The sequence below is a fragment of the Xanthomonas sp. NCPPB 3218 genome, from assembly GCF_056725185.1.
In genome coordinates this window covers 1824489-1880526 of record NZ_CM161516.1, presented here as the reverse complement: position 1 = coordinate 1880526, position 56038 = coordinate 1824489, and the positions used below count along the sequence as shown (strand labels likewise).

General features: G+C 65.7%; 55 protein-coding genes, 1 tRNA gene and 1 other RNA gene (2 of these 57 only partly in view). 27 read left to right on the top strand and 30 right to left on the bottom strand.

What is annotated here, in order from left to right:
* The 4 genes from AC1PLS_RS08360 to AC1PLS_RS08345 form a co-directional block, all read right to left on the bottom strand.
* On the bottom strand, positions 1-510 hold the 5' portion of the coding sequence (locus tag AC1PLS_RS08360; protein ID WP_184434151.1) for an ABC-F family ATP-binding cassette domain-containing protein. Its footprint begins 1104 nt before the window's first position; the window shows 510 of its 1614 coding nt (coding positions 1-510); it begins with the start codon at positions 508-510; the stop codon falls past the left edge of the window.
* 392 nt (positions 511-902) lie between these two features.
* A complete protein-coding gene (locus AC1PLS_RS08355) occupies positions 903-1409 on the bottom strand; it encodes a GNAT family N-acetyltransferase (RefSeq protein WP_481104383.1) in 507 nt (168 codons plus the stop codon).
* Positions 1410-1449: 40 nt separating this feature from the next.
* On the bottom strand, positions 1450-1977 hold the full coding sequence (locus tag AC1PLS_RS08350; protein WP_024940678.1) for an alpha/beta hydrolase: 528 nt from the start codon (positions 1975-1977) through the stop codon (positions 1450-1452).
* Positions 1974-2465 (bottom strand): MOSC domain-containing protein, encoded by a 492-nt coding sequence (locus tag AC1PLS_RS08345; protein ID WP_102252204.1) that lies wholly within the window; start codon positions 2463-2465, stop codon positions 1974-1976. Before AC1PLS_RS08345 ends, AC1PLS_RS08350 begins: the two co-directional genes overlap by 4 nt.
* A gap of 23 nt (positions 2466-2488) precedes the next feature.
* Between AC1PLS_RS08345 and AC1PLS_RS08340 the strand changes: the two genes are divergently transcribed.
* Positions 2489-3064, top strand: a complete 576-nt coding sequence (locus AC1PLS_RS08340; protein WP_102580964.1) for an N-acetylmuramoyl-L-alanine amidase — start codon at positions 2489-2491, stop codon at positions 3062-3064.
* A gap of 48 nt (positions 3065-3112) precedes the next feature.
* On the opposite strand, the gene AC1PLS_RS08335 is transcribed toward AC1PLS_RS08340, so the two are convergent.
* The 4 genes from AC1PLS_RS08335 to AC1PLS_RS08320 all read right to left on the bottom strand — a co-directional run bounded on the left by AC1PLS_RS08335 (position 3113) and on the right by AC1PLS_RS08320 (position 6638).
* Positions 3113-4066, bottom strand: a complete 954-nt coding sequence (locus tag AC1PLS_RS08335) for a DUF1684 domain-containing protein (protein ID WP_184434147.1) — start codon at positions 4064-4066, stop codon at positions 3113-3115.
* An 88-nt stretch (positions 4067-4154) separates the two neighbouring features.
* Positions 4155-5027, bottom strand: a complete 873-nt coding sequence (locus AC1PLS_RS08330) for a sulfurtransferase (RefSeq protein WP_184434145.1) — start codon at positions 5025-5027, stop codon at positions 4155-4157.
* Complete coding sequence (locus AC1PLS_RS08325; RefSeq protein ID WP_184434143.1) at positions 5024-5821, bottom strand: CoA pyrophosphatase; 798 nt, start codon at positions 5819-5821, stop codon at positions 5024-5026. Before AC1PLS_RS08325 ends, AC1PLS_RS08330 begins: the two co-directional genes overlap by 4 nt.
* A gap of 118 nt (positions 5822-5939) precedes the next feature.
* Positions 5940-6638 carry an FKBP-type peptidyl-prolyl cis-trans isomerase N-terminal domain-containing protein gene (locus AC1PLS_RS08320; protein ID WP_016902469.1) on the bottom strand — a complete coding sequence of 233 codons (699 nt, stop codon included), beginning with the start codon at positions 6636-6638 and terminating at the stop codon, positions 5940-5942.
* Between the two features lie 163 nt (positions 6639-6801).
* Here AC1PLS_RS08320 and AC1PLS_RS08315 point away from each other — a divergent pair, with 163 nt between their 5' ends.
* The 3 genes from AC1PLS_RS08315 to nth are packed head-to-tail and all read left to right on the top strand — an operon-like array spanning position 6802 to position 8682.
* On the top strand, positions 6802-7584 hold the full coding sequence (locus tag AC1PLS_RS08315) for an enoyl-CoA hydratase-related protein (RefSeq protein WP_102256278.1): 783 nt from the start codon (positions 6802-6804) through the stop codon (positions 7582-7584).
* 10 nt (positions 7585-7594) lie between these two features.
* Positions 7595-7975: a hypothetical protein gene (locus AC1PLS_RS08310; protein WP_024940433.1), complete on the top strand. Its 381-nt coding sequence runs from the start codon at positions 7595-7597 to the stop codon at positions 7973-7975.
* Positions 7972-8682: an endonuclease III gene (gene nth / locus AC1PLS_RS08305; RefSeq protein ID WP_102252200.1), complete on the top strand. Its 711-nt coding sequence runs from the start codon at positions 7972-7974 to the stop codon at positions 8680-8682. The genes AC1PLS_RS08310 and nth overlap by 4 nt, the downstream gene beginning before the upstream one ends.
* 207 nt (positions 8683-8889) lie before the next feature.
* Here the strand turns inward: nth and AC1PLS_RS08300 are convergent, their stop codons facing one another.
* The 3 genes from AC1PLS_RS08300 to AC1PLS_RS08290 all read right to left on the bottom strand — a co-directional run bounded on the left by AC1PLS_RS08300 (position 8890) and on the right by AC1PLS_RS08290 (position 11509).
* Positions 8890-10458 (bottom strand): SulP family inorganic anion transporter, encoded by a 1569-nt coding sequence (locus AC1PLS_RS08300; protein WP_046342271.1) that lies wholly within the window; start codon positions 10456-10458, stop codon positions 8890-8892.
* Positions 10459-10469: 11 nt separating this feature from the next.
* Positions 10470-11150, bottom strand: a complete 681-nt coding sequence (locus tag AC1PLS_RS08295; protein ID WP_016902474.1) for a carbonic anhydrase — start codon at positions 11148-11150, stop codon at positions 10470-10472.
* Positions 11151-11263: 113 nt separating this feature from the next.
* The gene (locus AC1PLS_RS08290; RefSeq protein ID WP_226427117.1) at positions 11264-11509 is read right to left on the bottom strand and encodes a hypothetical protein; all 246 of its coding nucleotides are present in this window, start codon (positions 11507-11509) and stop codon (positions 11264-11266) included.
* Here AC1PLS_RS08290 and AC1PLS_RS08285 point away from each other — a divergent pair.
* The 10 genes from AC1PLS_RS08285 (at position 11408) to rnt (ending at position 20608) form a co-directional block, all read left to right on the top strand.
* Positions 11408-11827, top strand: coding sequence for a hypothetical protein (locus AC1PLS_RS08285; RefSeq protein WP_311736856.1), 420 nt, complete (start codon positions 11408-11410; stop codon positions 11825-11827). The genes AC1PLS_RS08290 and AC1PLS_RS08285 overlap by 102 nt on opposite strands.
* Positions 11828-11920: 93 nt before the next feature.
* Positions 11921-13171: an OprO/OprP family phosphate-selective porin gene (locus AC1PLS_RS08280; RefSeq protein ID WP_016902476.1), complete on the top strand. Its 1251-nt coding sequence runs from the start codon at positions 11921-11923 to the stop codon at positions 13169-13171.
* A 197-nt stretch (positions 13172-13368) separates the two neighbouring features.
* Positions 13369-14388: a phosphate ABC transporter substrate-binding protein PstS gene (gene pstS, locus AC1PLS_RS08275; RefSeq protein ID WP_184434141.1), complete on the top strand. Its 1020-nt coding sequence runs from the start codon at positions 13369-13371 to the stop codon at positions 14386-14388.
* Between the two features lie 186 nt (positions 14389-14574).
* Complete coding sequence (gene pstS / locus AC1PLS_RS08270) at positions 14575-15666, top strand: phosphate ABC transporter substrate-binding protein PstS (RefSeq protein WP_184434138.1); 1092 nt, start codon at positions 14575-14577, stop codon at positions 15664-15666.
* 112 nt (positions 15667-15778) lie between these two features.
* Positions 15779-16753, top strand: coding sequence for a phosphate ABC transporter permease subunit PstC (pstC, locus tag AC1PLS_RS08265; protein WP_006450306.1), 975 nt, complete (start codon positions 15779-15781; stop codon positions 16751-16753).
* Entirely contained in the window at positions 16753-17616 is an 864-nt protein-coding gene (gene pstA, locus AC1PLS_RS08260) for a phosphate ABC transporter permease PstA (protein WP_039511726.1), read from the top strand. Before pstC ends, pstA begins: the two co-directional genes overlap by 1 nt.
* A 22-nt stretch (positions 17617-17638) precedes the next feature.
* Entirely contained in the window at positions 17639-18469 is an 831-nt protein-coding gene (gene pstB, locus AC1PLS_RS08255) for a phosphate ABC transporter ATP-binding protein PstB (protein ID WP_481104382.1), read from the top strand.
* A gap of 128 nt (positions 18470-18597) precedes the next feature.
* On the top strand, positions 18598-19308 hold the full coding sequence (gene phoU / locus AC1PLS_RS08250; RefSeq protein WP_005994733.1) for a phosphate signaling complex protein PhoU: 711 nt from the start codon (positions 18598-18600) through the stop codon (positions 19306-19308).
* A 122-nt stretch (positions 19309-19430) separates the two neighbouring features.
* The gene (locus tag AC1PLS_RS08245; RefSeq protein WP_481104381.1) at positions 19431-19829 is read left to right on the top strand and encodes an RcnB family protein; all 399 of its coding nucleotides are present in this window, start codon (positions 19431-19433) and stop codon (positions 19827-19829) included.
* Positions 19830-19966: 137 nt separating this feature from the next.
* Positions 19967-20608, top strand: a complete 642-nt coding sequence (gene rnt, locus AC1PLS_RS08240) for a ribonuclease T (RefSeq protein ID WP_102584351.1) — start codon at positions 19967-19969, stop codon at positions 20606-20608.
* A gap of 171 nt (positions 20609-20779) precedes the next feature.
* On the opposite strand, the gene AC1PLS_RS08235 is transcribed toward rnt, so the two are convergent.
* The 5 genes from AC1PLS_RS08235 to rnr form a co-directional block, all read right to left on the bottom strand.
* Positions 20780-23812 (bottom strand): diguanylate cyclase domain-containing protein, encoded by a 3033-nt coding sequence (locus AC1PLS_RS08235; RefSeq protein ID WP_481104380.1) that lies wholly within the window; start codon positions 23810-23812, stop codon positions 20780-20782.
* 260 nt (positions 23813-24072) lie between these two features.
* Positions 24073-24148, bottom strand: a non-coding RNA gene (locus AC1PLS_RS08230) — sX9 sRNA.
* 67 nt (positions 24149-24215) lie between these two features.
* Positions 24216-24968, bottom strand: coding sequence for a 23S rRNA (guanosine(2251)-2'-O)-methyltransferase RlmB (gene rlmB / locus AC1PLS_RS08225; protein ID WP_024940443.1), 753 nt, complete (start codon positions 24966-24968; stop codon positions 24216-24218).
* A 248-nt stretch (positions 24969-25216) separates the two neighbouring features.
* Positions 25217-25690 (bottom strand): GFA family protein, encoded by a 474-nt coding sequence (locus AC1PLS_RS08220; RefSeq protein ID WP_481104379.1) that lies wholly within the window; start codon positions 25688-25690, stop codon positions 25217-25219.
* Between the two features lie 137 nt (positions 25691-25827).
* On the bottom strand, positions 25828-28371 hold the full coding sequence (gene rnr / locus AC1PLS_RS08215) for a ribonuclease R (RefSeq protein ID WP_481104378.1): 2544 nt from the start codon (positions 28369-28371) through the stop codon (positions 25828-25830).
* Between the two features lie 121 nt (positions 28372-28492).
* Between rnr and AC1PLS_RS08210 the strand changes: the two genes are divergently transcribed.
* Positions 28493-28579: transfer RNA gene (locus AC1PLS_RS08210), tRNA-Leu, on the top strand.
* A 230-nt stretch (positions 28580-28809) separates the two neighbouring features.
* Here the strand turns inward: AC1PLS_RS08210 and AC1PLS_RS08205 are convergent.
* Positions 28810-30333, bottom strand: coding sequence for a GDSL-type esterase/lipase family protein (locus tag AC1PLS_RS08205; RefSeq protein ID WP_184434123.1), 1524 nt, complete (start codon positions 30331-30333; stop codon positions 28810-28812).
* Between the two features lie 284 nt (positions 30334-30617).
* Positions 30618-31736 (bottom strand): acyl-CoA dehydrogenase family protein, encoded by a 1119-nt coding sequence (locus tag AC1PLS_RS08200; RefSeq protein ID WP_223571058.1) that lies wholly within the window; start codon positions 31734-31736, stop codon positions 30618-30620.
* Between the two features lie 152 nt (positions 31737-31888).
* Between AC1PLS_RS08200 and AC1PLS_RS08195 the strand changes: the two genes are divergently transcribed.
* The 3 genes from AC1PLS_RS08195 to metH all read left to right on the top strand — a co-directional run bounded on the left by AC1PLS_RS08195 (position 31889) and on the right by metH (position 36934).
* Entirely contained in the window at positions 31889-32884 is a 996-nt protein-coding gene (locus tag AC1PLS_RS08195; RefSeq protein WP_039520530.1) for an ArsR/SmtB family transcription factor, read from the top strand.
* Positions 32881-34026 (top strand): homocysteine S-methyltransferase family protein, encoded by a 1146-nt coding sequence (locus AC1PLS_RS08190; RefSeq protein WP_184434120.1) that lies wholly within the window; start codon positions 32881-32883, stop codon positions 34024-34026. The genes AC1PLS_RS08195 and AC1PLS_RS08190 overlap by 4 nt, the downstream gene beginning before the upstream one ends.
* Before the next feature lie 154 nt (positions 34027-34180).
* Positions 34181-36934 carry a methionine synthase gene (gene metH, locus AC1PLS_RS08185; RefSeq protein WP_481104377.1) on the top strand — a complete coding sequence of 918 codons (2754 nt, stop codon included), beginning with the start codon at positions 34181-34183 and terminating at the stop codon, positions 36932-36934.
* 138 nt (positions 36935-37072) lie between these two features.
* Here metH and AC1PLS_RS08180 read toward each other — a convergent pair whose 3' ends face one another.
* From AC1PLS_RS08180 to AC1PLS_RS08160, 5 genes are all read right to left on the bottom strand, one after another.
* Positions 37073-38278, bottom strand: a complete 1206-nt coding sequence (locus AC1PLS_RS08180; RefSeq protein WP_160955093.1) for an AGE family epimerase/isomerase — start codon at positions 38276-38278, stop codon at positions 37073-37075.
* Positions 38275-39261, bottom strand: a complete 987-nt coding sequence (locus AC1PLS_RS08175) for a carbohydrate kinase family protein (RefSeq protein WP_065048867.1) — start codon at positions 39259-39261, stop codon at positions 38275-38277. Before AC1PLS_RS08175 ends, AC1PLS_RS08180 begins: the two co-directional genes overlap by 4 nt.
* Positions 39258-40568: an L-fucose:H+ symporter permease gene (gene fucP, locus AC1PLS_RS08170; protein ID WP_039812780.1), complete on the bottom strand. Its 1311-nt coding sequence runs from the start codon at positions 40566-40568 to the stop codon at positions 39258-39260. Before fucP ends, AC1PLS_RS08175 begins: the two co-directional genes overlap by 4 nt.
* A gap of 13 nt (positions 40569-40581) precedes the next feature.
* A complete protein-coding gene (locus tag AC1PLS_RS08165) occupies positions 40582-41766 on the bottom strand; it encodes a LacI family DNA-binding transcriptional regulator (protein ID WP_184434414.1) in 1185 nt (394 codons plus the stop codon).
* A gap of 108 nt (positions 41767-41874) precedes the next feature.
* The gene (locus AC1PLS_RS08160) at positions 41875-42597 is read right to left on the bottom strand and encodes a transporter (RefSeq protein WP_228911719.1); all 723 of its coding nucleotides are present in this window, start codon (positions 42595-42597) and stop codon (positions 41875-41877) included.
* On the opposite strand from AC1PLS_RS08160, the gene AC1PLS_RS08155 reads away from it, so the two are divergent.
* Positions 42596-42802 carry a hypothetical protein gene (locus AC1PLS_RS08155; protein WP_228911720.1) on the top strand — a complete coding sequence of 69 codons (207 nt, stop codon included), beginning with the start codon at positions 42596-42598 and terminating at the stop codon, positions 42800-42802. The genes AC1PLS_RS08160 and AC1PLS_RS08155 overlap by 2 nt on opposite strands.
* Before the next feature lie 52 nt (positions 42803-42854).
* On the opposite strand, the gene AC1PLS_RS08150 is transcribed toward AC1PLS_RS08155, so the two are convergent.
* The 6 genes from AC1PLS_RS08150 to AC1PLS_RS08125 form a co-directional block, all read right to left on the bottom strand.
* Positions 42855-44951 carry an acyltransferase family protein gene (locus tag AC1PLS_RS08150; protein WP_184434113.1) on the bottom strand — a complete coding sequence of 699 codons (2097 nt, stop codon included), beginning with the start codon at positions 44949-44951 and terminating at the stop codon, positions 42855-42857.
* A gap of 226 nt (positions 44952-45177) precedes the next feature.
* Complete coding sequence (locus AC1PLS_RS08145; RefSeq protein WP_326520658.1) at positions 45178-45915, bottom strand: DUF2058 domain-containing protein; 738 nt, start codon at positions 45913-45915, stop codon at positions 45178-45180.
* An 18-nt stretch (positions 45916-45933) separates the two neighbouring features.
* Entirely contained in the window at positions 45934-46170 is a 237-nt protein-coding gene (locus AC1PLS_RS08140) for a SlyX family protein (RefSeq protein WP_024939344.1), read from the bottom strand.
* Positions 46163-47512: a UDP-glucose dehydrogenase family protein gene (locus tag AC1PLS_RS08135; RefSeq protein ID WP_024939343.1), complete on the bottom strand. Its 1350-nt coding sequence runs from the start codon at positions 47510-47512 to the stop codon at positions 46163-46165. Before AC1PLS_RS08135 ends, AC1PLS_RS08140 begins: the two co-directional genes overlap by 8 nt.
* A 24-nt stretch (positions 47513-47536) precedes the next feature.
* Positions 47537-48508, bottom strand: coding sequence for an FKBP-type peptidyl-prolyl cis-trans isomerase (locus AC1PLS_RS08130; RefSeq protein ID WP_016901531.1), 972 nt, complete (start codon positions 48506-48508; stop codon positions 47537-47539).
* A 90-nt stretch (positions 48509-48598) separates the two neighbouring features.
* Positions 48599-49156 carry a glutathione peroxidase gene (locus AC1PLS_RS08125; RefSeq protein ID WP_024939342.1) on the bottom strand — a complete coding sequence of 186 codons (558 nt, stop codon included), beginning with the start codon at positions 49154-49156 and terminating at the stop codon, positions 48599-48601.
* A 134-nt stretch (positions 49157-49290) separates the two neighbouring features.
* On the opposite strand from AC1PLS_RS08125, the gene AC1PLS_RS08120 reads away from it, so the two are divergent.
* The 7 genes from AC1PLS_RS08120 (at position 49291) to AC1PLS_RS08090 (ending at position 53788) form a co-directional block, all read left to right on the top strand.
* A complete protein-coding gene (locus AC1PLS_RS08120; RefSeq protein ID WP_024939341.1) occupies positions 49291-49539 on the top strand; it encodes a hypothetical protein in 249 nt (82 codons plus the stop codon).
* Between the two features lie 2 nt (positions 49540-49541).
* Positions 49542-49904: a GntR family transcriptional regulator gene (locus tag AC1PLS_RS08115; protein ID WP_003483692.1), complete on the top strand. Its 363-nt coding sequence runs from the start codon at positions 49542-49544 to the stop codon at positions 49902-49904.
* Entirely contained in the window at positions 49901-50776 is an 876-nt protein-coding gene (locus tag AC1PLS_RS08110) for an ABC transporter ATP-binding protein (RefSeq protein WP_046342254.1), read from the top strand. The genes AC1PLS_RS08115 and AC1PLS_RS08110 overlap by 4 nt, the downstream gene beginning before the upstream one ends.
* A complete protein-coding gene (locus tag AC1PLS_RS08105) occupies positions 50773-51759 on the top strand; it encodes an ABC transporter permease (protein WP_167762780.1) in 987 nt (328 codons plus the stop codon). The genes AC1PLS_RS08110 and AC1PLS_RS08105 overlap by 4 nt, the downstream gene beginning before the upstream one ends.
* A gap of 10 nt (positions 51760-51769) precedes the next feature.
* Complete coding sequence (locus AC1PLS_RS08100) at positions 51770-52594, top strand: DUF4097 family beta strand repeat-containing protein (RefSeq protein WP_024939338.1); 825 nt, start codon at positions 51770-51772, stop codon at positions 52592-52594.
* A gap of 34 nt (positions 52595-52628) precedes the next feature.
* Positions 52629-53159 (top strand): DUF2884 family protein, encoded by a 531-nt coding sequence (locus AC1PLS_RS08095; RefSeq protein ID WP_024939337.1) that lies wholly within the window; start codon positions 52629-52631, stop codon positions 53157-53159.
* A gap of 206 nt (positions 53160-53365) precedes the next feature.
* Positions 53366-53788 (top strand): hypothetical protein, encoded by a 423-nt coding sequence (locus AC1PLS_RS08090; RefSeq protein WP_016901538.1) that lies wholly within the window; start codon positions 53366-53368, stop codon positions 53786-53788.
* A gap of 119 nt (positions 53789-53907) precedes the next feature.
* On the opposite strand, the gene AC1PLS_RS08085 is transcribed toward AC1PLS_RS08090, so the two are convergent.
* Positions 53908-55314 (bottom strand): class II fumarate hydratase, encoded by a 1407-nt coding sequence (locus AC1PLS_RS08085; RefSeq protein ID WP_024939336.1) that lies wholly within the window; start codon positions 55312-55314, stop codon positions 53908-53910.
* A gap of 289 nt (positions 55315-55603) precedes the next feature.
* Between AC1PLS_RS08085 and AC1PLS_RS08080 the strand changes: the two genes are divergently transcribed.
* A protein-coding gene (locus tag AC1PLS_RS08080) for a hemolysin family protein (protein ID WP_481104376.1) crosses the window boundary here: on the top strand, positions 55604-56038 show its start. It continues 888 nt past the right edge of the window; 435 of the gene's 1323 nt are visible here — the first part of the coding sequence; the start codon lies at positions 55604-55606; the stop codon falls past the right edge of the window.

Below are 56038 nucleotides of genomic sequence, written 5' to 3'. Positions count from 1 at the left end.
GCTGGGCTCGTCCAGAATCAACAGGTCCGGCCGGGTCAGAAACGCACCGGCCAGTGCCACGCGCGTCGCTTCGCCGCCGCTGAGCTGCGCGGCCGGTGCACGCTGATCGCGCCCACCCAGACCTTGTCGTTCAAGTTCTGCGGCAAATTGCGCATGGGCGGTCCAGCGCTCGCCGACCAGTTCAAAATCGGCGGGCGCAACGCTGCCGGCGGCGATACGGTCCAGCGCATCCAGCAGCGGCGCGACACCGGCCAGTTCGGCAATGCTCTGCCCCGGCGCCACGCGCACGCGCTGCGGCAGGTAATGCACGCTGCCGTTGCGCACGTAACGCCCTGCGCTGGGCAGCACCTCGCCGGCCAGCAGGCGCGCAAGCACGCTCTTGCCCACGCCATTGCGCCCGACCAGGCCGGTGGCACGTTGGTCGATGTAGAGGGTCAGATCGGAAAATAGCGGGCTGCCATCGGGCAGCACATACGCAACGCTTTCCAGCGTCAGCGACGGACAGGTCATACGGGTCTCCATTGCATGCCAGCACACGCACCGATCCAGCCGGACCGGCAGCGGGTAAGGCCGTCATCACGACGGCGGCATCAATGGCGCATTGGACCAATCCTCAGACAGTGGGCAATGCGGCAAAGTGTAGGTCAGCCTGCGAGCCAGGCCAAATCGCAGGCGTGGCCGCGGTCAAGCCCAGCATGGCGAGCACCGGCGTTCATGGCGGTTCACGCTCTTGCAGGCCAGCACCTCGCCGACCTCCAGGCGCCCCCGGAAACCGCGGCGAGCGCTCGCTAGTACGCGATTGGCGGGATCCGGCGTCCCCGCGTCCTCAAGCCCGCGAAAACCGTCCCCTGCCGACCCAGTGCCTGGCGTGGATCACGCCAAGCGGTCGCCAACGGCTGGACTCAACCCAGCCCGAAGACCGGGTGATAGGCGACATCGGCCAGCGGCAGCAGACGGTCGCCGAACGCCAGCGCCTGCAGCTCGGATGCCGGCACGCCGGGCAACACCAGCCCCGGTTCCACCGCAAAGCCCAGACGCCGGAAAAAGTCCGGCTCGCCCAATGCCAGGCAACCGGCGGCGCCACGCTCGCGCAAGCTGCCCAGCGCCGCCTGCACCAGGCGCGTGCCCAGTCCCTGGCGCTGATGCCCCGGCCCGATCGCCAGCGGCCCCAACGCATACCAGCCAGGCGAATCGTCCGACAGCGACACCGGCGACACCGCCAGGTGCCCGACCACATACCCGTCGTGGTCGGCCACCAGCGACAGCGCCAGCGCGCCGTCGTTGCGCAAGGCGGCGATCACATGCTGCTCGTCGTGGCGGCTATGTTCGTCGCGCATGAACGCGACCATCGTCAGCAGCTCGATCGCCGCAGCATCGCCATCGCTGGCTTCGCGAATCAGCACGTTCATCGCAGGCCCCGCAGCCCGCACGCCTTCAGACCATTGCGCATCACAGGCTCTGCAACAGTTCGGCGAAGGCACGCGCCGACGCATCCACATGCGACGCCAGCCGGTGTTCGTCGTCGACCAGCAGCAAGCGCGCATGCCGCGCCTGCGCCCAGGCGATCACCTCGCCGGCCGGGATCAATTCATCGCGCCAGGCATGCACGATGGAAATCGGCACGCGCGCCGCATCCAGTGCCGGCAACGGCCCCATCCGGGTCGGCGGCACCATCAGGAACAGCCCGCGCGTGGGCACCTGCAACGACACCTGCGCGGCGATGTACGAGCCCAGGCTGGAGCCGACCAGCACCAGCGGGCCCTTGTCGGCCGCCGCCCGCGCGATCTCCAGCAGGCGTTGCAGCCGGCCCTGCACGTCGCCGAGCGAACTGACCTCGCGGCGTGCGTCCAGATCGGTGTAGTCGGGGCGCTCGTGGGTCCAGCCCAGCTGCCCGGCGACATCGGCCAGGGCGGTGACCTTCAGCGCATCCGGGCCGCTTTCGAAGCCATGCGACAGGATGCAATGACCGCGGCTCATAGCGCCTGCACCGTATCGCCGATGCGCAGCACGCCGCCACGCAGGATGCGCGCGCACAAGCCGCCATGGCCGCGCATGGCGTTGTAGCCGCCCGCGCCCAGTGCGTCTTCCATGCGCGAGCACGGATCGCAGGGGTCGGTGCCTTCCAGCTCGACATCGCCGATGCGGAAGCGCCGCCCCTTCAAGGCGATCAGCGGGATGCCGGACACCACCAGGTTGCGACGCAAGGTGGCCGGCGCAATTTCTGTATGACCGGCCAGCGCTGCGATCACCGGCAGATGCTCGGCCTGGATCAGGGTCACGCCACGCTTGCCGCTACCGCCCTTGTAGCGGTCGCCGACCAGGCCGATGCCGGTGGTGGCCTGCGCCGCGTCCACCTCGATCATGTCCACGTCGCGCGCCGGGCGCACGCCGATCCAGGTCACCTGGCCGGTCTGCGGCAGGGTTGCCATCAATTTGCCCAAAGGGCTGTCGGGATTCAAAGCCATCGTCGAATGCTAGCATCCGCCCCATGTCCGATGCCGTCCTGCCGTCGCCACCGATCACCTATGCGCCGTTGTCCTACGAATCGCGGCTGGCGCGACGCGCGCTCACGCAGATCGACATGGTGGTCATCCATTGCACCGAATTGCCCGACATGGCGATGGCGCGCGAATACGGCGAACGCGTGCTCTACGACAGCGGCACCGGCAACAGCGGGCATTACTACATCGACCGCAACGGCAGCATCCAGCAGTACGTTGCGCTGGAGCGCGTCGCCCATCACGTGCGCGGTCACAACCCGCATACGCTGGGCATCGAACTGGTCAACAGCGGCCGTTATCCGCACTGGCTGGACTCGCGCCATCAGTGCATGAGCGAACCGTACCCGCAGGTGCAGATCAACGCACTGATCACGCTGCTGCAATGGCTGCAACAACAGTTGCCGTCGATACGCCGCATGGCCGGCCACCAGGCACTGGACACCACCCAGGAAGCGGCCAGCGACGACCCGTCGCGCAAGATCCAGCGCAAGCTCGATCCCGGCCCGCTGTTTCCGTGGCCGCAGATCGAAGCGGCGGTCAGCTGGTCGCATGCACCGCGCTAGCAGCGGTGCCCCCATCGAAACAGCATTCTGCCTTCGCTGGTACAGCGCTCAACGCTCGGCTGCGCGGTAGGTCTTCTCGCCCGCATTCACCGCAAGATCCAGGCGATTTTCCGGCGATGCGATCGGGCAGACCACATGCGGCGTCAACGCGCAGGGCGGATTTTCGGCCAGATTGAAGTCGAGCACGAGCCGGCCATCGTGTGGCGGCGCGGTGTAGAGATAACGCGCGCCGCCATAACTTTCCTTGCCGCTGGTGCGATCGGCGAACAGGAAGAACAGGCCCTCCCCGTCGTCGCTGACGATCGGCTGCAAGCGGTACTCCTGGCCATTGCGCGAGAACACCGCCTCGCCCGGTATCTCGACGGTAAGCGGCGTGCCGATCGACGTCAGCAGCGTGGTCGTGCGCGGGGTGGGATACGCCTGCCAGCGCGCCTGGATGCGCCAGTGCGGATCGGTCGGAAAATATTCCAGCCCGGCGAAATGGCTCAGCAGCGGCGCTGCCGGGTCGCGGAAACGCCAGCCGAACAAGCTGCCGGTCTGCACCAGATAGAACTGCCGCCCTTCCACATCGAGGCGATCGCCCCGCTGCCCTGCGCGCTCCGGCTCCAGGCGTACGCGATCGACGCGCTCCCCGTTCAAGTACACCGGTACATGTGCGGCGGCGTCGAAGTGCACGCGGCCGTCGCCATCCAGCGTCAGCTGCCCCAGCTGCGCAGGACCGGCCGGCAATACCAGGTCGCTGCGCGGATCGCTGCCCACCTGGTAACGGCCTGCGCGCACACGCCCGGAGCCGGTGTAGCTCAGCCAACCGTCGGGCGCGCGCAAGCGCTGCAAGCGCTCGGCGCGTGCACGTTCGAGTTCGACCTGATACACCGCATGGCGGTCGCTCTGTCCACGACCGGCGATGCGCGCACCGTTGGCGTCGGCGGTCGATCCCGCCGAACAGGCCGCCATCGACAGCATCGCGACGCACAGCGCGCCGACCTGCAACTGCAACCGCATGAGTCACCCAGCACTGCGAGAAACTGCGCTCCGCGCAGCGAACCTGCGTCCCCACAGGTCACCGTTCCTGCCGCCATTGTGCCTGCAATCAGGGGCCGGTCGCGACCGGGCGTGTCGCATCCTGCAACCAACCGCTCCAGGAGCCGGCGTAAACGCGCGCGCCCGACAAGCCGGCCACTTCCAGCGCCAGCAGCAGATGGCAGGCGGTCACGCCCGAGCCGCACATCACCACTGCCTGCTCGGGGCGATACGCGCCCAGCAGCGCAGACAACTCGCTGCGCAGTTCCTCGGCCGGCTTGAAACGACCATCGCGCAGGCTCACACCCAGCGGACGACTCACCGCACCGGGCACATGCCCGGCCACCGGATCGACCGGCTCCACCTCGCCGCGAAACCGCTCGGCGGCGCGTGCATCCAGCAACCAGCCCGGCGCCTGATCCAGCCGCGCCAGGATCTGCCCGGCCTCGACCACGGCATCGCCATCGAAGCTGCCCGGGTACGCCGCGCCATCGTGCAGTGCCGGCGGCTCGGTGCTTTCCGGCAACCCCGCCGCGCGCCAGGCGGCCAGCCCGCCATCGAGCACCGCCACGCGGCGATGCCCCAGCAACCGCAGCATCCACCATGCCCGCGCCGCGGCCATGCTGCCGTCAGCGGCGTCGTAGATCACCACCTGGCTGTCCGGGTCGATCCCCCACTCGCCCAGCCGCCTGGCGAATGCCGCGCTGGTCGGCAGCGGATGCCGCCCTTGCGCAGGCTGCGACAGATCGGCCAGATCCTCGTCGAGATCGGCGTAGTGCGCGCCTGGCAGATGCCCCTGTGCATAGGCCTTGCGCGCTGCATCCGGGTCCGGCGCAGTCGGTGGCGCAGCGCGCGCGTCCAGCAGTCGCAACTGCGGATGCGGCAACGCCGCGGCCAGCGTGGCGCTGTCGACCAGCGTGGTCCAGTGGAGTTCCGCACTCATGCAACCTGCTCCAGACGACGACGAAGATTGAGGAGAATGGCCGCGGTGGCGCCCCAGATGCGGTGGCCCGGCCAGTCGTATTCCAGCACGCGGCGTGGCCTGCCGCGAAACTCCAGCTCCACGCTGCGCAGATTGTTCGGGTCCATTAGATAGGCCAACGGCACCTCGAACACCTCGGCCACTTCATCCGGCTGCGGCACCGCCACGAACGCCGGGTCGATCACCGCCACCACCGGGATGACGCGAAACCCGCTCACGGTCAGAAACGGATCCAGATATCCCAGCGCATGCACCTGGCCGGCGCCGAGCGCGATTTCCTCGCAGCTCTCGCGCAAGGCCGCAGCGGCCGCATCCGCATCCGACGGCTCGACCCGGCCACCGGGAAAACTGACCTGTCCGGCATGGTGACGCAGGCTGTCGGTGCGCCGGGTCAGCAGCACCATGGTGCCCTGCGCGCGCGGCACCAGACCGCACAGCACCGCGGCCTCGGCAGACGCGCCGCCTTCGGTCAGGTCGATCAATTCGGCATGATTCCAGCCCGGCCCGTCGGGCGCGGTGTCCAGCGCATACAGCGCACGCTGCAGCTGCGCGCATTCGGGCAGCCGCGCGGCCAACGCGCGCGCGGGCAGAACCGTGTGCAGATACTCCTGACGTTCGCCGTCGCTCATGCTCATCCAGCGTGCAATTTCATCCAGGCTGCGCAGGCAGCCGACACAGTGCGCCTGCGCGTCCAGCGAACATACACCGATACACGGGCTGGGCAGGCCACTGCGGTTCGAATCCGTGTCGCTCATCGCTGGCTCCCGCCGCACCGCATCCTCACGCCGTCCGTCCATCCTGTCGCGCATCCGGTGGACTCAAACGACAACGCCGGCCTGGTGGCCGGCGTTGTCACAGCAACAGCAAACGCAATTACTTGACGCTGACCAGCTTGATCTCGAACTGCACGGCCACGTTCGGCGGGAACGGAGTACGCGGGTCGGCACCGTAGGCCTTCTCAGGCGGCAGGGTCACTTCCCACTTCGAGCCGGCCGGCATCTGCAGCAGCGTGTCGCGCATGGCCTGCATTTCGACTTCGCTGACCTTGATGGCCGGGATCTGCTGCGCAGGACGGGCCTTCTCGCGGTCGCCGAACGGGAACGGACCGGCCACTTCCAGCTGCACGGTGCTGGCCTGGGTCGGCTTGGCGCCCTTGCCGGCTTCGATCACGCGGTACTGCACGCCGCTCGGCAGCGTCTGCACGCCAGCGGTGCCCTTGTTCTTGGCCAGGAACTGGTCGCTCTTGGTCTTGTTGGCAGCAGCGGCCTTGTCGTATTCGGCCTTGGCCTGCTGGGCACGGCCTTGCTCACGCTTCTGGAACGCTTCGACAGCCGGCTTCAGCTGGTCGGCGGTGATCGCCGGCTGCTTCTTGGCATAGGCGTCCTGCAGACCCTTTACCACCGAGTTGATGTCGAGCTGCTCGCCGCGGCCGGTGAGCTCGGCAAGGTTGTTGCCGTAGTCATAGCCGAAGTAGTAGCTCAACTTGCCCTTCTCGGACGTCGTGTCCTGGGCCAGTGCATTGCCCGTCAGGGCCAGGGCCGCCACAGCGACCGCGATAGAACGCAACTTCATCAAACAATTCTCCAGGGTGGTGGCACAGGACGGGTCTGCCGCCTGAGATGACGCGCTAGGATAGCGGCCGCGATAGCGAACCGCTACTTATCACGAAAGCTATGACCAGCAAGGCTTTCGGAAGTTCCGCATTTACTAATTTTTTACGTTCGTAAGGATTTCCATGTCCAATCACGTCATTCTGATCGCCGACCACGCCAGTGTACGGACGATCACGGTCAATCGACCGGACAAACTGAACGCCTTGAACCAGGAAACGCTGCAGGCGCTGGATCACGCCTTCGCCGAGGCGGCGAGCGCGGACGACATCCGCGTGGTGGTATTGACCGGTGCCGGCCCCAAGGCGTTTGTCGCCGGCGCGGACATCGCCGAAATGCGCGATCTGTCGGCGATGCAGGGCCGCGAGTTCTCGCTGCTCGGCCAGCAGCTGATGCGCCGGATCGAGCGCATGCCCAAGCCGGTGATCGCCATGGTCAATGGCTTTGCACTCGGCGGCGGGCTGGAGCTGGCGATGGCCTGCCATCTGCGCATCGCCGCATCCAGCGCGCGTCTTGGGCAGCCGGAAATCAATCTTGGCCTGATCCCCGGCTTCGGCGGCACGCAACGGCTGTTGCGTCTGACCGGGCGAGCGGCAGCGCTGGAACTGTGCCTGCTCGGCCTGCCGATCGATGCTGCGCGCGCGTTCCAGTTGGGTCTGGTCAATCGCGTAGTCGAGCCGGAGGCATTGCAGGACGAAACCCTCGCCCTGGCACAACGCCTGGCCGCCGCCGCACCGCTCGCGCTGCGCGGCATCCTGGATGCGGTGGTGTTCGGTGGCGAATGCGCCATCGAAGAAGGCCTGCAGCTGGAAACCGCGCAATTTGCACTGTTGTTCGCCAGCGACGACATGCGCGAAGGCACCGGCGCCTTTCTCGAAAAACGCCCCGCACACTTTCTCAACCGCTGATCGGCCTGCCATGACGTTCGACCCCACATCGGCACCACGTCCACTGGCCCTGCAGCTGTTCGACTGCGTCCACGCCGACGATCTCGATCGTGCGTTGGCACTGGGCCTGATGGAGTACCGGCCCGATCCACGCGACGACCTGCTGGATCCGGCCTGCCCGCAACTGAGCGCGGTGCTGCTGGCCGCACAACAACGGCTACGCGACGCCTGGGCAGCACGCGACCGCTACCGTGCACGCGCCGCGCGCCTGCAACGTCGCGCTGCCGAACGCGATGCACGCCGGACGCCGGCAGCGGCGCCCAGCCAACCGGCGGCCGCCGCACTACCGCCGCTGGCTGCGGCCATCCTGGCGCGCGCCAAGGCCAAGGCCGCTGGTGGAGCACAGCCATGAACGCGATCCACGTCACCGCGCCGGCACGGCGCGGCAGCAACATGCGCAAGCCCGAAATACAGGAGATGTTCGCGCGCCTGCGCGAGCTCAATCCGCACCCGACCACCGAACTGGAATACACCACGCCGTTCGAGTTGCTGATCGCGGTGCTGCTGTCGGCACAAGCCACCGATGTCGGCGTCAACAAGGCCACCCGCAAGCTGTACCCGGTGGCCAATACCCCGCGCGACATTCTCGATCTGGGCGAAGAAGGGCTGAAGCGCTACATCGCCACGATTGGCCTGTTCAACGCCAAGGCCAAGAACGTCATTGCCACCTGCAGGATTCTGCTGGAGCAATACGGCGGCGAGGTGCCGCACGATCGCGCTGCATTGGAGGCCTTACCCGGCGTCGGCCGCAAGACCGCCAACGTCGTGCTCAACACCGCGTTCGGCGAGCCCACCATGGCGGTGGATACGCATATCTTCCGCGTCGCCAACCGCACCGGTCTTGCACCGGGCAAGGACGTGCGCGTGGTCGAGGACAAGCTAGTCAAGGTCATTCCTGCCGAGTTCCTGCACGACGCACACCACTGGCTCATCCTGCATGGCCGCTACGTCTGCAAGGCACGCAAACCCGATTGCCCAGGCTGCGTGATCCACGACCTGTGCCGCTACCGCGACAAGACCCCCGCACCCGCCGAAAGGCCGACAACAGCAAAAGGCTAACCAGCCGTCACGGCAACCAACCCGCAAAACCAACGCCAAGCAATCACGCCGGCAAAGCATGCGTGTGCTTTTACGAATCCCAAATCCCGACTCCCCAATCCCCGCCCAAAAAAAAATCGCGACCGGGATGATGCGTCTTGCGGCGCCATGCATCACCCGGTCACGATAGATGTCACCCGGCGCGAGCGCCGGGCGTCTGCAGCAGGTCTACGCCGCCTTGGCTTGCTCCACGCGCTGTTCGACCAGCGCGCTTTCCACCGTCGGCTGGCCTTCCACGCGTCGATCCAGCTCGTTCCAGTCCACCACCAGCTCGCAGCCGCGCGAGGCCGCGTTCCGGCTCCAGTCGCGCAGCAACTCGATGCAGGCGTGGTCGACGTGATGCAGCTTGGCCACGTCCAGATGCAATGCGGTGTTCGGCGGCACGCTTTCCAGCGTACGCGCCATCGCCGGCACCTTCAGGAACGTCGCCGAACCCTGCAGGGTCAGATGCATCTCGTCCTTCTTGTGCTCGTGCTCACGCACGTCCACCTTCAGGCGCGAAGAATGCAGGGCCAGACGGAACAACGACAGGCCGAAGCCGATCAGCACGCCGGTCAGCAGGTCGGTCGCCACGATCGCGAAGGTGGTCGCCAGGTAGATCGCCGCGGTGCCACGGCCATAGGTCGCCAGCTCCTTGACCTGCCCGATCTTGATCATCTTCACGCCCGTGTAGACCAGGATGCCGGCCAGACACGCCACCGGCGTCATCCGCAACAGCCACGGCAGCAGCATTGCGAACACCAGCAACCAGCCGCCATGCAGCACCGTGGACATGCGCGTGGCCGCACCGGCCTGCACATTGGCCGCGCTACGCACGATCACGCCGGTCATCGGCAATGCGCCCAGGAAGCCGCACAGCATATTGCCCACGCCCTGCGCCGCCAGCTCACGGTCGTACTGCGTACGCGCGCCCTGATGCATGCGATCCACCGCCGCCGCCGACAGCAAGGTCTCTGCGCTGGCGATGAAGGCAAAGGTCACCGCCGACACCAGCAAGGTCGCATTGAACACGCCGAAGATGTCCGCGACGCTGGGGATGCTGATCGCCGAGAACAGATTGGTCGGCACGTCGACCTTGTTGACGTTCAGGCCCTGCAACTGCACCGTCGCCGTGACCACCACCACCGCGATCAACGCACCCGGCAAAAAGCGCAGACGCTGCGGGCGCAGCTTGTCCCATGCCAGGATGATGCCGATGGTGGCCAGACCCACGAACAACGCGGTACGGCCGGTCCCCTCGGTGATCGCCTGCCACACTACGGCCGGCAATGCAGCGAAGTTCTCCAGGCCGCGCGCCTTGGGAGCGGCGTCCATCAGCACATGCGCCTGCGAGGCCACGATCAGGATGCCGATGCCCGACAACATGCCGGCCACCACGGCCGGCGACGTCATCCGGAACCACACGCCTGCGCGGCACAGGCCGGCAATCAACTGAATCGCACCGGCCAGCAGGATCACCGGACCCAGGGCGGCAACGCCATGCTCGCGAACCAGCTCGAACACCAACACAGCCAGGCCGGCGGCCGGTCCGCTCACCTGCAGAGGAGAGCCCGCCAGGAAGCCGACGACCAGCCCACCGATGATGCCGGTGATCAGACCTGCGGCCGGCGGCATGCCGGAAGCGATCGCAATGCCCATACACAACGGGAGCGCGACGAGGAAGACCACGACAGACGACAACAAATCACGTCCGAACAGTCCCTGGCGGAAATATCCGCCGATACCTGATGTGTTCATGATGTGCTCCGTCAGGCGAGTTCAGCGCGCACGACTTGCTGCAGTCGCGGACGTGGGGTGGCTTCGGGGGTGTTGTCCGCCAACAACGGACGGAAGCCACCCTTCTCGGCATCGAAGGCGCGGATCTCGCCATGGGCGATGTCATAGATCCAGCCATGGATGCGCAAGGTGCCGGCCGCCAGACGCGCGGCGACCACCGGCTGCGTACGCAGATGGTCCAGCTGCGAGACCACGTTCTCTTCGGTCATGCAGCTCAGCGCTTCCTGGCTGTGCGGATCGTGTCCGTGATGGGCAGTGACGTGACGCGCTGCATCGGTGTGCTTGAGCCAGGCCGCCACGGACGGCACGTCTTCCAGCGATTCCGGCTTGAGCACCGCCTTCATTGCGCCGCAGTCGGTATGACCGCAGATCACGATGTGCCGCACGCCCAATACGGCGATGGCGTATTCGATCGCCGCAACCACGCCGCTGACGTGCTGGGAGTAAGGCGGTACCACATTGCCGATGTTGCGATAGACGAACAGTTCGCCCGGCTGTGCGGAGAAGATCAGCTCCGGCATGACACGCGAATCGGCGCAGGTGATGAACAACGTATGCGGACTCTGGCCACCGGCCAGTTCCTGAAAGCGCGCACTCTGGCGCGGATACACTTCCTTACGGAAATGACGAAAACCTTCTAGCAAACTTTCCATGGGAGATACCTCTAGGCAACGGATGGCTCTCCGCGGCGCGAACCGCGAAGTGCAAAGACGAACAAGTCAAAGGAATCCGGTGCGCTGCACCGGTTGACGCGACTAACGGAGGATCAGGCGCGCACTGCGTTGGGAGGACGCAGTTGCGGGATCAAGTCGCGTTTTTGAGTTGCCGGCGCGTAATGCGCGTACCAAGAGGGGAAATAACGTGCGACCACCGGCCATGCCTGGGAGAGCAAGGGGATATCGTCTGCAGAATGGGTATCGACCTGGGTCTGTGCGTCCCCGTCGCCCTGCAGATCATCGGCTGCATCACGTTCTTCGCCAGCGTCCGCCATTACCGCCACGCCATCGCCCACAAGCGCATCGTGGATGCGGCTGTGCGCATCGGCCGCCGACCACGCAGTAAGCGCGAGCAGGCAGACCAACAGCAACTGGAGGAATCGAGGAAACATGGCCTCGAAACTAACAATTTAGAACGCGCCTGTGCAAGTGGTGCGACGCACAAAGCGCTTGATACGCCGCAGTTCCACTTAGTTGGTTCAGGTCGCAATAAGCTTGAGCTCGCTGAAACGGTGAACTGCGCCACTGTCACATCTGTCATACGACGCGGTCTGTTCAGACTCATGACACACACTGACAAAAAACAAACACGCGTAAATCTTTGTCTTTGTTGACAAAAATCAGATTGCAACGCGATCTGAAGTTGTCACATTAACGCAACTTTCACGCCATAGCCTGCGCTCACTTTCTCAGGTCGCAAGGCACATATGAAACTTTCTCCCACCCTGCTTGGCTCCGCCCTGCTGCTGGCGCTGGCCGCACCCGCCGCGCACGCCGAAATCGCCATCGACGTGATTGGCGGCTCGGAGATGTCGCTCGAAGGCCTGGTCCAGGCCGACGGCAACTGGTTCCACAACGATGTGCAGGACCTCAATGGCCCGATCGGTGCCAACGGCGACAATTCCGAATTCAGCATCCGCCGTGCCGAGCTGGTGCTCAAGGGCAAGGGCCCGGGCAATTTCGAATGGGTGGCCGGTTACGACCCCAGCGTGCTGAAGGAAGTCACCATCCGCGGCACCACCATCCGCAGCACCGGGCGTTTCCTCGACAACAACATCAAGTACAAGTTCGCCGGCAACGCCAACAACTACCTGCAGGTCGGCCAGTTCAAGCAGCCCAACAGCCTGGAAGAGCTGTCCAGCACCAAGAACAACGACTTCGTCTCCAAGGCCGCAGTGACCAACACCTACGGCATCTCGCGCCGGCTGGGCGTGGCCTACGGCATGGGCGACAACGACTGGAGCATCACCGCCAGTGCGTTCGGCCGCGAACTGACCCGCAACCAGGCACACGGCAGCGGCTACGGCGCGCGCGGCACCTGGGCGCCGATCAACGAGAGCGGCAACGTGCTGCACTTCGGTCTGAGCTACCTGGGTTATGACACCGACGACGACACCCTGCGCCTGCGCGCACGCCCGGACGCCGACCTGACCACGGTGCGCCTGATCGACAGCGGCGCCATCACCAACGTGGACAGCGTGGGTGTGGCCGGCGCCGAGGCGATGTGGATCACCGGCCCGTTCAAGCTGCAGAGCGAGTTCTTCCAGGAAAACGCCAAGCGCATCGGCAACAACGCCAACGATTACAAGAGTGACGGCTGGTACGTCAGCGGCGTCTGGAACATCACCGGCGAGACCTGGGGCTACAAGGCCGGCGTGCCGACCACCCCGCTGCCGAACGCGCCGGCCTCGGGGATGTGGCAGCTGGCGGTGCGCTACGACACCCTGGACCTCAACGACGGCCACCTGGTCTCCAACGGCACCACCCCGTTCGTGGACGGCGTGCTGGGCGGCAAGATGGACGTGTGGACGATCGGTGCCAACTGGTACTGGCGCTCCAACTTCAAGTTCGCACTCGACTACGCGAAGGTGGAAAGCACCCGTTACAACAGCGCCACGCGTGGCCTGGTCGACGACAACCCGTCGATCATCGAGGCACGTGCGCAGTTCTATTGGTAAGTGCGCGCTGGATCGGCCGCCGTGCTGCGCTCCCGTGAGCGTGCCACGGCGGCAACCGGCCTGATCCCACCCGGCAACGCGCCCCGCCGCAACGCCGTCATCTGCATGTCATCTCCCGGACACCGCGCGGTCATGCCCCTGCCCTGCAATGGCACGACCGCGGGACGTCCTTATCCCTTCGCTACAGGAGCTGTTCCGTGATCCACTCTCTGAAGACCCGTCTGGCCGTCGGCGTGCTCACCGCCTCGCTGACCTTGTGCGCCCAGGCCGCCGATGTCACCGGCGCCGGTGCGTCGTTCATCTACCCGGTGATGTCCAAGTGGTCGGCCGACTACAACGCGGCCACCAAGAAGCAGGTCAACTATCAATCGATCGGTTCGGGCGGCGGCATCGCCCAGATCAAGGCAGCCAGCGTGGATTTCGGCTCGTCCGATGCGCCGCTCAAGCCGGAAGAACTGGCCGCGGCCGGCCTGGCGCAATTCCCGTCGGTGATCGGCGGCGTGGTGCCGGTGATCAACGTGCCCGGCGTGGCGGCAGGCGCGCTGAAGCTGGACGGCAAGACCCTGGGCGACATCTTCCTGGGCAAGGTCAGCACCTGGAACGACCCGGCGATCGCCGCGCTCAACCCTGGCGTCAAGCTGCCCGACGGCAAGATCACCGTGGTGCATCGCTCCGACGGTTCGGGCACCAGCTTCAACTTCACCAACTACCTGTCCAAGGTCAACCCGGACTGGAAGGGCAAGGTCGGCGAAGGCACCGCGGTGCAGTGGCCGACCGGCATCGGCGGCAAGGGCAACGAAGGCGTGGCCGCGTACGTGAAGCAGATCAAGGGCGGCATCGGCTACGTCGAGCTGTCGTATGCGCTGCAGAACAAGATGGCCTACACCGCGATGAAGAACGCCGCCGGCAAGTTCGTGCAGCCTTCCGACGAGACCTTTGCCGCCGCCGCCAACAGCGCCGACTGGGGCAACAGCAAGGACTTCTACCTGGTGATGACCAACGCCTCCGGCGACAACGCCTGGCCGATCACCGCCACCAACTTCATCCTGGTGCAGAAGAAGCCCAAGAACGCGGCCGGCCTCAAGAACACGCTGGAGTTCTTCCGCTGGGTCTACAGCAAGGGCGATGCACAGGCCAAGCAGCTGGACTACGTGCCGCTGCCGGACAGCCTGGTGACCCAGATCGAAGGCTATTGGGCCAAGAACCTGCCCAAGTAACCCCAGCCACAGCGACAGGAACGACGCCGTCTCTCTCCCCGGCGTCGGCACCGGGACGCGGCCCCACGGGGTCGCGTCTTTTTTGTGATGCCTTCTCCAAAAGGCACTGTCATGCACGTGTAACAAAAACATCATTTCATAGCGTGGTCTGCCGGGTCCCCCGGCCAACCCAGCCTCGGAGCTTCCATGAAACTGCAGTCGGCCAGCCTGACCGCCCTGTCCCTCACCATCGCCCTCGCCCTGGCCGCCTGCTCGCCCGGCAAGGATGCGCAGTCCGGCGACACCGCCAAGGGTGCCCCCAGCGCGGGTGCCACCGCCAGCGACAGCAAGAGCGCCGAGATCTCCGGCGCCGGTGCCTCCTTCATCTATCCCCTGGTCTCCAAGTGGTCGGCCGACTACAACGCCGCCACCGGCAACAAGGTGAACTATCAGTCGATCGGCTCCGGCGGCGGTATTGCGCAGATCAAGGCCGGCACGGTGGACTTCGGTTCGACCGACAAGCCGCTGGACAGCGCCGAACTGCAGCAGGCCGGCCTGGGCCAGTTCCCGTCGGCGATCGGCGGCGTGGTGCCGGTGGTGAACCTGGAAGGCATCGCGCCGGGCAAGCTGCGCCTGACCGGCGCGCTGCTGGGCGACATCTTCCTGGGCAAGGTCACGATGTGGAACGACGCAGCGATCGTCGCGGCCAATCCGGGCGTGACGCTGCCGGCGACCAAGATCAACCTGGTGCATCGCTCCGATGGTTCGGGCACCACCTTCAACTTCTCCAACTACCTGTCCAAGGTCAGCCCGGAGTGGAAGAGCAAGGTCGGCGAAGGCACCTCGGTGCAGTGGCCAGGTGGCGTCGGCGGCAAGGGCAATGAAGGCGTGGCCTCGTACGTGCAGCAGATCAAGGGTTCGGTCGGTTATGTCGAACTGGCCTACGCCCTGCAGAACAAGATGCCCTACGCCTCGCTGCAGAATGCGGCCGGCCAGTGGGTGGAGCCGAATGCAGAAAGCTTCGCCGCCGCTGCCGCCAGCGCCGACTGGGCCAACGCCAAGGATTTCAACCTGGTGATCACCAACGCACCGGGCGAGAAGGCCTGGCCGATCACCGCGACCAACTTCATGCTGATGCACAAGCAGCCCAAGGATGCGGCGCGCAGCAAGGCGACGCTGGACTTCTTCAAGTGGGCGCTGGACAACGGCCAGGCCCAGGCCAGCGAACTGCATTACGTGCCGCTGCCGCCGGAACTGGTCAAGCAGATCCAGGCCTACTGGGCCAGCGAGTTCAAGTGATGCCCTGCACCCGCTGTGATGGCGGGCTGCGCTGCGGTGAGGTGCCTGCGGGCGCCTTGCCGTTCCTGCTGTCTCACGCTCCCGCCAGTGCGCGGGTGACGAGTCTAATCGAATGAATGCCACCGCCATTCCCGAAGCGATGACCGCCCCGCGCGGCCGCGACCTGCGCGATGCACGTGCCGATCGCCTGTTCAAGCTTGCGCTGGCCGCCACGGTCGTCTTCGTCCTGTTGGCGCTCGGCAGCGCCGCGCTGTCGATGCTGTGGGGCGGGCGCCATGCCTTGCAGATGCAGGGCCTGAGCTTTTTCTATTCCGCCGACTGGAATCCGGTGGAAAATAAATACGGCGCGCTTGCGCCGATCTACGGCACCCTGGTCACCGCCTTGATTGCGATGGTGATTGCGGTGCCGGTGAGTTTCGGTATCGCGTTCTTCCTCACCGAGGTGGCGCCGCGCTGGTTGCGCGGCCCGGTCGGCACCGCCATCGAACTGCTGGCCGGCATCCCGTCGATCATCTACGGCATGTGGGGCCTGTTCGTGCTGGTGCCGGTGATGACCGAGCACGTGACGCCCTGGCTCAACGATCACCTGGGCACGCTGCCGCTGATCGGCCCGTTGTTCCAGGGCCCGCCGTTGGGAATCGGGTTGCTGACCGCAGGCTTCGTGCTGGCGATCATGGTGATTCCGTTCATTTCCTCGGTGATGCGCGAGGTGTTCCTGACCGTGCCGACGCGCCTGAAGGAATCGGCGTACGCGCTGGGGTCGACCAAGTGGGAAGTCAGCTGGGACATCGTGCTGCCCTACACCCGCTCTGCGGTGATCGGTGGCGTGTTCCTGGGCCTGGGCCGTGCGCTGGGCGAAACCATGGCAGTGGCGTTCGTGGTCGGCAACACGGTGCGGCTGTCGCCGTCGCTGCTGGAGCCCGGCACCACGATCGCCGCGCTGATCGCCAATGACTTCGGCGAGGCCACCGAAACCTATCGCTCGGCATTGCTGCTACTGGGCTTTGTCTTGTTCATCGTGACCTTCATCGTGCTGGCGATTGCGCGCTTCATGCTGATGCAGCTGTCGCGTCGGGAGGGCAACTGATGTCCTCGGTCTCGCAATCGCTGTACAACCGCCGCCGCGTGACCAACGCGATCGCACTGTTGCTGTCCTGCGTCACCGCGGTGTTCGGCCTGTTCTTCCTGGCCTGGATCCTGTGGACCTTGTTGTCCAAGGGCGTGCCGGGCATCGACGTCAACCTGTTTACCAAGATGACACCGCCGCCGATGCAGGAAGGCGGCCTGCTCAATGCCTTCTTCGGCAGTGCGGTGATGTGCGGCCTGGCGCTGGCGATCGGCACGCCACTGGGCATTGCCGCCGGCACCTGGCTGGCCGAATACGGCAATGCACGCAAGGCCGGGTTGGTGGTGCGCTTCGTCAACGACATCTTGTTGTCGGCACCGTCGATCGTGCTGGGGTTGTTCGTCTACACGCTGTACGTGATGCAGACCGGCGGGCGCTTCTCCGCGTTTGCCGGCGCGCTGTCGCTGGCCTTCATCGTGCTGCCGGTGGTGGTGCGCACCACCGACGAAATGCTGCGCCTGGTGCCGGCGCAGATGCGCGAAGCGGCGTTGTCGCTGGGCATCCCGCAGTGGAAGGTCACCGTGCAGGTGCTGTATCGCGCCGCCTCGGCCGGCATCCTCACCGGCATCCTGCTGGCCCTGGCCCGCATCAGCGGCGAGACCGCGCCGTTGCTGTTCACCGCCTTCGGCAATCAGTACTGGAACAGCAACGTGTTCCAGCCGATGGCCAGCGTGCCGGTGATCATGAATCAGTTCGCCGGCAGCCCGTACGAGACCTGGCAGACCCTGGCCTGGTCCGGCGCGCTGGTGCTGACCGTGTTCGTGCTGCTGGTGAGCCTGGGCGCGCGCGCCCTGCTATTGCGCAACAAGATTTCCAATGACTGACCTCTCCCTCCGGACACCCGACATGAACGATCTCCAAAACGCCATGCCGATGCATCGCATCGCCGTTCCGGCCGCCAAGGGAGCACCGGCCGCGCAGGCGCCGGTGAAAGTGGCCGCACGCAATCTGGACTTCTATTACGACAAGTACCACGCGCTCAAGGGCATCAACATCGAGATTCCGGAAAAGCGCGTCACTGCACTGATCGGGCCGTCGGGTTGCGGCAAGTCGACCCTGCTGCGCATCTTCAACCGCATCTATGCGCTGTATCCGAAGATGGAAGCGCGCGGCGAAGTGCTGCTGGACAACGAAAACATCCTGTCGCCGAAATACCCGATGAACCGGCTGCGCAGCAAGGTCGGCATGGTGTTCCAGAAGCCGGTGCCGTTCCCGATGACGATCTTCGAAAACGTCGCCTACGGCATCCGCCACCACGAAAAACTGTCCAAGGCCGACATGCAGAACCGGGTCGAGCAGGCGCTGCGCCAGGGCGCGCTGTGGGACGAGGTCAAGGACAAGCTGGGGCAAAGCGCGCTGGGCCTGTCCGGCGGCCAGCAGCAGCGGCTGTGCATCGCACGCGCGGTGGCGCTCCACCCGGACGTGCTGCTGCTGGACGAACCGACCTCGGCGCTGGATCCGATTTCCACCAGCCGTATCGAGCAACTGGTGGAAGAGCTCAAGCGCGAATACACCATCGTGATCGTGACCCACAACATGCAGCAGGCGGCGCGTGTCTCCGACTACACCGCCTTCATGTACCTGGGCGACCTGATCGAGCATGACCGCACCGAAACGATTTTCTCCCAGCCGTCCAAGCAGCAGACCGAGGACTACATCACCGGCCGTTTCGGTTGATGTAAGGCGGGCCATCGCAACGCCGCATTGACGCAGCTCCGCCGCACTGCCCGGCACGACATTTGCTTCACCCGCGATGTCGCCAGGGGTACGGCGGACATCCACCACCGCCACGAATCGAGATCACGATGAACCAGCACCTCAACGACCATATCGTCAAAAGCTACGACGAGGAGCAGCACCGTCTTGTCGCCGAGATCGTGCGCATGGGCGACACGGCGGTGGCGCAGCTGGAAGCCGCACTGGATGTGGTGGAGCGTCGCGACGACAACGCCGCGCATCGCATCGTGGTCAACGACGAGGCGATCGATGCGCTGGAGCATGCGATCAGCCACGACGTGATGCGGCTGGCGTTGCGTGGGCCGATGGCGCGCGACCTGCGCGAGATCCTGGCCGGCCTGCGCATTCCGGCCGATATCGAACGCATCGGCGATTACGCGGCCAATGTCGCCAAGCGCTCGATCGCGCTCAATTCCGCACCGCCGCTGCCGCAGACGGTCGGCCTGCGTGCGCTCGGCCAGATGGCCGCCGATGCCGTGCGCGAAGCAGTGCAGGCATACCGCAACAAGGATGCCGATGCGGCCATCCGCGTACGCGACGAAGATGCACGCCTGGATGCGCAATACACCGCGCTGTTCCGCGAACTGCTGACCTACATGATGGAAGACCCGCGCAACATCACGCCCTGCACGCACCTGCTGTTCATGGCCAAGAACCTGGAGCGCATCGGCGACCACGCCACCAACATCGCCGAGAACGTGTGGTTCCTGGTCCACGGCGAACAGCCGCTGCCGCCGCGCCTGAAGCGCGACGACACCAGCACCACCGGCGTCATCTGATCGCAACAAGTGCCGGCGGCATCTGCCGGCACAGGTCGCAACGCCTTATTTCATTACGTATTCAGCTCCAAATGCCTACGGTGAACTTGCACAGGCTGTTCCTGTGACGCAGGAGTAGGCAGATGAAACGCATCATCGGATCCCTCATGGTTGTATCGCTGCTCACGTCCGGCGCAGCGTTCGCCACGCCGCAACAGCATGACGACCGCGACCGCAGCGCCCAGCACCACGACGCGCATGGTCCGGACCGCCGCGACGATCATCGCGACGACAGACACGATGACAAGCGTGACCACCGCCCCAGCGCGCACAACGACGACCACCGCAACGATCGTCGCGGCCCGCCGTATCGGCGTGGCGAGCGCCTGGCACCGGACCATCGCGGCACGCGGGTGAGCGACTACCGGAAGCATCACTTGAACACGCCGCAGCGCGGACACGAGTGGCGCCGCGTGGACAACAACTACGTACTGATTGCGGTGGCCACCGGGCTGATCGCAAGCGTGGTCGCCGCCCGCTGACGCCAGCGGTGTAGCACGGCTTCCGGGCCCGATCCGTGGCAACACGGGTCGGGCTTTTGTTTGCCGGATCGCCGCTCAGTACACGCGGGCAGGCCGCCAGCTGCCACGGTCGGGCCGGCCGTACGACCTGCTAGGCTATGCCGATGAACGAACCGGTCGACCTGCAGCCTGCCCCCTCCTTCCTGCCCATGTCGCGGCGCTTCCGCGGCTATCTGCCCGTGGTGGTGGATGTGGAAACGGGAGGTTTCGACTGGAACAAGCACGCCCTGCTGGAAATTGCCTGCGTGCCGATCGAAATGGATGCCGACGGGCGGTTCTTCCCCGGCGACACCGCCAGTGCCCATCTGGTGCCCGCGCCAGGACTGGAGATCGACCCTAAGTCGCTGGAGATCACCGGCATCGTGCTCGACCACCCGTTCCGCTTCGCCAAGCAGGAAAAGGACGCGCTGGACCATGTGTTCGCGCCGGTGCGTGCGGCAGTGAAGAAATACGGCTGCCAGCGCGCGATCCTGGTCGGCCATAACGCGCATTTCGACCTGAACTTCCTCAACGCCGCAGTTGCGCGCGTGGGCCACAAACGCAACCCGTTCCATCCGTTCAGCGTGTTCGACACCGTGACCCTGGCCGGCGTGGCGTACGGGCAGACCGTGCTGGCGCGCGCGGCACAGGCCGCAGGCCTGGAATGGAATGCCGCCGACGCGCATAGCGCGGTCTACGACACCGAGCAGACCGCGCGACTGTTCTGCACGATCGCCAATGCCTGGCCGGGGCCTGTTTGAGCGGGGATTGGGCATTGGGGATTGGGGATTCGCAAAGGCACGCTGCCTGACGCGTCCCTTCTGCTGAGCCACGATGCGCCGCACGCAATGGCACAGCCAGTCGGTGGGTTCTAAAGCAGATCAACACACTGCCCTTGCCAATCCCCAATCCCCAATCCCCAATCCCAGCACCTAACCCACACAGATGCGATCGCGCCCCGCGCTCTTGGCCTGGTACAGCGCCTGATCGGCGCGCTGCATCAGCGATGAGCCGGTGTCGTCGTCGCGCAACTGGGCCACGCCGGCACTGAAGGTCACCTGCAGGCCTTCCACGCCGCCCCAGCCGTGGCGCGCGTGGAACAGCGCGCGGATGCGCTGGCACAGCGCCTGTGCATCCTCCAGCGTCGTGTCGGCCAGCAGCAGGGCGAACTCTTCGCCGCCCAGGCGCGCCGGCAGGTCCGACGCGCGCGCGGCGGCGGTCAGCAGCACGCCGACTTCGTGCAGCACCGCATCGCCACTGGCGTGCGAATAGTGGTCGTTGATGCGCTTGAAATGATCGATATCCAGAATCGCCAGCACCAACGGCCGCCCGCTGCGGCGTGCGCGGCTGATGTCGCGCGCCAGCGCCTCGTCGAAATGCCGGCGGTTGGGCAGCCCGGTCAGGGCATCCTCGTGCGCCTGGCGCTCGAACACATCCGACTTGATGCGCAGCCGTGTCAGCAGCTCGCTCTTTTCCTGGTTGGCCTGCAGCAAACGCTGCGCCTGCAGTTGCAGATCTTCGGTGCGTTTGCGCACCAGTTCAGCCAGGCGTGCGTTGTGGCTCTTATAGCGGCGTAGCAGGAACCGATACACCAGCGCCAGCAATAAAATCGCACCCAGTACCGCGGCAAGACGCACGTCCTGGCGCTGCCACCACAGCGGCAGCACCTCGAACGCCCACACCGCCTCGTGCGGACTCCAGGCACCGCCCGGGTGACGGGCCGCCACATGCAGACGGTAGCGCCCCGGCGGCAGGCCGATGAATTCCACGCTGCGTTGCCGGCCACGCTCGGTCCAGTCGCTGTCCAGGCCCTCCAGCCGCGTGCGGTACTCGATCCGCTCCGGCAGCAGGAAGCTCATGCCGACATAGGACACGTTCAGGCGATGCCCGCCCGGCAGGCGCGCCTGCTGCCGCCATGTCAGCGGACGTGCGTCCTGCTGCACGCTTTCGATCACCGCCGGCGGCGCGCGCCGCTCGCGAAAGCGCTGCAGGCGCGCCGGGTCGACCGTGCTCACGCCGCCAGCGGTGACCACCCAGATCGAGCCGTCGGCACGCGCGATCATGCTCGGCCCGGAGCTGCCGTTGGCCTGCGCGTTGCCCATGCCGTCGATCTCGCCATAGCGTTCGATGACCAGCCGGGCGCGTCCATCGGCAACCGCGTTGAGCTGCGTGAGTTGCGTGCGCAACACGCCGCGATTGCTGCTGATCCAAGCATTGCCGAACCGGTCGCCGACCAGCTGGAACACCGTATCGACCGGCATGCCCTGCTCCAGCCCCACGCGTGCGAGCCTGCCGTTGCGCACCCGGTACAGGCCGCGATCGGTCGAGATCCAGACAGCGTCACCGATGCGCTGAAAACCGAACACGCTCCGCGCGCCGCCCAGCGCTTCCAGATTCAATTGCTGCAGTTTTCCGGCGCGCAGTACCGCCGCGCCGTCGACCGAGCCGATCCACAGCGCACCATCGATGCTGGCCAGCGCGGTCACCACCCCATCGGGCAGGCCGTCGACCGCCAGGGGCACCCGCTTGCCGTTCACCAGCTTCACCACGCCGCGCTGCGTGGCCAGCCACACCACGCCGGATTCGTCGATCACGATGGCGCGGATATGCCCGCTGGGAATGCCCTCGGCGTCGCCGTAATGCCGCAGCAGGCGTCCGTCGTGCAGCACGAAGACGCCATCGGCATACGTGCCCACCCACAGATCGCCGTGCCGATCCAGCGCCAGGCTGAGCACCGAGAGCTTGCGCCCGGATGGCGTGGTCACCGCCACCGGCACGATGCGCCCGTCCGGCAGCATGCGATCCAGGCCGGCGGTGCTGGCGATCCACAGGCTGCCGTCGCGGTCTTCCAGCACCGCGCGGGCGTAATCGCCGCTCAGCCCATCGCGTTGGCTGTAACTGCTGAACAGGGTTTCGCGCAGCCGAAACAGCCCGCCGTTGGCGCCGACCCAGATGCTGCCTTCGGCATCCTCGCGCAGGCTGACGATGCGCCCGGTCGGCAGGCTGCGACCAGCCGGCAGATGCTCCACTCCATGACTGCCGATGCGCAGCAGCCCCTGATTTTCGCTGCCCAGCCACAGGTCGCCATGGTGGTCCTGCAGCATCGCGGTGAAATGGCCCTGCCCGGGCACCCGCCGTACCAGCTCGGCAGTCTCGCCCCGCAGCCGATACAGCTGCTCGCCGGCAACGACCCACAGCGTGCCGTCCGGCGCGCGGTATGGCCACGCCAGCCCGGGTGGCAGGCCGAACGCGGCCGGGGCGCGATGCATGCGTCCGTCCGGTTCGCGATAGATCAGGCCGTCCAGCGTGCCGATCAGCAGCCGGCCCTGGTCGTCGAACGCCATGCGCGGAAAGCTGCTCTGCAGCGGCACGCCATCGCGCGGCGGAAAATACTCGAAGCGCCCATCCGGCCACAGGCAGCCCAGCCCGTGGCCCTCGAACAGCAACCACATGCGACCGCGCGCATCCATGGTCATTGCATGGATCAGCGCCTGCGGCCACTGTCCCTGCCGCTGCCAGTGCCGCCACTGCCCGTCGCTGCCGTGACGCACCAGATTGCCGCGCGCATCGCTGAGCCACAGCGCCCCGTCGTGGTCGACGTACAAGGCGCCGACGCCATTGTCGGGCAGGCCGGGACGCGTGCTGCGGTCGATGATGCCGAATTCCAGGCCGTTGTAACGCACCAGGCCTTCCCAGGTGGCGAACCACAGGTAGCCATCGCGGGTCTGGGCGATATCGCGCAAGGAGTTATGCGGCAGGCCGTTACGCGAGCTCCAGCTGTCGATCGCGTAGTCGCGCAATGGCGCCGTGCCGGCCGGTGCAGCCAGTGCCGCGAGTGAGCACAGCGCCAGCAGCATGCAGACAACGGCACCGAGCCAGCGCTGCGGCCGCTTGTCTCCCCGTGCCGACGCCTTGGCATCGCATCCGTTCTCGCCCGTCGACCAGGCCCCCGCCCCATCTCTCATCAGACATAACACGCCGTTCGCTGGCGATATGGTAGGCAAAAACGGGCACGCGCGCCGGTGGATCTCCACATGCCTGGGCGAAAGTCATATGCAGCGTGCTACCTGCCCGCCAGACAATTCAGTGGCAAGCGCACCGGCGCCATTGTTTGCGCAGATCGGCCACTGCGTGGGTGCGCGGATCGAACCGCGCCGCACGCGCGATCTCGCCATGCCGATCGACCTGCGCGGTTCGCCATCGGCACGCACGTGCGATGCAGAGTGGTTGGCAACATAGAGCGAACAGCCGCCAGCTGGATGCGGACGACGCGCAGCAAGCGCAGTGCACGGGTGGTGCGTGCCGAGTCAGGGCATCGGCTGCGCCCGCACCCACCTGGCGGTAAGCGCAGTCGTTTCGGTCGCCGCTTCAGGCGCCCAGGCGCTGGCGTACCGCTTCGAACAGGGTCACGCCGGCGGCCACCGACACGTTGAGGCTTTCGATATCGCCCGGCATCGGGATCTTGACCAGACCATCGCAATGCTCGCGGGTGAGACGACGCAGGCCGTCGGCCTCGCCGCCGAGCACCAGCCCGACGTTGCCGCGCAGGTCCACGCTGTACAGCGACGCCTCGGCTTCGCCGGCCAGGCCATACAGCCACACGCCCTGCTTCTGCAGATCGCGCAGGCAACGCGCCAGATTGGTCACCGCGACCACCGGAATACGGTCGGCCGCACCGGCCGAGGTCTTGCGCACGGTCGCGTTGACCGTGGCCGACTTGTCCTTGGGAATGACCACTGCAGTGACGCCGGCCGCGGCCGCGCTGCGCAGGCATGCACCGAGATTGTGCGGGTCCTGCACGCCATCGAGGATCAGCAGCAAGGCACGTCCCTCGGCGGCGGTCACCAGCGCTTCGAGCTCGTTTTCGGCCCACAGCCGCGCTGCGGCATAGCGGGCGACCACGCCCTGGTGGCGCACCTGCCCACCGACGCCATCGAGTGCCTGGGTATTGACCCGGCGCACGTCGATGCCCTTGCGGCGGGCCTGCTCTTCGATCTCGATCAGGCGCGGATTCTTGCTGCCGGCCTCGATCAAGACCTCGCGCACGTTGTCGGCGTCGTTCTCGACGGACGAGGCGACGGCGTTGACGCCGACGATCCACTGATTCTGCTTGCTGCTCATTGCGCCGGATACGAAGAGATAAAGGGGAATGGTAGGGCCTGCAGCCTGCCACGTCACGGCCGGATCACAGACGGCGCTGCCAGCAAGGAGATCGCGGTGCTCCTGGGCCACGGCCAGAACTTCAGCACGCTGTACGGCCGATTGCGGGGATCGAAGATGGCGCTCGCACCGTTGTGATGGCGCCGGCATCTGCACGCACCCGCTGTCGCGCGCCCCTGCGGTAGGCACTCACGCCTGCGGGCGCGGACTCACACTGGCCACTGCGCGGTATCGTGATCCGGGTGCTGCCTTGACACCACATCGGCCAGAAACGCCAATGCGGCGACATCGTCCTCGGTGGTGCGCGCCGGCAGATCGGCCAATGCATCGACGAAGGGCAGCTTGCGCTCCACCCCGTACTGGATTGCCGGAGGCAGCCGCTCGGGCGTATCGAACGCACCGGCAGCAATCGCCAGGCCGTCGGGCGCTTCATAGGTCAGCGGCGTTCCACACTCGGCGCAGAAGCCACGCAACACCAACGATGAAGAAGCGAAGCGCTTCGGCTCGCCGCGTGTCCAGCTGAACTCGGTACCGCGCACCGAAACCAACGGCGCGTAGTAGGCACCGAAGGCTTTTTGACACATGCGGCAATGGCAGATCGAGGCGTCCGTCAGCCTGCCGCGCACATGGAAACGCACGGCACCGCACTGGCAGCCACCGCTGTACTCGATTGCTGCGTCCATCGTCGCCTCAAGCCTTGAAAGTGGGCATCCAGCGCGCGTTGCGAGCGTCTGCCCGCAACGACCTGCCGCTCATATCCGGCGGTCCGTACGCATCGCGAGCCGCCGCCGGACGGCGGCTCGCGGTCCTGCAGACGCGCTTAGTACTGCTTTTTCTTGCGCTTGGCCGGCTGAGCGCTCGGCGGCGGCGGTTCGGGCGAATCGCCGCGATCCTCGGCCAGGCGGAAGTCGATCTTGCGCTCCTCCATGCTGGCCTTCAGCACCAACACCCGCACCGGATCGCCCAGACGGAACGTGCGGCCACGGCGCTCGCCACTGAGCGTCTTGCGGATCGGATCGAACTGGTAATAGTCCTGCGGCAGCTGGGTGACATGCACCAGGCCGTTGACCTTGGACTGGGTCAACTCCACGAACAGGCCGAACCCGGTCACACCGCTGATCACGCCATCGAACTGGCCGCCGACATGCTTTTCCATCCACGCGGCGCGATACCGCTCGTCGACTTCACGTTCGGCTTCGTCGGCACGCCGACCACGCTCGGAACACTGCAGCGACAAGGCCGCCATCTGACGCGGGGTATAGATGTATTTTTCCGGGCTGGCGCCGGTCAGGGCGTGCTTGATCGCGCGGTGCACCAGCAGGTCCGGGTAACGCCGGATCGGCGAGGTGAAGTGCGCATACGCCTCCAGCGCCAGACCGAAGTGACCGTTGTTGTCCGGCGAATACACCGCCAGGCTCTGGCTGCGCAGCAGCACCGATTCCAGCAGCGCCGCATCCGGGCGCGCACGCACCTTCTTCAGCAACTTGGTGTAGTCGCCGGGGCGCACCTTGCTCCATGCCGGCAGGCTCAGCTGGAATTCCTTGAGGAACTCCAGCAGGTCTTCGTACTTGCTCTCCGGCGGCCGCTCGTGCACGCGGTACGGCGCCGGCACATGCATGCTCAGCAGGTAACGCGCGGCCTCGACGTTGGCGGCGATCATGCATTCTTCGATCAGCTTGTGCGCATCGTTGCGCACCAGCATGCCGGCCTGGGTGACTTCGCCGGTGTTGTCGAGCACGAAGCGCACTTCGGAGGTTTCGAACTCGATCGCGCCACGCTGCGTGCGCGCCTTGGACAGCACGTTGTACAGCTGGTGCAGGCGCTGCACCTGCGGCAGCAACGGGCCGATGAAGGCCTTGGTGTCGGCATCGTCTTCGCCCACCGCCTTCCAGACCTGGTTATAGGTCAGGCGCGCATGCGAGTTCATCACCGCTTCGTAGAAACGCGAACCGGTGACTTCGCCGTCGCGCCCCACCTGCATGTCGCAGACGAAGCACATGCGGTCGACCTTGGGCATCAGCGAGCAGATGCCGTTGGACAGCGTCTCCGGCAGCATCGGCACCACGAACCCCGGGAAATACACCGAGGTGGCACGCTTTTGTGCTTCGTCGTCCAGCGGTGTGCCCGGACGCACATAGTTGGACACGTCGGCGATCGCCACCACCAGACGGAAACCGTCGACATTGGGCTCGCAATACACCGCGTCGTCGAAATCCTTGGCGTCTTCGCCGTCGATGGTGACCAGCGGCATCTGCCGCAGATCCACGCGCCCGCCGATCATCTGCGGCTCGACCACCAACGGCACTGCCGCGGCTTCGTCCAGCACTTCCTGCGGAAATTCGTGCGGCAGTTCATGGCCGTGGATGGCCATCTCCACCACCAGCGACGGGGTGAGCTTGTCACCGAGCACCGCGATGATCTTGCCGATCGCCGGGCGCCGCGCGTCCGGCGGCGCGATCAGTTCGCACACCACCAACTGCCCTTCGCGCGCCTCGCCGATACCGTCAGGTGCGATCTGCACGTTGCGTTGCACGCGCTTGTCGTCCGGGTCGACATAGGCCACGCCATGCTCGTAGAAGAAGCGTCCGAGCATGCGCGACATGCGGCGTTCGAGCACGCGGGCGATCGCACCTTCGCGACGGCCGCGGCGGTCGATGCCGGTGACGTTGGCCAGCGCACGATCGCCGTGCATGACCTTGCGCATTTCATAAGGCGGCAGGAACAGGTCGTCGCCACCCTCGTCCGGCTTGAGGAAACCGAAGCCTTCCGGATTGGCGATCACCACGCCTGCAATCAGGCTGGTCTGCTGCACCGGCGCGTAGCCGCCGCGACGGTTCTGCACCAGCTGCGCTTCGCGCACCATCGCTGCAAGGCGCTTGCCCAGCGCGTCGATGCGGTCGCTGAGATTGAGTTGTTCGGCGATTTCCTCGGCGGTCTGCGGGCCATCGCAGGCGTCGAGCAACTGCAGGATGGCCTCGCGGCTGGCGATCGGCTCGGCGTAGCGCAGTGCCTCGCGGTCGGCATGCGGGTCCTTGAACTCCGCCGCCGGCGCGGACGCTTCGGTCGGCACCTGCTGGAAGCGTTCCGGCGGCGGCGCCGGCGGACCGCTCTTGCGCGGATGCGGTGCGCGTGGTGCCGGCGGCGTGGGCAGCGCGGGCGCTACCGGCAGCTCTGGCGAGGCGTTGGCGGCCTTGTCGGCAGCGCGTTTGTTGGCGGACTTGGTCGACGCACCGGCGGCGGCGCGGACCAGGAAGTCCGGCATCCAGCCCGGCAACTTCTGTTTTTCGGCGGTGGTGGACTCGCCCGGGCTGGTGGACTTGCGGCGACTGGGCCGATCGGAATCTGGGGTGTTTTTCTTTGTCATTGCTTACATGGTACCCCTTGCGGCAGCGCCATGGGCGGCACGCCTCGCCTGGCCGGTCGCAATTGCCTGCCACCAGGCATTGACAAGCCCGCCGGGAGTCTGCAAAATTCGCGGCTCACCTGCCCAGGTGGCGGAATTGGTAGACGCACTAGCTTCAGGTGCTAGCGGGGGCAACTTCGTGGAGGTTCGAGTCCTCTTCTGGGCACCAGTTTAAAAAGACCTCCGAGCGATCGGGGGTCTTCTGGTTTCTGGGGTCCGGAAAGTTCTGCTGGTGGCCGTGCGCTTGCGTTGCCGGCCGATGGCAGCCCGCTATTGATCGGCGGCCGGCGCTTCATTCCGCTCACGCCATGACGCGGCAACCGTGCAACCGGATAGCCTGCTGCGCGACAGCAGCGCCCTCTTCGACGCCGCTACCCTGACTCCGCAGCGCAGGACTGCCTATGGCGTTGCCGTGATGCCCGCCTCGCGCAGCGCCGTGGCCCAGATCGCATACCCGGTCTCACTGGGATGGGTGCCGTCCGGCATCAGCGCCTCGGGCAAGGTCCCGTCCGGCTGCAGCATCCGAGGGCCGATGTCGACCAGACGCACGGACCGATCCTTGCCATAACGCGCGGCCAGCAGCCGATTGGTCTCGGCAATGGGCGCGCGCTGCGCATCCCCGGCATGGCGGCCGCGCGGCATGATCGCCATCAGGATCAGCTGACTCCTGGGCAAACGGCGACGCACCTCGCTTACCACCGCCTCCACGCCCTGGGCGGCCTCGGCCGGCGTGGCGGCGCGCGCTTGCGCAGTGCCGGTGAGGTTGTTGGTGCCGATATGCAGCACCACCCAGCGCGGATCCAGGCCGTCGAGCTCACCCTGGCGGATGCGCCACAGCACGTTCTGGGTGCGGTCCCAGCCAAAGCCCAGATTCAGCACCGGGCGCGTGCCGTACAACCAGCTCCAGGACTCGGGGCCACTGACACGCGTGGCCTGCGGTGGGCCGGCCCAGAAGTGCGTGATCGAATCGCCGATCATCACCACCTCGGGCTTGAGGGTGCGCGCTGCGGCCAGCGCCGCATGGTGACGCGCGTACCAGTCGTAGGAGTCCTGCTCCAGCCGGTCGACTGGAATCAGCGAGGTCGCAAAATCGCGGCCCAGCGCGGCAACCGGCTTGACCGGCGGCTCGCCGAGCAGGCGCGCCAGGGTCGGCTCGATCGCCTCGGCCAGCATGCGCTGGCCTTGCGTGTCCGGATGCAGGGCAGCGGCCGGCGGGCGGAAACGGGTGTCGTAAAACAGCTCGGTGCGCAGCTTGCCGTCGCGCTGGAAGATCGACCCCACATCCAGATAGGTCACGCGTGCATTGTCGCCATAGCGCACCGCCAGGCCCTGGTTGATCTGCGCATCGCGGCGCGACTTCTCGCTGGAGATGCCACTGGGCAGCACGCCCACCAGCAAGATCTGCGTGCGCGGCAATTTCTGTTCGATCGCCGCCACCACCGCATCGATACCGAGCTGGGCCTGCTCCGCGGTCTGGCCGAGGTGGCCGGTGTTGTTGGTACCAATCAATACCAGCGCGACCTTGGGCTGCAGGCCATCGACCTCACCATTGGCCAGCCGCCACAGCACGTTCTCGGTGCCGTCGCCGCTGAAGCCCAGGTTGAGCGCGCCACGGCTGCCGTAGAAGGTTTGCCAGGTCGGCTGAAAATCCTCGTCCGGCGCCTTGGCTTTTTCGTAGTTCTGGGTGATCGAATCGCCGATCAACAACAGCGGCGTGTCGGCGTGCTGCTTCACCTGCTCCAGCACCTGCGCATGCCGCTGCGCCCACCAGGCTTCCTGCAGGCGGTCGGTGGGCACGATCGAGGGCGGCGGCGTTTGCGCACTTGCCGCAGCGCAGACCAGCAACAGCCCCCAACACACCAGCACGGGCGCAATGGCGGACAACGAAAGGCGGGAAAACACAGCGTGCAAGGACCGGGGCATGCGCGCACCAGAGGCCAGAGAAGCTGCGATTGTGATCCGCGCGCGCCGCGCGCGACAAGGTCGGACGCAACCATGTGCGATGTACGGCGCTTCTGTGATATCTGACCGCCCACGTCTGCGTAGGAGCGCGCTTGCGCGCGATGGGGCGTTCTCGATAACGCCCCATCGCGCGCAAGCGCGCTCCTACATAGTGCGAGGCAATCGCCAGCGCCAAGGTGCCGGATCGACTGCTGCGCAGCTCGGGCCGATGGTGTCGACCGCGACGTACTGCCGGATCAGGCCGTTCAGCGCAGGCCGGTCTCGCCGCGCGCGATCACCAGGCGCTGGATTTCCGAGGTGCCCTCGTAGATTTCGGTGATCTTGGCGTCGCGGAAGTAACGCTCCAGCGGCATTTCCTTCGAATAGCCCATGCCGCCGTGGATCTGCACCGCCTGATGGGTGATCCACATCGCCGCTTCCGAGGCGGTGAGCTTGGCCACGGCCGCTTCGGTGCCGAATTTCTGGCCCTGCCCCTTCAACCAGGCCGCGCGCAGCGTCAGCAGCAGCGCTGCATCCAGCTTGCACTTCATGTCGGCGATCTTGGCCTGGGTCATCTGGAAGGTGCCGATGGCCGCACCGAAGGCTTTGCGCTCCTTAACGTAGGCCAGGGTCGCTTCATAGGCCGCACGCGCGATGCCGACCGCCTGCGACGCGATGCCGATGCGCCCGGCGTCGAGCACGCTCATCGCGGTCTTGAAGCCCTCGCCTTCCACGCCCAGCACTTCCTCGGGCTGGGCGATGTAATCGGCAAATTCGATCTCGCAGGTAGCCGAGGCACGGATGCCGAGCTTGGGCTCGGTCTTGCCGCGATGGAAGCCGGCGCGATCGGCGTCGACCATAAAGGCAGTGATGCCGCGCGAGCCCTTGTCCGGCTCGGTCACCGCAAACAACACGATGTACTTGGCGACCGGGCCGGAAGTGATCCAGCTCTTCTTGCCGTTGATCACGAAGCTGCCATCGGCCTGCTTGACTGCGCGGCAGCGCATCGCCGAGGCATCCGAACCGGACTGCGGCTCGGTCAGTGCGAACGCGCCGATCTGCGCGCCTTCGGCGATCGCGCGCACGTACAGCTGTTTCTGCGCCTCGCTGCCGTTCTTCAGGATGCCGGTGCAAAACAGCGAGTTGTTGACCGACACGATGGTGGAATGCGCGCCGTCGGCGGCGGCGATCTCGATCATTGCCAGCGCATAGCTGATCGGGTCCATGCCGGCCCCACCGTACTCGGCCGGCACCTCGATGCCCATCAGGCCGTTCTCGCCGAGCAGGCGGATGTTCTCCAGCGGGAACTCGCCGCTGCGATCGAACTGCTCCGCGCTGGGGGCGATCTTTTCCTGGGCGATGCGGCGCGCCACATCCTGGATCATCAATTGTTCTTCGGTAAAGCTGAAATCCACGTCGCACCCCTCCAGGCCTAGGCTGAGCGCCCATTGTAGCCCCAACCATTCGCATGCGTATGTAGTTGACCCCACACCCTGCCCGGCCGAAAATATCTCCATATCGCGATATAGAGATATTCATGGATCTGGAAGACTGGTCGGCGCGCCTGAAGGTATTTGCCGACGCCACCCGCGTCCGCCTGCTGACCTTGCTGGAGCAGGAAGAACTCACCGTGGCCGAGCTGTCGGCGATCACCCGGCTGGCCCAACCGCGCGTGTCCACGCACCTGGCCAAGCTCAAGGAAGCCGGGCTGGTGCGCGACCGCCGCGCCGGCGTGTCGGCTTACTACCGTTTCGACGAGGTGTCGCTGGACCCGGCGCAGCGCGCCCTGTGGCTGGCATTGAGCACCGGCAGCGACGACCCGCTGCTGCGCCAGGACGCCGAGCGCGTGGCGGCAGTGCTGGCCAACCGCGCCGCCGACCAGAACTGGGCCGATTCGGTGGCCGGCGACATGGAACGGCACTACTCCCCGGGGCGCACCTGGGAGGCGCTGGCGCGCACCGCCCTGCCCCTGCTGGAAACCGGCGACGTGCTCGACATCGCCTCCGGCGACGGCGTGCTGGCCGAGCTGGTGGCGCCACATGCCACCCGCTACATCTGCATCGACACCAGTGCGCGCGTGGTCGCCGCCGCCAGCGAGCGCCTGCGCAAGCTGCGCAATGTGGAAGTGCGCGAGGGCGACATGCATGCGCTGCCGTTTCCCGATGCCAGCTTCGACCTGGTGGTGCTGATGCATGCGCTCACCTACGCAGCCAAGCCGGCGCAGGCAGTGGCCGAATCCGCGCGCGTGCTGCGCCCCGGCGGCCGCCTGCTGCTGTGCAGCCTGGCCAAGCACGAACACCGTGCCGCGGTGCATGCCTATGGCCACGTCAATCTCGGCTTTGCTGCCAAGGAACTGCGCAGGTTCGCCGAGAAAGCCGGGCTGGACGTGTCCAGCCTGGAGACGGTGACGCGCGAGAAGCGCCCGCCGCATTTCGAGGTGATTTCGTTGATTGCGGTGAAGCCGGGAATTGGGAGTCGGGAATCGGGAATCGTTGAAAGCGGCGCCACTGCCTCACGGAGAATCGCATCATGAAGCCCGCAGCACTCTCCAATCCCCAATCCTCCATCCCGTTTGCACTGCCCTGGCTGCATCCCGAGCGCGCCGCCAGACTCACTGCCGCGCTCGCCGAACGCATCCTCATCATCGACGGCGCGATGGGCACGATGATCCAGCGCCACGATCTGCAGGAGCGCGACTACCGCGGCAGCCGCTTTGCCGACGGTTACGACAGCGCGCAGGTACACGTGCATGGCCCGGGTTGCGATCACGCACACGCGCCGGAAAGCCACGACCTGAAAGGCAACAACGATCTGCTGTTGCTGTCGCGCCCGGAGATCATCGCCGGCATCCATCGCGCCTATCTGGACGCCGGTGCCGACCTGCTGGAAACCAATACCTTCAACGCCACCTCGGTGAGCCAGGCTGACTATCACCTGGAACATCTGGTCTACGAATTGAACAAGGCCGGCGCGCAGGTCGCGCGCGCCTGCTGCGACGAAGTCGAGGCGCTGACCCCGCATAAACCGCGCTTCGTGATCGGCGTGCTCGGCCCCACCAGCCGCACCGCCTCGATCAGCCCGGACGTCAACGACCCCGGCTACCGCAACACCAGCTTCGATGCCTTGCGCGACACCTATCGCGAGGCCATCGACGGCCTGATCGACGGCGGCGCCGACACGCTGATGGTGGAAACCATCTTCGACACGCTCAACGCCAAGGCCGCGCTGTATGCGATCGAGGAAGTGTTCGAAGCGCGCGGCGGGCGCCTGCCGGTGATGATCTCCGGCACCATCACCGATGCCTCCGGACGCACCTTGTCCGGCCAGACGGCCGAGGCGTTCTACGCCTCGGTCGCGCACGGGCGGCCGCTGTCGGTGGGGCTGAACTGCGCGCTCGGTGCCAAGGACCTGCGCCCGCATGTGGAAACGCTGGCGCAGATTGCCGACGCCTACGTCAGCGCGCATCCCAATGCCGGCCTGCCGAATGCCTTCGGCGAGTACGACGAAACCCCGGAAGAAATGGCCGAAACCCTGCGCGAATTTGCGCAGGCCGGCCTGCTCAATCTGGTCGGCGGCTGCTGCGGCACCTCGCCGGATCACATCCGTGCGATCGCCGAAGCGGTCGCCGACCTGCCGCCGCGGCAATTGCCTGGCACGCAGGAGCTGGCAGCGTGATGCAGAGCGATGACACTCATCCGTCCTTCGGGCACCTTCATCCGCATGCGGGGGAAGCAGGCGTGCAGCGCCGGATGATTGCGGACGACTGCGTCCCGTCACTTCCTTTTCCGATCCGGGCTAGCAACGCGGCCGCCCTTCTTCAGAGCATCGCATGAGCACTCCCCGCCACACCCGCCTGTCCGGCCTGGAACCGCTGGTCATCACCCCGGACCTGTTGTTCGTCAACGTGGGCGAGCGCACCAACGTTACCGGCAGCGCGCAGTTCCGCAAGCTGATCAAGGAAGAGCGCTACGAAGAGGCGGTGGAGGTGGCGCGCCAGCAGGTCGCCAACGGTGCGCAGATCCTCGACGTCAACATGGACGAGGGCCTGATCGATTCGGAAAAGGCGATGACGCGTTTTCTCAACCTGATCATGTCCGAACCGGATATCGCGCGCATTCCGGTGATGGTGGATTCGTCCAAGTGGAGCGTGATCGAAGCCGGCCTGAAGTGCCTGCAAGGCAAGAGCGTGGTCAATTCGATCTCGCTCAAGGAAGGCGAGGCGCTGTTCATCGAACAGGCGCGCAAGGTGCTGCGCTATGGCGCTGCCGCGGTGGTGATGGCCTTCGACGAAGTGGGCCAGGCCGATACCTGCGCGCGCAAGGTCGAGATCTGCACGCGCGCCTACAAGGTGCTGACCGAGCAGGTGGGCTTTCCGCCGGAAGACATCATCTTCGACCCGAACATCTTTGCCGTGGCCACCGGCATCGAGGAGCACGACAACTACGCGGTGGACTTCATCGAAGCCACCCGGCAGATCAAACGCACGCTGCCGCATTGCCATGTTTCCGGCGGCGTTTCCAACGTGTCGTTCTCGTTCCGCGGCAACGAGATGGTGCGCCAGGCGATCCACTCGGTGTTCCTGTTCCATGCGATCAAGGCCGGCATGGACATGGGCATCGTCAACGCCGGCGGCATGCCGATCTACGACGAGCTGGACCCGGAACTGCGCGAACGCGTGGAGGATGTGATCCTCAATCGCCGCAAGGACGGCACCGAACGCTTGCTGGAAATTGCAGAGCGCTACAAGGGCAGCAAGGGCGCGGCGAAAGTCGAAGACCTGGCCTGGCGCGAGAAGCCGGTGCGTGCGCGGCTGGCGCATGCGCTGGTGCACGGCATCGATGCATTCGTGGAAACCGATACCGAGGAGGCGCGCCAGCAATCCACCCGCCCGCTGGACGTGATCGAAGGCCCGCTGATGGACGGCATGAACGTGGTCGGCGACCTGTTCGGCGCTGGCAAGATGTTCCTGCCACAGGTGGTCAAGTCCGCGCGTGTGATGAAGAAGGCGGTGGCGTACCTGCTGCCCTTCATCGAAGCGGAAAAGCTGCGGACCGGCGATGTCGGCAAGTCCAACGGCAAGATCATCATGGCCACCGTCAAGGGCGACGTGCACGACATCGGCAAGAACATCGTCGGCGTGGTGCTGGCATGCAACAACTTCGACGTGGTGGATCTGGGCGTGATGGTGTCGGCGCAGGTGATACTGGACCGTGCACGCGCAGAGAATGCGGACCTGATCGGCTTGTCCGGCCTGATCACGCCGTCGCTGGAAGAGATGTCGCATGTCGCGCGCGAGATGCAGCGGCAAGGCTTCGAGATTCCGCTGTTGATCGGCGGCGCCACCACCTCGCGCGCGCACACTGCCTTGAAGATCCACCCGCATTACGCCGCCCCCACCGTGTGGGTGAAGGACGCCTCGCGCGCGGTGGGCGTTGCGCAATCGCTGATCTCGCGCGACCTGCGCCAGGCCTTCGTCGCCGCCAACGATGCCGACTACGCAGAGATCCGCGCCCGCCACCACAATCGCGGCGACGCCAAACGCCTGGTGTCGCTGGAAAAGGCACGCGCACAGCGTTTCGACGGTGATTGGGACACCTACACACCGCCCGCACCGCGTCAGCCGGGCCTGCACGTGTTCGACGACTATCCGCTGCAGGAGTTGATCGAGCTGATCGACTGGACCCCGTTCTTCCAGGCCTGGGAGCTGGCCGGCAAGTTCCCGGCGATCCTCAGCGACGAGGTGGTCGGCACCCAGGCCAGCGAGTTGTACCGCGATGCACGCAAGATGCTGCGCACCATCGTCGCCGAAAAATGGCTGACCGCGAAGGCGGTGTTCGGGCTGTGGCCGGCCAATGCAGTAGGCGATGATGTTGTCGTGCTGACCGAGCCTGCGGAATCGGGAATCGGGAATCGGGAATCGCAAGGCGATGCATCAGTGCCCGACCATTCCCGATTCTCTATTCCCCATTCCCTGCACTTCCTGCGCCAACAAGTCGACAAACCCCTCGACCGCCCCGACTTCTGCCTGGCCGATTTCATCGCGCCCAAGAGCAGCGGCAAGCAGGACTGGATCGGCGCGTTTGCGGTCACCGCCGGCATCGGCATCGAGCCGCATGTGGCGCGGTTCGAAGCCGCGCATGACGACTACAATTCGATTCTGCTCAAGGCCCTGGCCGACCGTCTGGCCGAGGCGCTGGCCGAGCGCCTGCATCAACGCGTGCGCACCGAATTCTGGGGCTATGTGGAGGATGAGACGCTGGACAACGAGGCGCTGATCGCCGAGCGCTATCGCGGCATTCGTCCGGCACCGGGGTATCCCGCCTGCCCCGAGCACAGCGAAAAGCGCACCCTGTTCGACCTGCTCGATGCCGAGCGTCATACCACGATGACGCTGACCGAAAGTTTCGCGATGCTGCCCACCGCAGCGGTCTCCGGCTATTACTTCAGCCATCCCAAGAGCCAGTACTTCGTGGTCGGGCGCCTGGGCAAGGAACAGGTGGCCGACTATGCCAAGCGCAAGGGCATCACCGTGGCACTGGCCGAACGTTGGCTGGCATCGAATCTGGATTACGACCCGGAATAAGCACAGCCGCAGACCACAGACATCGCAGGAGCGCACCCGGGCGCGACGAGGCTTTACCCGGTGAAACCTCGTCGCGCCCGGGTGCGCTCCTACGTGGCGCCGACGCATTGCGCGGCGGCGCCCTTGATCACGCCAGCATCAAGCAGCCGGCCGCAACACGTTCAAGACCTCGTAGCAGGCGCCCATGGTGTGGTAATCGGTCTTGCCGGCGGGGCTCTTTTCGTCGCTGTACTTGCGGTTGTCCGCATCCAGAATGCGGTACCACGCACCATAGCGGTGGTCGATCATGTGCTCCCAGCAATACGCCCAGAGCTTGTCGTACCACTGCCAATAGCGCGGCTCGCCGCTGCGCTGCGCCAGCAATGCCGCCGCCGCCAGCGATTCGGCCTGCACCCAGAAGTACTTGTCGTCATCGCAGACCTTGCCGTCCGGGTCGAAGCCGTAATACAGCCCGCCACGCTGCGCATCCCAGGAGCGCTCCACCGCCACATCGAACAGGTGTTGCGCGGTCGGCAACAACCAGTCGGTCGGTGCGTAGCGATCCAGCAGCATCAGCAGCTTGGCCCATTCGGTCTGATGGCCCGGCTGGAAACCCCAGGGGCGGAACAGGTGCTTGGGATTGTCGCGGTTGTAGTCCCAGTCGATGTTCCAATGCAGATCGTAGTGTTCCCACACCAGACCGTCGGCCTTGGCTGCCTGGCGCCGGGTCATGGTGTCGGCCAGCGACAGCGCACGGTCCAGGTAGCGTTGCTCGCCACTGGCTTCGTACGCGGCGATCATCGCCTCGCACATGTGCATGTTGGCGTTCTGGCCGCGGTAGCTGGTGAAGTTGAATTGCGCATCGGCCTCGTCGCGGTACAGGCCGAATTCCGGCTCCCAGAAGTGCTTTTCCAGCAGCTGCCAGGTCTCGTCCATCCATGCGCGCGCCTCCTCGACACCCGCCTTCAGGCCGCACGAATACGCCAGTAGCACGAAGGCCACGCCGTAGCAGTGATTCATGTCGTCTTCGACCACGCCGTCGCGCAAGGTCCATGCGTAACCGCCGGTGGCCGGATTGCGATGCACGTTGCGCAGATAGTCCAGGCCGTGACGCACCGCCTGCAGGTACTGCGCATCGCCGAATTCGCGATACGCCATCGCATAGTTGAAGACGAAGCGCGTGCTGCTGACCAGATGCCGATGCCCGGCATCGTAGATCGAACCATCGTCGCGGAAATACTGGAAAAACCCGCCCGCCGGGTCGATCGCGCGCGGGTGGTAGAACGCCATGGTGTCGGCGATATGCTGACGCAGCACATCGGCCGAACGGAAATCGGGTGCGGGGCTCGCAGGCAGACGGCTCATGATTGTTCCTGGATCAGGGAATGGACTTCATCGACGCTCGGCATGGCCGCAAACGCGCCCTTGCGCGTCACCGCCAGCGCGCCGACCGCCGCGGCAAAGCGGATCACCTCGGTGATCGCAGCGGCATCGCCGGACAGCTGCTCCAGCGTGGATGCACGCGTCGCCAGCTGAAACAGCAAGCCACCGACGAACGCATCGCCCGCTGCCGTGCTGTCGCGCACCTGCACGCGGAAGGCCGGCACCTGACCCGAATCGGTGCGTGTCTGCCAGTGCACCGGGCCACCACCGTCGGTGACCAGCAACCAGCTGGCCTGGCCCTGCCAGAGCTTGCGGGTGACCGCGCTGGCGTCGCCATCGAGCGTGCCGGCCAGATAATCGAGTTCTTCGCGCGAGAGCTTGACCACATCGGCCAGCGCCAACGCCTCCCACAGCAGTGCAGCCGGGTCCACATCCTGCGGCCACAGCATCGGGCGCAGGTTGAGATCCAGGCTGACGATGGCGCCATCGGCGCGTGCGCGGCGCATGCCGTCCAGCGTGCATTGCGCGATCGCAGGCTCGGTCATGCTGTTGGAACACACATGCAGCACGGCAGCCTGCGTGAAGCCGTCCGCGGCAAAATGCTCCGGCCGGAACAGCAGATCCGCCGCAGGCGGACGGTAGAAACTGAAACTACGTTCGCCGGCTTCATCCAACGCCACGAACGCCAGCGCGGTCTTGGCCTCATCGGTGCGCACGATGCCATCGGTGGCGACACCGGCCTGCTGCAGGCTCTGCAGCAGAAAATCGCCGAACATGTCGCGCCCCAGCATGCCGACGAAATGCGCTGCGCCACCCAGGCGCGCCACCGCGACTGCGACATTGGCCGGCGCACCGCCGGCGTATTGCGCAAACGTGCGCGCCTCATCCGGACCGGCCTGCGGCAGTGCCAGCATGTCGATCAAGGCCTCGCCAAAACACACCACCCGGTTCTTCAAGGCATTCATGCGCGTGCCTCCGCCAGTGCGCCGCGCAGACGCGAACCCCAGATGCCGTAGAACACGATGTACAGGTAGCACACCAGCGGCAGCACGAACGACTCGTGCAGACCGATGCTGTCGGCCAGCAGGCCCTGCAGATACGGCACGATGGCGCCGCCGACAATGGCCATGATCAACAGGCTCGAGGCGCGGCCGGTCAGCGGGCCAAGCCGCTCGATGCCCAGCGTAAAGATGGTCGGGAACATGATCGAATTGAACAGACCGATCGCCACCAGCGCATACACCGCCAGCATGCCGCCGCTGGCCATGGTCAGGCCCAGCAGCAGTGCGTTGATCCCGGCGAACACCGACAACAGCACGCGCGGCGACAACTTGGCCAGCAAGGCCGAACCGATGAAGCGGCCGATCATCGCCAACGTCCAGTACGCCGACACGTAGTGGGTCGCTTCGCGTTCGGTGAACCCGCCGATCTGCGGCAACGAGAAATAGTTGACCATCAGGCTGCCGATCGCCACTTCCGCACCGACATAGAAGAAGATCGCCAATACACCAAAACGCACATGCGGATGCGCCAGCGCATCCAGCAGCGAATGCCTGCTTTCATCCTTCTGCGCGCCCGCATCGGTCAGGGCCGGCAGACGGAACAGGAACACGAAGATCGCCAGCAGAAACAGCACAATGCCCAGACCGATGTACGGCCCCTGCACGGCTTGCGCTTCCTGCACGCGATAGGCCAGTTGCTCGGCTTCCGGCAGCACCTTGAGCTGGTCGCCGCTCATGACGGTGTTGGACAGGATCAGCCAGCCACCGAACAGCGGCGCGATCGCAGTACCCAGCGAATTGAGCGCCTGCGCCAGGGTCAAGCGGCTGGACGCACTGCGCTCCGGGCCCAGCAGCGCGACATACGGGTTGGCCGCCACCTGCAGGATGGTGATGCCGGTGGCCAGCACGAACAACGCGCCGAGAAATGCGCCATAGACGCGCAATTCCGCCGCAGGCCAGAAGCCCAGCGCACCGACCGCGGCAACCGCCAGCCCGGCCACGATGCCTTGCTTGTAGCCAAGCCTGGCCACCAGCCAACCGGCCGGCAGCGACATCAGGAAGTACGCGCCGAAGAAGGTGAACTGCACCAGCATCGCCTGCGCGAAGTTGAGCTCGAACACCGCCTTCAGATGCGGGATCAGGATGTCGTTGAGGCAGGTGAGAAAGCCCCACATGAAGAAGATCGTGGTGACGACCGACAACGCAACGCCGTTGTTGACGGGCGCCTTGTTGCCGCTAGGCACTGTGGACTGCGTGGAAAGGGAAACCATAGGAATTGCCTGGTCAGTGGCCTGAGGCCTTGGTGGGGGAATGGGTGGGGGAATGGGTGGGGGAATCGCTGGGGGAGTGAAGCGGAATCACGGAGCTCAACGCGCTGGCGCTGCTGGCGCGGATCTTCAATTCGACTGCGGCGGTCAGGCGCTGCGATGCAAGGGTGGGACTTCCGATACGCTGCAACACCAGTTGCGCAGCCTGGCGCCCGCGCGCGCGCGGATCTGCGGCCAGCGTGGTCAGCGCGGGCGTGAACAACGCGGCTTCGGCGATATCGTCGAAGCCGGTCACCGCGAAATCGCGCCCCGGCACGATGCCATGCATCGCCAGTGCGGCCATCAGGCCCAACGCGACGCTATCGTTGTAGCAGACCGCCGCAGTTGCGCGATCGTGCTCGGCGCTGTCCAACATGCGACCGGCGCACAGCGCAGCATCCTGTCGATTCGGTGCGGATTCAACGTAATGCACGGCCAGACCGGCGTCGGCCATCGCGCGCGCGTAACCGGCACGGCGTTGCCGGCAGGAACTGGATTCGGCATGGCCACCGAAGAACACGATGCGCCGGTGGCCTTGCGCGATCAGATGCGCGCAGGCAAGCAACGCGCCCTGCTCGTTGTCCAGCGCCAGCAGATCCCAGCCCGCGCCCTCCACTTCGCGGTTGAACAACACCACGTTGTGTTGTCGCCCCAGCACCTGGGTCAGCGCCTGTGCCTGGCTGCCTTCGGCCGGCGACAGGATGATGCCGGCAGGGGTGTGCTCCATCAACGAGGTCAGCACCGCCTGCTGGCGCTGCGTCGATTCGCCGGTGCTACCGAGCAGGGTCACATAACCCGCCGCGCCCAGCGCTTCGTCCACGCCTGCGGCGAATTCGGCAAAGAACGGATTGGACAGATCGTTGATGACCAGCGCGATGCTGGATGAGGTGCGGCAGCGCAGATTGGCCGCAGCACGGTTGTAGACGTAGTGCTGCCGATCCAGTTCGGCCTCCACGCGCGCGCGCGTGCTCGCATGCACCAGCGGGCTGCCGCGCAGCACTAACGACACCGTCGCGCGCGATACGCCGATGGCACTGGCGATATCGCGCAGGGTCACCGCCCCGCGTCCGTTACGACGCGCGTCGCCGTCCTCCGAAGCGGAGGGCGCCGGTTTGGCACGCGTCACGTTGCCGACCTTGCAATGGGAGAAGTGCGCATGCATCTGGCGTCGATTGGATCGATCCAATTAGGCCTTTTCCGGGCACTCAATGCATGCGGCAGTGCAACATGGACAGCGGCCGCGACGCTGCCGCCGCCTTCCATCATGCCATCACTGAAAGGCAATCGACAGGCCGATCCCGCCCTGCCAGTCCGGGCTCTCCGAGGTCAGCCCGCGCAGCACCGAGACATCCAGCTGCATCGCATGCGGCAACTGCCAGGCACCGCCGGCGCCGGCCACGCGCGAATGCTCGCTGCCGGTATCGAAGCCTGCCTCGACATAACTGCTGAAACGCTCGCCGGAAAAGAACGTGTAGTTGGGCGAGAAGGTCCAGGTATGCCCGTCGCTGTCGCGCGCATAGTTGACGTATAGCGCCAGTGCGCGCTGCTGGGCCAGATCCCAGGACGCGGTCACGCCCAGTTCGCGCGCGTAGCCATCACTGAAGGCAGCGCTGCCGGTCGGCACGCTGTAGCTGCCGAGCGCGGCCCAATGAAAGCTATCCGACTGCGACGGCAATGCCACCTTCAGGCCGATATGGCTATCGCCTCCGCCACGCACATGCGCACCGCCACCGTGCTGCCAGTTGTAGCTGTCGCTGCCGACCTGCAGTTCCACGTTCTGGAACAGGCCCAGGCGCAGCACTGTATCGGCGGTGTACTGGGTGATTCGCTGCCCGTCGCTGCGATCGGTACTCGCATCCGGCAGACCCTGCTCCCAGGCGAACACGCCGGGCTGCAGCACTTCGGCGGCAAACGGAATGCCGGGACGGTCGAACGCAGGGGCATCCTCCGTCTGTGCAGCGGCCTGCCCACTCATCCCGCATAACGCAAGCATGGCAGCGGCCAACACCGTGGCGCGCGTCGCCTGCAAACCCGAAGCGCCACGCGCGGTGGAGGCAACCGACGCAACGGCACGGGACTTCAACACGTTCGACAACATAGACATACGCGGCACCATCGGCAGGAGTGGCAGCGACGCAGTGGGCACCATGCCCGGCTGCGTCGACAATAACGCGGCGATGGTGCCGCGCGCGCCGTGACCGGCCCGTGTATCGCCAGCGGCACGTCAACCTTTCCTGAGCAGCCGGTCCTTTATTGAGCCATCGGTGCCGACGCCGGCAAGCCACGCAGATGCGCCGCGAAACCCGGCAGCAGCACACGGTTGCCATACCCGCTCAAGTGGTCGGCATCGAAGAACAGCGGCCGGCCCTGCTGTGTCGGCGCGCACACCTGCGCATCGCACAGCGACGGCAGCGGGTCCCAGATGCTGGCGCCCCCTAGCCCGGATGCGATGCGACGCAATCCATCAAGTGCCGGCGCGCGATAGTCTTCCATCGCCTTGCGCTCGATCTGCATGCCGTTGGCGCAGATCGCATTGCCACGATTGAACCAGTCCGAACATCGGTAAGGCGGTGCCCTGAGCACCGGTTTGGGCGCTTCGAACACAACCAGAACGCCCCGCGCCTGCACCGGTGCCAGCAATGCGATCGTCGCCGCCACCGTCGCATCGCGCTCGCGCTGTGCCGGCTCGCTCTGGAGCGTGGCGATATTGCCGTGCAGGTCGAACAACACGTCCTGCTCGGCCAGCCGCGGCACCCGCAAACCAGGCAGGAACAGCACATCGCCCGCACGCGCCCTGCCCGCCACGTCCTCCAGCGCCGGTCGCAGGAACGCGTCGCAACCTGCGCCCTGACCACCCGGCTGCATCGATGCGACCGCACACCCGGCCACGCCATACATGCGCACGCTGCCGCCTTCCAGCAACGGAAAACGCCGCAGCATTTCGTTATAGGCCAGCGCATGCGAATCGCCGATCACAAAGACCTGGCGCTGGCTGGCCGCAGGACGCGAACACTGCCCGCGCGCGAAGATGCGCACCGGCTGCCCGCCCACCGATGCGTTGCTGGCGATCAGACGGCAGCCCGGCAGCTCCTTGCGCAAGCCGCGCGCATACGCATACCAATCCAGCGGGTGGCGGCTGACCACACTCAACGAGGTATACGGCGTCGACTTGATCACTGCCGATTGCACGCCGACGGCCAGCACCAACGCAGCGAGGCCGGCCATCACCACGCGCATGTTCGACCAGCCACCCATACGCCGATTGCGCCAGAGCAGTTCCACCCAGCGATACGACGCCGCCGCGCAAACGACCGTCAGCACCAGCGCCAGCAGCTTGGCCGCCACCGCATCCAGCCCGATCGTCCAGCGCAGCAGCACCAGCACCGGCCAGTGCCACAGATACAACGAATACGAGATGCGCCCAATCGTCACCACCGGCCTGGCGGACAACACGCGCCCGATCCAGCCCTCGCTGTGCCGATGCAGCAACGCCAACACCACCAGCGTGCCAACCACCGGCCACAGGCCATCGCTCCAGGGCGAATGCCCAGGCCGCGCATTCCACAGTCCGTTGCCGATGGCTGCCAAGGCCAACAGCAACAGCACTGCGCGCAACGGTGCAGGCAGGCCGATGCCTGCTGCGAACACACGCTGCCCGTCGCGGCGGCGCAGCAGTGCCATCAGCTGAAACAACACCACGCCGGCACCCAGTTGCCAAAAGCGTGCGGTGGTCAGATAGAAGGAAGTGACCTCGTGTCCCGGCACCTGCGTGCGCTGCCAGGCATAGCCCAGCGAGGCCGCGCTGGCGAGCGCGAACAGGCCCAGCGACCAGGCACGTCCGGCACCGCCACGCATCCAGGCCAGGAACATCCACGGAAACAGCAGATAGAACTGCTCCTCCACGCCCAGCGACCAGGTCTGCGTATACGGATTGAACTCGGCACGCGGCGAGAAATAATCCTGGCCGACGCTGGCCAACACCCAGTTGCTCAGCCCGAACAAGGCCATGCGTCCGGTCTTGGTGCTGGCTTCGCTCAGCCACGACTCGGGAATGAACAAGGTCGAAAACAGCGCGGTGACCAGCACGCAGACCAGCAAGGCCGGTGCGATACGCCGCAAGCGGCGCGCATAAAACCGCGCCAACTCGGCGGCCACCGCAATGCGCGGTAATCGATCGACCGACGCACTGACCACAAACCCCGAGATAACGAAAAATATATCGACGCCGGTGAAACCACCGGGCAACCAACTGGCGTCCAGGTGATAGGCGATGACCGACAGCACCGCCAATGCACGCAATCCGTCGATATGCGCGAAGTAAGCATTCCCTGTCGCCGAGCGCGTCATCCTGATCCTCGAAGTTTCGTCACTTGCACACAAGCGGCCGACCCTCATCGCGAACGGCCGACCCGCGCACTCTAAAACGCATACGGGCCGGCATGCAGGAAAACTAGATCTCCCGCCTTGACGCATCACCGCATCCACCGGCGGCCACGCAATCGGGTTGACCACCACTCAACAGATGGGCACCCATCAGGTGCCCATGTGCCAACGCAAACCTATCTACGCAGCCTTACCAGACCAGGTCGTCGGGCACCTGGTACTGGGGATCGGCATACGGGTCTTCGCCTGCCGGCGCATTCGGGTCCACCTTCAATGCCACCGATGGCGCGAATACCGCTTCGGCGTCGGCCAGGACCTCGGCAGTCACCAATAGATAACGACCGTTGAGCTGCAACACGCCGAGCTCGCCGGCGTTGAGCGCCTTGAGCTGATCGGCAGTCACGTAGATACGCTTGATCTTGCCGCCATATGGGAAATGCCGGGCGATATCCGCATCGGCGTGATTGAGCCCCTTGTCCTTGAGCAGCTCTTCGAGCTTGGCCTTGGCTTCGCGACGCAGGCGTGCTTCTTCCTGTTTCAGCCGCTCGGCTTCGATGCGCTCGTCCTTCTCGCGTTGCGCGCGGATCGCATAGGCCTTGGCCAGGTCGATGTCCTCACGCGTGCGGGCAGGCCTGGGTCCACGGCGGTCGGCCGTGGACTGCGGCGGACGTTGCGATCCTGCCGGCTTGCCATCGTTGCGACGCTCCGGCCTGCCGTCGTGTTTGCGCTCGCCCTTGCCGTCGGTCACCGCAGCGGCATGCGGCCGCTGCGGTCCCCTGCCCTGACCACCCGGCTTGTTGCCGCCGGGCGCGGGCCTGCCACCGTGGCCATGTTGACGCGCGGCAGGCCGTGCGTCGGGTTTGCGTTCGGGCTTGGGTGCGGACTTGAAGCCCAACCCAAGCAACTGGTCACGTAAGGTATCGCTCATGGCGGTGGCAATCTGCAATCAATAATGCGGAGGCGGCGGTTCATCCGCTGCGTCGGCAAACAACGTGGAGCGCACCTTGCCCAGATCCTCGAGCAGGTGGCGGATCAGTTCGGCATTGCGGGCGCCCGTCAAACGGGCGTCCGCAAGTGCTTCACTCAGTTCATTGAGCGCCTGCTCCTGAAAGGACAGGCGCGTTTCCAGTTCAACCAACCGCGCGTCCAGTTCCTGGTCGCGCGGCGAGAGTTGCTCATGCATGCAACGAACGGCCTCGTCCGATGGCGTAGTAGGCCAGACCTGCGGCTTCGATTTCCTGCGGGTCGTAAAGGTTGCGGCCGTCGAACACCACGTCGTCCTTCAAGGCCTGCTTGATCTTGCCGAAATCCGGGCTGCGGAACTGCTTCCATTCGGTGACCACGACCAGGGCGTCGGCGCCTTCCAGTGCGGCAAATGCCTCGTCGCAGAAGGTCAGGTCGTCGCGCTCGCCGAAGATGCGCTTGGCTTCATGGGTCGCTTCCGGGTCGTAGGCACGCACGGTGGCACCGGCTTCCCACAACTGCTCCATCAGACGGCGACTGGACGCGGCACGCATGTCGTCGGTATTGGGCTTGAACGCCAGGCCCCACACCGCGAAGGTCTTGCCGGCAATGCTGCCGGTGCCTTCGGCGCCGTAATGCCGCTGCACCAGTTCGAACAGGTGCCCCTTCTGCGCGTTGTTGACGCTTTCCACCGCGTTGAGCAGGGTCGGCTCCATGCCGTACTGCTCGGCGGTCTTGGCCAGTGCCTGCACATCCTTCGGGAAGCACGAGCCGCCATAACCGGCGCCGGGATAGATGAAGTGCCAGCCGATGCGCGGATCCGAGCCGATCCCGTTACGCACGTGCTCGACGTCCGCACCGACGCGCTCGGCAATATTGGCGATCTCGTTCATGAAACTGATCTTGGTCGCCAGCATTGCATTGGCCGCGTACTTGGTCAGCTCGGCCGAACGCACGTCCATCTCCACGATGCGGTCGCGGTTGCGGTTGAACGGCGCATACAGACGACGCATGCGGGCAATGGCCGCCGGCTTCTTGGCGCCGATCACGATGCGATCCGGACGCATGCAGTCGGCCACGGCGTCGCCTTCCTTGAGGAACTCGGGGTTGGAGACCACATCGAACTCATGGTCCACGCCGCGTGCGTCCAGCTCTTCCTGGATCGCCACGCGCACCTTGTCGGCGGTGCCGACCGGCACGGTGGACTTGTTGACGACCACCGAAGGGCCATCGATATGGCGACCGACGGTACGCGCAACCGCCAGCACGTACTGCAGGTCGGCACTGCCATCCTCGTCCGGCGGCGTGCCCACGGCGATGAAGGTGATTTCGCCGTGCGCAATCGCCTCGGCCGCATCGGTGGTGAAGCGCAACCGGCCAGAGGCGTGGTTGGCTTTCACCATCGGCTCCAGGCCGGGTTCATAGATGGGAATCACCCCACGATTGAGACCATCAACTTTCGCCTGGTCGATATCCACGCAGATAACGTGATGACCTACTTCCGCCAGACAGGTACCGGTGACAAGACCAACATAGCCGGTACCAAAGATCGCAACTCGCATGGGTGGGGGTACTCCTGTGGGGGATCAGGGAAGGATACCCATCAGTTCGACATCGAACGTCAACGTTGCATCTGGTCCGATCGGCCCCCCCTGCGTGCCGTTCGGGCCATAGGCCAAGTTGGATGGAATCCAGAAACGGTATTTCGAACCGACCGGCATCAACGCGACGCCCTCGGTCCAACCTGCAATGACTTGATTCAGACCGAACTCCGCCGGCTGGCCGCGCTGGTAGGAGCTGTCGAACACCTGCCCGTTGAGCAGCTTGCCTTCATAGTTCACGCGCACCGTGTTGGTGGGCATCGGACGCTCGCCGCTGCCCTGGCGCAGCACCATGTACTGCAGGCCCGACGCGGTGGTGATCACGCCCTTTTCGGTCTTGTTCTTGGCCAGGAAGGCATTGCCTTCCTCGCGATTCTTGGCACCGGCAGCACCCTGCTTGGCAGAGGCGAACGCCTGCATGGTGGCAGCGGCTTCCTGCTGGGTCAGACGCGTGGTGCCCTTGGCGAACACGGTGCGCACCGCTTCCATCAGGATCGACAGGTCGATCTCGTCCTTGATGCCGGCCAGCGACGGACCGACCGCGCGGTCGCCGAGCATCAGGCCGACATTTTCCTTGGACGGTGCGGCCGGCGCGCTACCCGGCGCCATGCCCGGGACCTGCTGGCCGTTACGCGCCGCCAGCGCGGTGCGCAGTGCGGTGTCGGTGGCCTGGGTCTGCTCGTCGGACAACAGCGGCTTGCCGCCCTTGAATGCATTCTCGATGGCGCGTTGCAGTGCGCTCACATCGATGTCCTGGGCAATCGGCTCGAACGAACGTGCCACGTCCATACCGATGGCGTAGCTGACGTTGTCGCGCGTGCTCTTCTCAGACGATGCATTCAAAACTGGCTTCTCCTTGGTGGCCGCTGCGGCCGGTTGCTGCGACATCGCCGGCATCGATGCCGACAGTGCCACCATCAGTAGCGACGCCGCCGCGCCGCGCTTTCCCATCTTCATTCGATGCACTTCCCGAAAGTGAAAAGACACGCCGACGCCGGCGCTGAATGCGCATTGTCGCATGTGCGCGTGACCTTGCGAGCGCCGTGCTCAGCGCGACGGCGCGTTGAGCTCGCGTTCGATTGCCGCCAGCACGCTCGGATCGTCCGGTTTGATCTTGCTGGGGAACTGCGCCACCACCCGTCCATTGCGCCCGATCAGATACTTGTGGAAGTTCCAGCCCGGCGCCACACCGGTGGCCTGGGTCAGGCGCTGATACAGCGGCGTGGCCTGTGCACCCAGCACATGCACCTTCTCAAACATCGGGAACTTGACGCCATAGGTCAGCGTGCAGAATTCCTGGATCTGCTTCTCAGATCCGGGTTCCTGCCCCTGGAAATCGTTGGACGGAAAGCCCAGCACCGAAAAACCGCGGCTGCCGAAGCGCTGGTTGAGCGCCTCCAGCCCTTCGTACTGCGGCGTGTAGCCGCACTTGCTGGCGGTATTGACCACCATCAGGACCTTGCCACCGTAGGTACGGTTCAGGTTGATTGGCGCCTTGCCGGCCAGCGGCCGGTAATCCAGATCCAGCACCGGCGCGCCGGCGGCCAGCGCCGAGACGGAGAAAAAGCCAGCGAATACAACGACCAGCAGACGCTTGAGCAACATGAGCGATCCCTTTCGATAGGTCCGGGCCACCCGCCGACGCGGGGTGCCATCAGTTGGGTATGACAGGCAGTTGACTGCCTGCGTGTCGGTGTTATAGTTGAATACAACACCAGTCATCCAACGCAGGGGAAAGCATGAACAGCACACGCTTCACGCGACCAGCTCCATTGCTGCTGTTCGGCAGCGCCCTGTTCGCCATTGGTTGCCTGGGAGCCGCTTCCAGTCAGGTCACGGAGTCCGGCGCCGATTATGGCGTGTCGGAGGCGGTTACGGAAAACGCGACAACTCCCCCCGAGGCGCGCACCCGGCCCAGCCGGCACCTGCGCGCTTCGCTGTCGATGCCCTATTTCTCCTTCGCGCAGGTTCTGCGCCCACGGAGCTGACCATGAACGACATCCAATGGAGCGACGGCGCTCCCATCTACCGCCAACTCAAGGAACGGGTGATTGCCATGATGCTCGATGGAATCCTCAAGCCTGGCGACGCCCTGCCCTCGGTACGGCAGGTGGCGGCCGACTACCAACTCAATCCCATCACCGTCTCGCGCGCCTACCAGGAACTGGCCGACGAGAACCTGGTGGAGAAACGCCGCGGCCTGGGCATGTTCATGACCCCGGAGGCCGCACAGAAATTGCGCGGCAGCGAGCGCGAGCGTTTCCTGAATGAAGAATGGCCCGCAGTGCTGGAACGCATCCAGCGCCTGGGACTGTCCATCGACGATCTGTTGCCACAGGGAAAAACACCATGACCGCCGTCTCCTCCGACCATGTGGTCGACGCACGTGGCCTGCGCAAGGCTTACAAGCATCGGCTCGCGCTGGACAACACCAGCTTCACCATCGCCGCCGGGCGTATCGTCGGCCTGATCGGCCCCAACGGCGCCGGCAAGACCACTGCGCTCAAGGCGGTACTGGGGCTGACCGATTTCGATGGCGACCTGAGCGTGCTCGGCATGGATCCGCGCACCCAGCGCAACGCACTGATGAACGAGGTCTGCTTCATCGCCGACGTGGCGGTACTGCCGCGCTGGCTGCGGGTTGGCGAGGCGATCGACTTCGTCGCCGGCGTGCACCCGCGCTTCGATCGCGCCAAGTGCGAGCGCTTCCTGGCCAATACGCAGCTCAACCGCAAGTCGCGGGTGCGCGAGTTGTCCAAGGGCATGATCGTGCAGCTGCATCTGGCGCTGGTGATGGCCATCGATGCCCGCATCCTGGTGCTGGACGAGCCGACCCTGGGCCTGGACATCCTGTATCGCAAGCAGTTCTACCAACGCCTGTTGGAGGACTACTTCGACGAGCAGAAGACCATCATCGTCACCACCCATCAGGTCGAAGAGATCGAACACATCCTCACCGATGTGATGTTCATCCGCGACGGCCGCATCGTGCTGACCGCCGACATGGAAAACGTGGCCGAGCGGTACACCGAAGTGCTGGTGGGTGCCGAGCATCTCGACGCCGCCAGAGGCCTGCAGCCGATCGACGAGCGCAGCCTCCCGTTTGGCAAGACCGTGATGCTGTTCGATGGCGTGCCGAAAGCGCAGCTCGCCCGTTTTGGCGAAACCCGCAATCCCGGCCTTGCCGACCTGTTCGTTGCGGTCATGAAGGGGACCTACGCATGAATGCACTCACCCACCAAGCTTCTCCCGCACGCACGTTCGGCTGGCTGCTCAAACGCGAGTACTGGGAACACCGTGGCGGTTTCGTCTGGGCACAGATCATCACCGGCGGCATCGCGGTGTTCTTCGCGCTGCTGGGCGCGGTGATCGGCGCGATCAGCGCGCGTCGCAACATGATCGGCGACAGCATCACGATGGACGATCTGGCCGAATACACGCGCACCCTGGGCCAGGTCGGCGACGGCCTGTTGCTCGGCGGCATCGGCATCGCCTCGGTGGTCCTGGCGTTCGTGGTGTTCTTCTATTCGCTGGGCAGCCTGTACGACGACCGCCGCGACCGCAGCGTGCTGTTCTGGAAATCGCTGCCGGTGTCCGATGTGCAGACGGTGCTGTCCAAGGCCGCCTGGGCGCTGCTGCTGGCGCCGCTGGTCGCCATCGTGATCGGCGTGCTGGTCGGCCTGGCACTTTGGCTGATCGCCATCGTGGGCGCCTCGATCGCTGGCGTCCCCAGCCCCTGGGCCCTGGCGACCCATTCGCACCCGTTCGCGTTGCTGTGGCTGTTGCTGAAGACCGTGCCGATGAGTCTGCTGTGGGCGTTACCGACGGTGGGCTGGCTGATGTTCTGCTCGGCCTGGGCCACCAGCAAGCCGTTCCTGTGGGCGGTGCTGTTCCCGCTGTTGGCCTGCGTGATGCTGAGCATCCTCTCGGCGATGCCGGGTATCTCGCTGCCGATCGGCTGGATCTGGTACATCGTCGGCTACCGCGGCCTGCTCAGCGCCCTGCCCGGCACCTGGTCGCCGCGCGCGGTCAGCGGCAACCTCGACAGCAGCGCGATGCAGAACCCCAGCGATCTGGTGCAGTGGGCGCTGCAGCACACCGACAGCGCACGGGTCTACGGCAATCCGGACATCTGGATCGGCGCTGCAATCGGCGTTGCCCTGATCGCCGCCTCCATCTACCTGCGCCGTCGGCGCTCCGAAGCCTGAAGGACATCCCATGCGTCGTCTGCTGAGTCTGGCCATCCTGTTCGCCGTGCCCGGCGCTGCGTTCGCCGAGGAGCAATGCAAGTTCTCCGAACCGCGCAGCCTGGAGTTGAAACTGAGCGGAGTGAAGTCGGTGCTGTTCGAGGTCGGCTCCAACGATCTGCATCTGGACGCTGCGCCGGGCAACGGCGGGCGTTTGGGCGGCCGCGCCTGCGCCGCCAGGGCCGAGCTGCTCAAGGGCCTGACCGTCACCCAGAAGCGGGTCGGCGACAAGCTGGTGGTGACGCTGGCCGACGACCGCCCGCTGCGCATCTCCATCGGCGACAGCTATTCGTACCTGGACCTGCGCGGCAGCGTGCCGGACACGCTGCTGGTGCAATTCGACGTGGGCTCCGGTGACGCCGAGATCAGCGGCGCTGCCGCCGTGAGTGCCGATGTCGGTTCCGGCGACATGGCCATCCGCCGCACCAGGGGCCGGGTCACCGCCAAGGTCGGTTCCGGCGATATCGAACTGGAAGAGATGGGGTCGCTGCGCGTGCTGGCGGTCGGCTCGGGCGATCTCAAGGCCAGGCAGGTGCATGGCGCGGCGGAGGTCGGCAAGGTCGGTTCGGGCGACGTCAAGCTGCGCGGCGTAGCAGGCAACGTCAAGTTCGGCACGATCGGCTCCGGCGATGTCGACATCGACGATGTGCAAGGCGATGTCGGCGTGGAAGCGGTCAACTCCGGCGCCCTGAGCGTGCACAAGGTGCGCGGCGACGTCAGCGTCGCGCATAAGGGCAGCGGCGATATCGACGTCAGCGATGTGGCCGGCACCACCCGCGTGCCGACCGACAACTGACCACTGCATTGACCATTCAAGAGGGGGACGGCTGATGAAACTGTTGATTTGTGCGGTACTGGTGGGCGCGCTGCTGGTCGGCTGCGGCAAGTCCGAACCCACGGTCGTGGTGTCGGGCAAGACCAACGCGAACGGGGTGATCTTCAACGGCAAGAGCCTGACGCTCCACCGCGACGGCCTGCCCGCGGCCACCATCGGCGTGGATGGCGCGCTCAGCATCGCCGGCAAGCCGGTGAGCCTGAACGATGCGCAGCGCCAGGCGATGCGCGGTTTCTACGTGCAGATCCAGGGCGTCGCCGATAAAGGCATCGACATCGGCACACAGGGCGCGGCCTTCGGTGCGCATGCCGCCGGCGAAGCGCTCAAGGGCGTGCTCAGCGGCAACACCGACCAGATCGGCGACAAGATCGAAGCGCAGGCGGAAACCTTCAAACACACTGCGATGCAGATCTGCGATCAGCTGGCCAAGCTGCGCAACGCGCAGGACGCCGCCGCGCAACTGGTGCCGGCATTCGCGCCGTACTCGACCCTCAGCCAGCACGATATCGACGACTGCCGCAAGTAAGCGCGGCCTTGATCGCCGCTGCGCCCACATCGACGGGCGCAGCGGCTGACCGGAAACCGGATGGATCGTCACACCGATTACTGCGCGCACGCCAGGCACACAACATCGGCCTGCGACATCTTGTCAGCCGCGCCATGTGCCGCAGGCACCGATCGGCTGGCCGGAGCGGGATTACACTAGTGCGCTCCCCTGAATCCGGCGACCCCATGAACAAGTTGGTGATGCTCTGCATGGCGCTCCTGCTATGCGCCCTGACCGCCTGCGGCGACCAGTCGTCGCGGCGCGCCGAACGCGGCAAGCCGCGCGTTGCCATCACCACCCAGTCGGTGATGATCCGCCGCCCACCGGCCGCCAATGCGGAAATCACCCCGGACGGCACGCTGAAGATCGACGATATCGCGCTGCCGCAGAAAGAGCCGACGCGCGCCAAGTTGCAGCTGCTGTTCGGGCACCTGCAGATGCTGCGCCAGCAGGCCGTCAACGAGGCTGGCGCGGATCCGGAATACAAGTCGATCAAGCTGACGGCCACGCCGGAGATCCAGAAGCTCAGCGGCGAATTGCTGGATGAAATCCCGTCGCTGCAGCCGTATCGCGAGAGCTTCGGCAACGTGCAGGCCGAGCGGCACTGAGTCCTGGCGACGCCGCGGATTCGCGCAAACCCATGTAGGAGCGCACCTGGGCGCGACGTGGCTGTATCGACAACGCCCATCGCGCCCAGGTGCGCTCCTACGTGCGCCCACTGCGGTGGTCAGCCACCGCCGCCCGTGCTGCCGGCCTGGATGCCACCGCGGGTCAGCGCAGCCGGATCCAGCAAACGGCGCAGATCCGCCTCAGTGAGCCCGCTGTCTTCCAGCGCCACGTCCAGCACCGGGCGCTGTTCCTTGTAGGCACGCTTGGCGATCGCCGCTGCCTTCTCGTAGCCGATGATGGGGTTGAGCGCGGTGACCAGGATCGGATTGCGGTCCAGTGCCTCGCGCACGCGCTCCTGGCGCACCTTCAACCCGGCAATCGCGCTATCGGCCAGCAGCCGCGCCACATTGCCCAGCAAGTTGATCGAATCCAGCAGGTTGTAGGCGATCAACGGCAGCGTCACGTTCAACTGGAAGTTGCCGGTCTGCCCGGCCACGGTGATCGCGGTGTGGTGGCCGATCACCTGTGCGCAGGCCATCACGGTGGCTTCGGGAATCACCGGGTTGACCTTGCCCGGCATGATCGAACTGCCCGGCTGCAGCGCCGGCAACTCGATCTCGCCCAGCCCGGCCAGGGGGCCGGCATTCATCCAGCGCAGGTCGTTGGCGATCTTGATCAATGCCACCGCCAGCGCATTGAGCTGACCGGACAACTCCACCGCGTCGTCCTGCGCAGCCAGGCCTTCGAACTTGTTGTCGGCACTCTCGAACTTGAACTTGCTCAAGCCCGACAAGGCCTTGGCCACCTTGCCGCCAAAACGCGGATCGGCATTGATGCCGGTGCCGATCGCGGTGCCGCCCAGCGGCAGCCGGCGCAGGCGCTTGAGGGCATCGTCGATGCGCTCCTGCGCCGAACTCAGCTGCGCCGACCATGCACCGAATTCCTGGCCGAAGGTCAGCGGCATCGCATCCATCAGATGCGTGCGCCCGGTCTTGACCACCTTGTCCAGCCCCTTGCCGCGCTTGTCGATGGTCTTGCGCAGATGCTTGAGCGCCGGCTGCAGGTGCTCCTGCACCGCCAGCAACGCCGACACCCGGATCGCGGTGGGCACCACGTCGTTGGAACTCTGCCCGAGATTGACGTGATCGTTGGGATGCACCGCGTCCTTGCCGGCGCGCGTGGCCAGCGTGGCGATCACCTCGTTGGCATTCATGTTGGACGAGGTGCCCGAGCCGGTCTGGTAGACGTCGATCGGAAACTGCGCGTCATACGTGCCGTCGGCGACCTGCAGCGCCGCGTCCTGCACGGCCTTGCCGATCGACTTGGGCAGCAGCCCGAGTTCGGCATTGACGCCGGCCGCAGCGGCCTTGATCAGCCCCAGCGCGCGGATGAAGCCGCGCGGCATCGGCTGGCCGGACACCGGAAAATTCTGCACGGCACGCTGGGTCTGCGCGCCCCACAAGGCATCGGCGGGCACCTGCAGCTCACCCATGCTGTCGTGTTCGGTCCTGAAACGTTCGCTCATCTGCACTCTCCGCACATGGTTGGTTTGTGGTGATGGATGGCTGGCAGCGGGCGTGCCCACGCTGGCGAGGCTGCCTACGATACTCGCTCGCAGCGTTGCGACCGTGTCGTCGCAAGCCCTGGGCTAGACTGCCCGATGATCCATACGAGGTACCACGCCGCCATGGGCGACGACCCTGACTGTAGAAACGCATCGTTTGCGTCTTGCTTGCTTGCACATCGCCCCGGCACCGACGCGCAGCCGCTGACATACCGCGGGTCTGCCGCTACGCGCCATGGAGGCGGACGCCATGTTGGGTAACGTGCTGCTGTTGTTAGTCGCACCGCTGCTGGTGCTGTTGAACGGCTTCTTCGTCGCCGCCGAGTTCGCGCTGGTCAAGCTGCGCCACACGCAGGCGGTGGGCCTGGCGCAGAACAACGGTTGGCGTGGGCGGTTGTTGCTCGGGGTACATGCGCATCTGGATGCCTACCTGTCGGCGTGCCAGCTCGGCATCACCCTGGCCTCGCTCGGCCTGGGCTGGGTCGGCGAGCCGGCCTTCGCGCATCTGCTGCAGCCGTTGTTCGATACCGCCGGCCTGTCGCCGGAAGCGGCACAGTTCACCGCACTGGCGATCGCCTTCAGCCTGATTTCGTTCCTGCACATCGTGCTGGGCGAACTGGCGCCCAAGACCATGGCGATCCGCCGCCCGGAGCGGATGTCGCTGTGGACCGCCGCGCCGCTCTAC

Coding starts and splice junctions, on each gene's coding strand:
- AC1PLS_RS08245 (WP_481104381.1), top strand. CDS start 19,431: ATGAAACGCATCATCGGATCCCTCATGGTTGTATCGCTGCTCACGTCC.
- AC1PLS_RS08085 (WP_024939336.1), bottom strand. CDS start 55,314: ATGAGCGAACGTTTCAGGACCGAACACGACAGCATGGGTGAGCTGCAG.
- rlmB (WP_024940443.1), bottom strand. CDS start 24,968: ATGAGCAGCAAGCAGAATCAGTGGATCGTCGGCGTCAACGCCGTCGCC.
- AC1PLS_RS08190 (WP_184434120.1), top strand. CDS start 32,881: ATGAAGCCCGCAGCACTCTCCAATCCCCAATCCTCCATCCCGTTTGCA.
- AC1PLS_RS08285 (WP_311736856.1), top strand. CDS start 11,408: ATGGGTATCGACCTGGGTCTGTGCGTCCCCGTCGCCCTGCAGATCATC.
- AC1PLS_RS08325 (WP_184434143.1), bottom strand. CDS start 5,821: ATGAGCGACACGGATTCGAACCGCAGTGGCCTGCCCAGCCCGTGTATC.
- AC1PLS_RS08195 (WP_039520530.1), top strand. CDS start 31,889: ATGGATCTGGAAGACTGGTCGGCGCGCCTGAAGGTATTTGCCGACGCC.
- AC1PLS_RS08125 (WP_024939342.1), bottom strand. CDS start 49,156: ATGTTGCTCAAGCGTCTGCTGGTCGTTGTATTCGCTGGCTTTTTCTCC.
- AC1PLS_RS08280 (WP_016902476.1), top strand. CDS start 11,921: ATGAAACTTTCTCCCACCCTGCTTGGCTCCGCCCTGCTGCTGGCGCTG.
- AC1PLS_RS08310 (WP_024940433.1), top strand. CDS start 7,595: ATGACGTTCGACCCCACATCGGCACCACGTCCACTGGCCCTGCAGCTG.
- AC1PLS_RS08145 (WP_326520658.1), bottom strand. CDS start 45,915: ATGAGCGATACCTTACGTGACCAGTTGCTTGGGTTGGGCTTCAAGTCC.
- AC1PLS_RS08115 (WP_003483692.1), top strand. CDS start 49,542: ATGAACGACATCCAATGGAGCGACGGCGCTCCCATCTACCGCCAACTC.
- AC1PLS_RS08130 (WP_016901531.1), bottom strand. CDS start 48,508: ATGAAGATGGGAAAGCGCGGCGCGGCGGCGTCGCTACTGATGGTGGCA.
- AC1PLS_RS08340 (WP_102580964.1), top strand. CDS start 2,489: ATGTCCGATGCCGTCCTGCCGTCGCCACCGATCACCTATGCGCCGTTG.
- AC1PLS_RS08100 (WP_024939338.1), top strand. CDS start 51,770: ATGCGTCGTCTGCTGAGTCTGGCCATCCTGTTCGCCGTGCCCGGCGCT.
- pstS (WP_184434138.1), top strand. CDS start 14,575: ATGAAACTGCAGTCGGCCAGCCTGACCGCCCTGTCCCTCACCATCGCC.
- AC1PLS_RS08200 (WP_223571058.1), bottom strand. CDS start 31,736: ATGATCCAGGATGTGGCGCGCCGCATCGCCCAGGAAAAGATCGCCCCC.
- AC1PLS_RS08220 (WP_481104379.1), bottom strand. CDS start 25,690: ATGGACGCAGCAATCGAGTACAGCGGTGGCTGCCAGTGCGGTGCCGTG.
- pstB (WP_481104382.1), top strand. CDS start 17,639: ATGAACGATCTCCAAAACGCCATGCCGATGCATCGCATCGCCGTTCCG.
- AC1PLS_RS08300 (WP_046342271.1), bottom strand. CDS start 10,458: ATGAACACATCAGGTATCGGCGGATATTTCCGCCAGGGACTGTTCGGA.
- metH (WP_481104377.1), top strand. CDS start 34,181: ATGAGCACTCCCCGCCACACCCGCCTGTCCGGCCTGGAACCGCTGGTC.
- AC1PLS_RS08150 (WP_184434113.1), bottom strand. CDS start 44,951: ATGACGCGCTCGGCGACAGGGAATGCTTACTTCGCGCATATCGACGGA.
- AC1PLS_RS08175 (WP_065048867.1), bottom strand. CDS start 39,261: ATGAATGCCTTGAAGAACCGGGTGGTGTGTTTTGGCGAGGCCTTGATC.
- AC1PLS_RS08295 (WP_016902474.1), bottom strand. CDS start 11,150: ATGGAAAGTTTGCTAGAAGGTTTTCGTCATTTCCGTAAGGAAGTGTAT.
- AC1PLS_RS08235 (WP_481104380.1), bottom strand. CDS start 23,812: ATGAGAGATGGGGCGGGGGCCTGGTCGACGGGCGAGAACGGATGCGAT.
- AC1PLS_RS08350 (WP_024940678.1), bottom strand. CDS start 1,977: ATGAGCCGCGGTCATTGCATCCTGTCGCATGGCTTCGAAAGCGGCCCG.
- nth (WP_102252200.1), top strand. CDS start 7,972: ATGAACGCGATCCACGTCACCGCGCCGGCACGGCGCGGCAGCAACATG.
- AC1PLS_RS08180 (WP_160955093.1), bottom strand. CDS start 38,278: ATGAGCCGTCTGCCTGCGAGCCCCGCACCCGATTTCCGTTCGGCCGAT.
- phoU (WP_005994733.1), top strand. CDS start 18,598: ATGAACCAGCACCTCAACGACCATATCGTCAAAAGCTACGACGAGGAG.
- AC1PLS_RS08140 (WP_024939344.1), bottom strand. CDS start 46,170: ATGCATGAGCAACTCTCGCCGCGCGACCAGGAACTGGACGCGCGGTTG.
- pstC (WP_006450306.1), top strand. CDS start 15,779: ATGAATGCCACCGCCATTCCCGAAGCGATGACCGCCCCGCGCGGCCGC.
- pstA (WP_039511726.1), top strand. CDS start 16,753: ATGTCCTCGGTCTCGCAATCGCTGTACAACCGCCGCCGCGTGACCAAC.
- rnr (WP_481104378.1), bottom strand. CDS start 28,371: ATGACAAAGAAAAACACCCCAGATTCCGATCGGCCCAGTCGCCGCAAG.
- AC1PLS_RS08160 (WP_228911719.1), bottom strand. CDS start 42,597: ATGCTTGCGTTATGCGGGATGAGTGGGCAGGCCGCTGCACAGACGGAG.
- AC1PLS_RS08355 (WP_481104383.1), bottom strand. CDS start 1,409: ATGAACGTGCTGATTCGCGAAGCCAGCGATGGCGATGCTGCGGCGATC.
- rnt (WP_102584351.1), top strand. CDS start 19,967: ATGCCGATGAACGAACCGGTCGACCTGCAGCCTGCCCCCTCCTTCCTG.
- AC1PLS_RS08135 (WP_024939343.1), bottom strand. CDS start 47,512: ATGCGAGTTGCGATCTTTGGTACCGGCTATGTTGGTCTTGTCACCGGT.
- AC1PLS_RS08315 (WP_102256278.1), top strand. CDS start 6,802: ATGTCCAATCACGTCATTCTGATCGCCGACCACGCCAGTGTACGGACG.
- AC1PLS_RS08320 (WP_016902469.1), bottom strand. CDS start 6,638: ATGAAGTTGCGTTCTATCGCGGTCGCTGTGGCGGCCCTGGCCCTGACG.
- fucP (WP_039812780.1), bottom strand. CDS start 40,568: ATGGTTTCCCTTTCCACGCAGTCCACAGTGCCTAGCGGCAACAAGGCG.
- AC1PLS_RS08335 (WP_184434147.1), bottom strand. CDS start 4,066: ATGCGGTTGCAGTTGCAGGTCGGCGCGCTGTGCGTCGCGATGCTGTCG.
- AC1PLS_RS08105 (WP_167762780.1), top strand. CDS start 50,773: ATGAATGCACTCACCCACCAAGCTTCTCCCGCACGCACGTTCGGCTGG.
- AC1PLS_RS08330 (WP_184434145.1), bottom strand. CDS start 5,027: ATGAGTGCGGAACTCCACTGGACCACGCTGGTCGACAGCGCCACGCTG.
- AC1PLS_RS08165 (WP_184434414.1), bottom strand. CDS start 41,766: ATGCATGCGCACTTCTCCCATTGCAAGGTCGGCAACGTGACGCGTGCC.
- AC1PLS_RS08090 (WP_016901538.1), top strand. CDS start 53,366: ATGAACAAGTTGGTGATGCTCTGCATGGCGCTCCTGCTATGCGCCCTG.
- AC1PLS_RS08205 (WP_184434123.1), bottom strand. CDS start 30,333: ATGCCCCGGTCCTTGCACGCTGTGTTTTCCCGCCTTTCGTTGTCCGCC.
- AC1PLS_RS08120 (WP_024939341.1), top strand. CDS start 49,291: ATGAACAGCACACGCTTCACGCGACCAGCTCCATTGCTGCTGTTCGGC.
- AC1PLS_RS08095 (WP_024939337.1), top strand. CDS start 52,629: ATGAAACTGTTGATTTGTGCGGTACTGGTGGGCGCGCTGCTGGTCGGC.
- AC1PLS_RS08345 (WP_102252204.1), bottom strand. CDS start 2,465: ATGGCTTTGAATCCCGACAGCCCTTTGGGCAAATTGATGGCAACCCTG.
- AC1PLS_RS08110 (WP_046342254.1), top strand. CDS start 49,901: ATGACCGCCGTCTCCTCCGACCATGTGGTCGACGCACGTGGCCTGCGC.
- AC1PLS_RS08155 (WP_228911720.1), top strand. CDS start 42,596: ATGGCAGCGGCCAACACCGTGGCGCGCGTCGCCTGCAAACCCGAAGCG.